At 58.5% G+C, this 54,312-nt stretch carries 63 protein-coding genes (2 of these 63 running past the window's edge); 29 read left to right on the top strand and 34 right to left on the bottom strand.

What is annotated here, in order from left to right:
* Both IBX59_RS02050 and IBX59_RS02045 read left to right on the top strand, forming a co-directional pair.
* A protein-coding gene (locus IBX59_RS02050; RefSeq protein ID WP_296371871.1) for an acyl-CoA dehydrogenase crosses the window boundary here: on the top strand, positions 1-1,528 show its 3' portion. Its footprint begins 176 nt before the window's first position; only the last 1,528 of its 1,704 coding nucleotides appear in the window; the start codon falls outside the window, past its left edge; its stop codon occupies positions 1,526-1,528.
* Entirely contained in the window at positions 1,528-2,571 is a 1,044-nt protein-coding gene (locus IBX59_RS02045) for an MBL fold metallo-hydrolase (protein WP_296371869.1), read from the top strand. The genes IBX59_RS02050 and IBX59_RS02045 overlap by 1 nt, the downstream gene beginning before the upstream one ends.
* Here the strand turns inward: IBX59_RS02045 and IBX59_RS02040 are convergent.
* Entirely contained in the window at positions 2,568-2,801 is a 234-nt protein-coding gene (locus tag IBX59_RS02040) for a DUF6356 family protein (RefSeq protein WP_296371865.1), read from the bottom strand. The two genes, IBX59_RS02045 and IBX59_RS02040, sit on opposite strands and share 4 nt — an antisense overlap.
* A 104-nt stretch (positions 2,802-2,905) precedes the next feature.
* Between IBX59_RS02040 and IBX59_RS02035 the strand changes: the two genes are divergently transcribed.
* From IBX59_RS02035 to IBX59_RS02025, 3 genes are all read left to right on the top strand, one after another.
* Positions 2,906-3,367 (top strand): Lrp/AsnC family transcriptional regulator, encoded by a 462-nt coding sequence (locus IBX59_RS02035; protein WP_296371863.1) that lies wholly within the window; start codon positions 2,906-2,908, stop codon positions 3,365-3,367.
* 127 nt (positions 3,368-3,494) lie between these two features.
* Positions 3,495-3,629: an aa3-type cytochrome c oxidase subunit IV gene (locus IBX59_RS02030; protein ID WP_296371861.1), complete on the top strand. Its 135-nt coding sequence runs from the start codon at positions 3,495-3,497 to the stop codon at positions 3,627-3,629.
* An 8-nt stretch (positions 3,630-3,637) separates the two neighbouring features.
* The gene (locus tag IBX59_RS02025; protein ID WP_296371859.1) at positions 3,638-4,252 is read left to right on the top strand and encodes a hypothetical protein; all 615 of its coding nucleotides are present in this window, start codon (positions 3,638-3,640) and stop codon (positions 4,250-4,252) included.
* On the opposite strand, the gene IBX59_RS02020 is transcribed toward IBX59_RS02025, so the two are convergent.
* Positions 4,236-4,571, bottom strand: coding sequence for an AzlD domain-containing protein (locus tag IBX59_RS02020; RefSeq protein ID WP_296371857.1), 336 nt, complete (start codon positions 4,569-4,571; stop codon positions 4,236-4,238). The two genes, IBX59_RS02025 and IBX59_RS02020, sit on opposite strands and share 17 nt — an antisense overlap.
* Positions 4,568-5,290, bottom strand: coding sequence for an AzlC family ABC transporter permease (locus tag IBX59_RS02015; protein WP_296371856.1), 723 nt, complete (start codon positions 5,288-5,290; stop codon positions 4,568-4,570). Before IBX59_RS02015 ends, IBX59_RS02020 begins: the two co-directional genes overlap by 4 nt.
* Positions 5,291-5,353: 63 nt before the next feature.
* Between IBX59_RS02015 and IBX59_RS02010 the strand changes: the two genes are divergently transcribed.
* From IBX59_RS02010 to IBX59_RS01990, 5 genes are all read left to right on the top strand, one after another.
* Positions 5,354-6,235 (top strand): formate dehydrogenase accessory sulfurtransferase FdhD, encoded by an 882-nt coding sequence (locus tag IBX59_RS02010; protein ID WP_296371855.1) that lies wholly within the window; start codon positions 5,354-5,356, stop codon positions 6,233-6,235.
* 70 nt (positions 6,236-6,305) lie between these two features.
* Positions 6,306-6,893, top strand: coding sequence for a molybdenum cofactor guanylyltransferase MobA (gene mobA / locus IBX59_RS02005; RefSeq protein WP_296371853.1), 588 nt, complete (start codon positions 6,306-6,308; stop codon positions 6,891-6,893).
* Positions 6,890-7,381, top strand: coding sequence for a molybdopterin-guanine dinucleotide biosynthesis protein B (gene mobB / locus IBX59_RS02000; protein WP_296371850.1), 492 nt, complete (start codon positions 6,890-6,892; stop codon positions 7,379-7,381). The genes mobA and mobB overlap by 4 nt, the downstream gene beginning before the upstream one ends.
* Before the next feature lie 17 nt (positions 7,382-7,398).
* Positions 7,399-9,474, top strand: a complete 2,076-nt coding sequence (gene glp, locus IBX59_RS01995) for a gephyrin-like molybdotransferase Glp (RefSeq protein ID WP_296371901.1) — start codon at positions 7,399-7,401, stop codon at positions 9,472-9,474.
* Positions 9,471-10,049: a GNAT family N-acetyltransferase gene (locus IBX59_RS01990; protein WP_296371848.1), complete on the top strand. Its 579-nt coding sequence runs from the start codon at positions 9,471-9,473 to the stop codon at positions 10,047-10,049. Before glp ends, IBX59_RS01990 begins: the two co-directional genes overlap by 4 nt.
* Here the strand turns inward: IBX59_RS01990 and mbfA are convergent.
* On the bottom strand, positions 10,046-11,023 hold the full coding sequence (mbfA, locus tag IBX59_RS01985; protein WP_296371846.1) for an iron exporter MbfA: 978 nt from the start codon (positions 11,021-11,023) through the stop codon (positions 10,046-10,048). The two genes, IBX59_RS01990 and mbfA, sit on opposite strands and share 4 nt — an antisense overlap.
* Before the next feature lie 148 nt (positions 11,024-11,171).
* Between mbfA and IBX59_RS01980 the strand changes: the two genes are divergently transcribed.
* Positions 11,172-11,795: a TetR/AcrR family transcriptional regulator gene (locus IBX59_RS01980; RefSeq protein ID WP_296371845.1), complete on the top strand. Its 624-nt coding sequence runs from the start codon at positions 11,172-11,174 to the stop codon at positions 11,793-11,795.
* On the opposite strand, the gene IBX59_RS01975 is transcribed toward IBX59_RS01980, so the two are convergent.
* Both IBX59_RS01975 and IBX59_RS01970 read right to left on the bottom strand, forming a co-directional pair.
* Positions 11,792-12,535, bottom strand: coding sequence for an NYN domain-containing protein (locus IBX59_RS01975; RefSeq protein WP_296371843.1), 744 nt, complete (start codon positions 12,533-12,535; stop codon positions 11,792-11,794). The two genes, IBX59_RS01980 and IBX59_RS01975, sit on opposite strands and share 4 nt — an antisense overlap.
* 66 nt (positions 12,536-12,601) lie before the next feature.
* On the bottom strand, positions 12,602-13,714 hold the full coding sequence (locus IBX59_RS01970) for an S-(hydroxymethyl)glutathione dehydrogenase/class III alcohol dehydrogenase (RefSeq protein WP_296371841.1): 1,113 nt from the start codon (positions 13,712-13,714) through the stop codon (positions 12,602-12,604).
* Positions 13,715-13,823: 109 nt separating this feature from the next.
* Between IBX59_RS01970 and IBX59_RS01965 the strand changes: the two genes are divergently transcribed.
* Together IBX59_RS01965 and IBX59_RS01960 are read left to right on the top strand one after the other, a co-directional pair.
* Positions 13,824-14,084, top strand: coding sequence for an I78 family peptidase inhibitor (locus IBX59_RS01965; protein ID WP_296371839.1), 261 nt, complete (start codon positions 13,824-13,826; stop codon positions 14,082-14,084).
* A gap of 215 nt (positions 14,085-14,299) precedes the next feature.
* A complete protein-coding gene (locus IBX59_RS01960) occupies positions 14,300-14,635 on the top strand; it encodes a DUF2794 domain-containing protein (protein WP_296371837.1) in 336 nt (111 codons plus the stop codon).
* Here IBX59_RS01960 and IBX59_RS01955 read toward each other — a convergent pair.
* The 3 genes from IBX59_RS01955 to IBX59_RS01945 all read right to left on the bottom strand — a co-directional run bounded on the left by IBX59_RS01955 (position 14,632) and on the right by IBX59_RS01945 (position 17,375).
* A complete protein-coding gene (locus IBX59_RS01955) occupies positions 14,632-15,447 on the bottom strand; it encodes an NlpC/P60 family protein (protein WP_296371836.1) in 816 nt (271 codons plus the stop codon). The two genes, IBX59_RS01960 and IBX59_RS01955, sit on opposite strands and share 4 nt — an antisense overlap.
* Positions 15,444-16,823 carry a M17 family metallopeptidase gene (locus IBX59_RS01950; RefSeq protein ID WP_296371834.1) on the bottom strand — a complete coding sequence of 460 codons (1,380 nt, stop codon included), beginning with the start codon at positions 16,821-16,823 and terminating at the stop codon, positions 15,444-15,446. Before IBX59_RS01950 ends, IBX59_RS01955 begins: the two co-directional genes overlap by 4 nt.
* Before the next feature lie 63 nt (positions 16,824-16,886).
* On the bottom strand, positions 16,887-17,375 hold the full coding sequence (locus tag IBX59_RS01945) for a hypothetical protein (RefSeq protein ID WP_296371833.1): 489 nt from the start codon (positions 17,373-17,375) through the stop codon (positions 16,887-16,889).
* Between the two features lie 45 nt (positions 17,376-17,420).
* On the opposite strand from IBX59_RS01945, the gene IBX59_RS01940 reads away from it, so the two are divergent.
* Genes IBX59_RS01940 through IBX59_RS01930 form a run of 3 tightly spaced genes read left to right on the top strand, consistent with a single transcriptional unit; the run spans position 17,421 to position 19,409 of the window.
* On the top strand, positions 17,421-18,068 hold the full coding sequence (locus IBX59_RS01940) for a carbonic anhydrase (protein ID WP_296371831.1): 648 nt from the start codon (positions 17,421-17,423) through the stop codon (positions 18,066-18,068).
* Between the two features lie 53 nt (positions 18,069-18,121).
* On the top strand, positions 18,122-19,099 hold the full coding sequence (locus IBX59_RS01935; RefSeq protein WP_296371829.1) for a sodium-dependent bicarbonate transport family permease: 978 nt from the start codon (positions 18,122-18,124) through the stop codon (positions 19,097-19,099).
* A 1-nt stretch (position 19,100) separates the two neighbouring features.
* Entirely contained in the window at positions 19,101-19,409 is a 309-nt protein-coding gene (locus IBX59_RS01930; RefSeq protein WP_296371827.1) for a transcriptional regulator, read from the top strand.
* Here the strand turns inward: IBX59_RS01930 and zapE are convergent.
* The 8 genes from zapE to greA all read right to left on the bottom strand — a co-directional run bounded on the left by zapE (position 19,406) and on the right by greA (position 25,858).
* On the bottom strand, positions 19,406-20,461 hold the full coding sequence (gene zapE / locus IBX59_RS01925; protein ID WP_296371824.1) for a cell division protein ZapE: 1,056 nt from the start codon (positions 20,459-20,461) through the stop codon (positions 19,406-19,408). The two genes, IBX59_RS01930 and zapE, sit on opposite strands and share 4 nt — an antisense overlap.
* 56 nt (positions 20,462-20,517) lie before the next feature.
* On the bottom strand, positions 20,518-21,441 hold the full coding sequence (locus IBX59_RS01920; RefSeq protein ID WP_296371822.1) for an ornithine cyclodeaminase: 924 nt from the start codon (positions 21,439-21,441) through the stop codon (positions 20,518-20,520).
* Complete coding sequence (locus IBX59_RS01915) at positions 21,438-22,061, bottom strand: HAD family phosphatase (RefSeq protein ID WP_296371820.1); 624 nt, start codon at positions 22,059-22,061, stop codon at positions 21,438-21,440. The genes IBX59_RS01920 and IBX59_RS01915 overlap by 4 nt, the downstream gene beginning before the upstream one ends.
* 84 nt (positions 22,062-22,145) lie before the next feature.
* Positions 22,146-22,595: a YaiI/YqxD family protein gene (locus IBX59_RS01910; protein WP_296371818.1), complete on the bottom strand. Its 450-nt coding sequence runs from the start codon at positions 22,593-22,595 to the stop codon at positions 22,146-22,148.
* Entirely contained in the window at positions 22,592-23,422 is an 831-nt protein-coding gene (fghA, locus tag IBX59_RS01905; RefSeq protein ID WP_296371816.1) for an S-formylglutathione hydrolase, read from the bottom strand. Before fghA ends, IBX59_RS01910 begins: the two co-directional genes overlap by 4 nt.
* 40 nt (positions 23,423-23,462) lie before the next feature.
* Entirely contained in the window at positions 23,463-24,392 is a 930-nt protein-coding gene (locus IBX59_RS01900; protein ID WP_296371813.1) for an AEC family transporter, read from the bottom strand.
* Positions 24,393-24,395: 3 nt separating this feature from the next.
* The gene (locus tag IBX59_RS01895; RefSeq protein WP_296371811.1) at positions 24,396-25,373 is read right to left on the bottom strand and encodes a hypothetical protein; all 978 of its coding nucleotides are present in this window, start codon (positions 25,371-25,373) and stop codon (positions 24,396-24,398) included.
* A gap of 14 nt (positions 25,374-25,387) precedes the next feature.
* Positions 25,388-25,858 (bottom strand): transcription elongation factor GreA, encoded by a 471-nt coding sequence (gene greA, locus IBX59_RS01890; RefSeq protein WP_296371809.1) that lies wholly within the window; start codon positions 25,856-25,858, stop codon positions 25,388-25,390.
* Between the two features lie 204 nt (positions 25,859-26,062).
* On the opposite strand from greA, the gene IBX59_RS01885 reads away from it, so the two are divergent.
* Positions 26,063-27,712, top strand: coding sequence for an electron transfer flavoprotein-ubiquinone oxidoreductase (locus IBX59_RS01885; RefSeq protein WP_296371806.1), 1,650 nt, complete (start codon positions 26,063-26,065; stop codon positions 27,710-27,712).
* Positions 27,713-27,800: 88 nt separating this feature from the next.
* On the opposite strand, the gene IBX59_RS01880 is transcribed toward IBX59_RS01885, so the two are convergent.
* On the bottom strand, positions 27,801-29,444 hold the full coding sequence (locus IBX59_RS01880; protein WP_296371804.1) for a DUF4139 domain-containing protein: 1,644 nt from the start codon (positions 29,442-29,444) through the stop codon (positions 27,801-27,803).
* Positions 29,445-29,598: 154 nt separating this feature from the next.
* Positions 29,599-30,621: an aspartate-semialdehyde dehydrogenase gene (locus IBX59_RS01875; RefSeq protein WP_296371801.1), complete on the bottom strand. Its 1,023-nt coding sequence runs from the start codon at positions 30,619-30,621 to the stop codon at positions 29,599-29,601.
* Between the two features lie 127 nt (positions 30,622-30,748).
* Between IBX59_RS01875 and IBX59_RS01870 the strand changes: the two genes are divergently transcribed.
* Both IBX59_RS01870 and ald read left to right on the top strand, forming a co-directional pair.
* On the top strand, positions 30,749-31,966 hold the full coding sequence (locus tag IBX59_RS01870) for a Coenzyme F420 hydrogenase/dehydrogenase, beta subunit C-terminal domain (protein ID WP_296371799.1): 1,218 nt from the start codon (positions 30,749-30,751) through the stop codon (positions 31,964-31,966).
* 230 nt (positions 31,967-32,196) lie between these two features.
* Positions 32,197-33,315: an alanine dehydrogenase gene (ald, locus tag IBX59_RS01865; RefSeq protein WP_296371797.1), complete on the top strand. Its 1,119-nt coding sequence runs from the start codon at positions 32,197-32,199 to the stop codon at positions 33,313-33,315.
* Between the two features lie 43 nt (positions 33,316-33,358).
* Here the strand turns inward: ald and mscL are convergent, their stop codons facing one another.
* The gene (gene mscL / locus IBX59_RS01860) at positions 33,359-33,787 is read right to left on the bottom strand and encodes a large conductance mechanosensitive channel protein MscL (protein ID WP_296371795.1); all 429 of its coding nucleotides are present in this window, start codon (positions 33,785-33,787) and stop codon (positions 33,359-33,361) included.
* Between the two features lie 161 nt (positions 33,788-33,948).
* Between mscL and IBX59_RS01855 the strand changes: the two genes are divergently transcribed.
* Positions 33,949-34,647, top strand: coding sequence for a glutathione S-transferase N-terminal domain-containing protein (locus tag IBX59_RS01855; RefSeq protein ID WP_296371793.1), 699 nt, complete (start codon positions 33,949-33,951; stop codon positions 34,645-34,647).
* Here the strand turns inward: IBX59_RS01855 and IBX59_RS01850 are convergent.
* The 8 genes from IBX59_RS01850 to pyk form a co-directional block, all read right to left on the bottom strand.
* On the bottom strand, positions 34,644-35,087 hold the full coding sequence (locus tag IBX59_RS01850; protein WP_296371791.1) for a YtoQ family protein: 444 nt from the start codon (positions 35,085-35,087) through the stop codon (positions 34,644-34,646). The genes IBX59_RS01855 and IBX59_RS01850 overlap by 4 nt on opposite strands.
* Positions 35,088-35,159: 72 nt before the next feature.
* Positions 35,160-37,556 carry a phenylalanine--tRNA ligase subunit beta gene (gene pheT, locus IBX59_RS01845; RefSeq protein WP_296371789.1) on the bottom strand — a complete coding sequence of 799 codons (2,397 nt, stop codon included), beginning with the start codon at positions 37,554-37,556 and terminating at the stop codon, positions 35,160-35,162.
* Between the two features lie 88 nt (positions 37,557-37,644).
* Positions 37,645-38,073, bottom strand: a complete 429-nt coding sequence (locus IBX59_RS01840) for an ASCH domain-containing protein (protein ID WP_296371787.1) — start codon at positions 38,071-38,073, stop codon at positions 37,645-37,647.
* Between the two features lie 52 nt (positions 38,074-38,125).
* Positions 38,126-39,199, bottom strand: a complete 1,074-nt coding sequence (gene pheS / locus IBX59_RS01835; RefSeq protein ID WP_296371785.1) for a phenylalanine--tRNA ligase subunit alpha — start codon at positions 39,197-39,199, stop codon at positions 38,126-38,128.
* Between the two features lie 138 nt (positions 39,200-39,337).
* On the bottom strand, positions 39,338-39,697 hold the full coding sequence (rplT, locus tag IBX59_RS01830) for a 50S ribosomal protein L20 (RefSeq protein ID WP_296371783.1): 360 nt from the start codon (positions 39,695-39,697) through the stop codon (positions 39,338-39,340).
* A 15-nt stretch (positions 39,698-39,712) separates the two neighbouring features.
* Complete coding sequence (rpmI, locus tag IBX59_RS01825) at positions 39,713-39,913, bottom strand: 50S ribosomal protein L35 (protein WP_296371782.1); 201 nt, start codon at positions 39,911-39,913, stop codon at positions 39,713-39,715.
* A gap of 112 nt (positions 39,914-40,025) precedes the next feature.
* On the bottom strand, positions 40,026-40,250 hold the full coding sequence (locus tag IBX59_RS01820; protein ID WP_296371780.1) for a hypothetical protein: 225 nt from the start codon (positions 40,248-40,250) through the stop codon (positions 40,026-40,028).
* Positions 40,251-40,280: 30 nt separating this feature from the next.
* On the bottom strand, positions 40,281-41,726 hold the full coding sequence (gene pyk / locus IBX59_RS01815; protein ID WP_296371777.1) for a pyruvate kinase: 1,446 nt from the start codon (positions 41,724-41,726) through the stop codon (positions 40,281-40,283).
* Positions 41,727-41,849: 123 nt separating this feature from the next.
* Between pyk and IBX59_RS01810 the strand changes: the two genes are divergently transcribed.
* Complete coding sequence (locus IBX59_RS01810) at positions 41,850-42,587, top strand: N-formylglutamate amidohydrolase (protein WP_296371774.1); 738 nt, start codon at positions 41,850-41,852, stop codon at positions 42,585-42,587.
* A 13-nt stretch (positions 42,588-42,600) separates the two neighbouring features.
* Positions 42,601-42,894 carry a DUF1244 domain-containing protein gene (locus IBX59_RS01805; RefSeq protein WP_296371771.1) on the top strand — a complete coding sequence of 98 codons (294 nt, stop codon included), beginning with the start codon at positions 42,601-42,603 and terminating at the stop codon, positions 42,892-42,894.
* A 3-nt stretch (positions 42,895-42,897) separates the two neighbouring features.
* On the opposite strand, the gene IBX59_RS01800 is transcribed toward IBX59_RS01805, so the two are convergent.
* The 4 genes from IBX59_RS01800 to IBX59_RS01785 form a co-directional block, all read right to left on the bottom strand.
* Entirely contained in the window at positions 42,898-43,764 is an 867-nt protein-coding gene (locus IBX59_RS01800; RefSeq protein WP_296371768.1) for a D-amino-acid transaminase, read from the bottom strand.
* Positions 43,761-44,729, bottom strand: coding sequence for an N-acetyl-D-Glu racemase DgcA (dgcA, locus tag IBX59_RS01795; RefSeq protein ID WP_296371766.1), 969 nt, complete (start codon positions 44,727-44,729; stop codon positions 43,761-43,763). Before dgcA ends, IBX59_RS01800 begins: the two co-directional genes overlap by 4 nt.
* 154 nt (positions 44,730-44,883) lie before the next feature.
* Positions 44,884-46,230, bottom strand: coding sequence for an ammonium transporter (locus tag IBX59_RS01790; RefSeq protein ID WP_296371764.1), 1,347 nt, complete (start codon positions 46,228-46,230; stop codon positions 44,884-44,886).
* Between the two features lie 25 nt (positions 46,231-46,255).
* Entirely contained in the window at positions 46,256-46,594 is a 339-nt protein-coding gene (locus tag IBX59_RS01785; protein WP_296371762.1) for a P-II family nitrogen regulator, read from the bottom strand.
* A 320-nt stretch (positions 46,595-46,914) separates the two neighbouring features.
* Between IBX59_RS01785 and IBX59_RS01780 the strand changes: the two genes are divergently transcribed.
* Positions 46,915-49,077 carry a transglycosylase domain-containing protein gene (locus IBX59_RS01780; RefSeq protein ID WP_296371760.1) on the top strand — a complete coding sequence of 721 codons (2,163 nt, stop codon included), beginning with the start codon at positions 46,915-46,917 and terminating at the stop codon, positions 49,075-49,077.
* On the opposite strand, the gene IBX59_RS01775 is transcribed toward IBX59_RS01780, so the two are convergent.
* Positions 49,074-49,442 (bottom strand): hypothetical protein, encoded by a 369-nt coding sequence (locus tag IBX59_RS01775; RefSeq protein ID WP_296371758.1) that lies wholly within the window; start codon positions 49,440-49,442, stop codon positions 49,074-49,076. The two genes, IBX59_RS01780 and IBX59_RS01775, sit on opposite strands and share 4 nt — an antisense overlap.
* A gap of 108 nt (positions 49,443-49,550) precedes the next feature.
* Between IBX59_RS01775 and IBX59_RS01770 the strand changes: the two genes are divergently transcribed.
* The 5 genes from IBX59_RS01770 to IBX59_RS01750 are packed head-to-tail and all read left to right on the top strand — an operon-like array spanning position 49,551 to position 53,120.
* Positions 49,551-50,012, top strand: coding sequence for a RidA family protein (locus IBX59_RS01770; protein ID WP_296371756.1), 462 nt, complete (start codon positions 49,551-49,553; stop codon positions 50,010-50,012).
* Positions 50,009-50,761, top strand: coding sequence for a glycerophosphodiester phosphodiesterase family protein (locus IBX59_RS01765; RefSeq protein ID WP_296371754.1), 753 nt, complete (start codon positions 50,009-50,011; stop codon positions 50,759-50,761). Before IBX59_RS01770 ends, IBX59_RS01765 begins: the two co-directional genes overlap by 4 nt.
* A 31-nt stretch (positions 50,762-50,792) precedes the next feature.
* The gene (locus tag IBX59_RS01760; protein ID WP_296371899.1) at positions 50,793-51,977 is read left to right on the top strand and encodes a GNAT family N-acetyltransferase; all 1,185 of its coding nucleotides are present in this window, start codon (positions 50,793-50,795) and stop codon (positions 51,975-51,977) included.
* Entirely contained in the window at positions 51,974-52,273 is a 300-nt protein-coding gene (locus IBX59_RS01755) for a 4a-hydroxytetrahydrobiopterin dehydratase (RefSeq protein ID WP_296371752.1), read from the top strand. The genes IBX59_RS01760 and IBX59_RS01755 overlap by 4 nt, the downstream gene beginning before the upstream one ends.
* The gene (locus IBX59_RS01750) at positions 52,254-53,120 is read left to right on the top strand and encodes a mechanosensitive ion channel domain-containing protein (RefSeq protein ID WP_296371897.1); all 867 of its coding nucleotides are present in this window, start codon (positions 52,254-52,256) and stop codon (positions 53,118-53,120) included. Before IBX59_RS01755 ends, IBX59_RS01750 begins: the two co-directional genes overlap by 20 nt.
* A 36-nt stretch (positions 53,121-53,156) precedes the next feature.
* Here IBX59_RS01750 and IBX59_RS01745 read toward each other — a convergent pair whose 3' ends face one another.
* The gene (locus tag IBX59_RS01745) at positions 53,157-53,648 is read right to left on the bottom strand and encodes a peroxiredoxin (protein WP_296371751.1); all 492 of its coding nucleotides are present in this window, start codon (positions 53,646-53,648) and stop codon (positions 53,157-53,159) included.
* Between the two features lie 90 nt (positions 53,649-53,738).
* Here IBX59_RS01745 and IBX59_RS01740 point away from each other — a divergent pair, with 90 nt between their 5' ends.
* On the top strand, positions 53,739-54,312 hold the 5' end (the start) of the coding sequence (locus IBX59_RS01740) for an FAD-dependent oxidoreductase (RefSeq protein ID WP_296371749.1). Its footprint extends 641 nt past the window's final position; only the first 574 of its 1,215 coding nucleotides appear in the window; it begins with the start codon at positions 53,739-53,741; its stop codon lies beyond the right edge, outside the window.

Below are 54,312 nucleotides of genomic sequence, written 5' to 3'. Positions count from 1 at the left end.
CGACCTGCACCCGGCACATCTGGACAACGGGGTTGTGCGCACGTCGCCCGGTTTTGCAGATGGGTATAAGGCGATCGCGACGGGCGGTTGGATCGGCATGTCGGCCAGCCCTGAAAACGGCGGTTTGGGCCTGCCCATGACGCTGACAACCTTGGTGAATGAAATGATGTCTGGGGCATGCCTTGCGCTGCAACTGAACCCGCTGATGTCGCAAGGCCAGATCGAGGCGCTGGAACACCACGCATCGGACGCGATCAAGGCGCTTTACCTGCCAAAACTGATTTCGGGTGAATGGTGCGGCACGATGAACCTGACCGAACCACAAGCGGGGTCGGACGTGGGCGCACTGCGCACCAAGGCCGAACCCAACGGTGACGGCACCTATGCGATCACGGGCCAGAAAATCTATATCAGCTGGGCCGACAATGATTTCACCGAAAACGTCTGCCACCTTGTGCTGGCGCGTTTGCCTGACGGGGTGCCGGGGACCAAGGGGATCAGCCTGTTCATGGTGCCCAAGCTTATCCCCGATGCCGACGGCACCCCCGGCAAACGGAACGACCTGCGCGTCGTCAGCCTTGAACATAAAATGGGCCTGCATGGTTCCCCCACTGCCGTGATGGAATATTCTGGTGCAACCGGCTGGTTGATTGGCCCCGAACATGGCGGCATGGCGGCAATGTTCACCATGATGAACAACGCCCGCCTTGGCGTCGGTGTGCAGGGCATCGGCGTTGCAGAAGGTGCGTATCAACACGCGCTGGCCTACGCGCAGGACCGCAAACAGGGCAAGGCTCCCGGCACCGGCGCGATCATCGAACATGCCGATGTGCGCCGGATGCTGACCACGATGAAGGCCGATATTTACGCCGCCCGCGCCATCGCGCTGATGAACGCCGTGGCGATTGATATGACCAGTGCCACAGGTGATGCAGGCTGGAAAGCGCGTGCCGCCTTCCTTACCCCGATCACCAAGGCCTTTGGCACTGACGTGGGCATCGACGTCGCCAACACCGGCGTGCAGGTGCATGGCGGGATGGGCTTTATCGAAGAAACGGGTGCCGCCCAATATGCCCGCGACGTCCGCGTCACCGCCATTTACGAAGGCACCAACGGCATTCAGGCGATGGATCTGGTAGCGCGCAAAATGATGGACAGCGGCGAGGCCGCGTTCCGCCTGCTGGAAGAAATCGAACAGGGCGCCGAAGCTGCGCGCGCCGCGCATCCCGCACTGGCCGAGGCAGTATGGCAAGCGGCCGAAACCCTGCGAGAAACAACCGAATGGCTGGTCGGGCAAAGCGACCTGAACCAGCGGTTTGCCGGTGCGGTGCCTTACCTGCGCGCCTTTGCGCGGGTGCTGGGCGGGCATGTGCATCTGTCCTCCGCCATGGCGGGCGATGCGGCACGCGCACGGCTGGCGACCTTTTACATCAAGCGGTTGTTGCCCGAACACGCCGGGCTTTTGGTGCATGTGCGCGAAGGGGCTGACGACCTGCTGGCCATTAGCAACGACGATCTGGCCGCCTGATGGCCGATGGCGCCACCAGGATAGGTTATCCGTTTGCAGACCCACCTGCCGAAGGCCAAGCCATAGAGGTAGCCGATGGCGTGCTGTGGATGCGTCTACCACTGCCGATGGCGCTGGATCATGTGAACGTCTACGCACTGGACGAAGGCGACAGCTGGACGGTGATCGACACCGGCTTTGCGTCCAAACGCAGCCGGGCGATCTGGGCCGCACTGCTGGACGGGCCATTGGCGGGCAAACCCGTTGCGCGGCTGATCGTGACGCACCACCACCCCGATCACGTGGGGCTAGCGGGGTGGTTCATTGCCAATGGGGCAACACTGCACATGCCACGCACCGGCTGGTTGATGGCGCGGATGCTGACGCTGGATGAACAGCCGACGCCACCGCCCGAAACGATTGATTTCTACCGCCGTGCCGGCATGGCTACGGATGAACTGGCGCTGCGACAGGCAGAACGCCCGTTCAACTTTGCCGATTGCGTCGTGCCATTGCCGCAGGGGTATCGGCGGCTGGTGGACGGCGGCAGCATCCGCATGGGCGGGCGCACTTGGGATATCCGCATGGGCGACGGCCACGCCCCCGAACATGCGACATTCTGGAGCAAGGACGACAATCTGGTGATTGGCGGTGACCAGTTGCTGCCCTCGATCAGCGCCAATCTGGGTGTTTATCCGACAGAACCAGAGGCCGACCCGGTCGCCGACTGGCTGGCATCCTGTGAAAGGCTGGCCCCCTATGCGCGCGATGATCAACTTGTGCTGGGTGGGCACAAATTGCCGTTCACCGGCCTGCCGCTGCGGCTGGACCAGATGATCGGCAATCATCATGGCGCGCTGACCCGTCTGCTGGATCATCTGGCCGAACCACGTGTGGCGGGCGCATGTTTTGCCCCGTTGTTCAAGCGCACGATCGACAGGTCCACCTATGGTCTGGCGCTGGTCGAAACCGTGGCACATCTGAACCACCTGCATCAGGCAGGTAAGATATCGCGCAGCCTGCGCGATGATGGCGCGTGGCTTTACCGGGCGCGGCGCGCTTAGTGGCGCGCTGTGATCCTTGTGTGTAAGCGCCCCAGAATGCGGCTGGCCGTCGTTTCGCACAGCGCCGGAATGATCGCGTGAACCAAGGCTGCAAAAGCCGCCGCCACCAACCAGAACGCAAACCCCAGCGCAAAGCGCATGTGTTCCAGATAGGTTTCGTTGACCGTGGCAGGATGATCCAGAAACAGCGCGGCAAGCGCGCGGCGCGATGTGTGGGTTGTTTGTGGCATTGGGCACCTTCTATCTGACTTTGCGTCAGATTATGTAAAATCCGCTTTCGTATGATCCCAAATATCATTGCGATAACCGAATTTATTGGGATACAATCCCAATAATGGATCATAAATTAGACGATATTGACCGCAGCATCTTGCGGCTTTTGCAACAAGACGCCACACAATCTGTCGATGATATCAGCGCGCGGGTGCATCTGTCGCGCAATGCTTGCTGGCGCCGGATCAAGGCGCTGGAACAGGCGAGAATCATCACTGGCCGCATCGCCCTTGTGGATGCCGCCAAGGTCGGCGCGCCGCTGACCGCGATGGTCCTGATCCGCACCAACGCGCATGATGCAGCATGGATGGCACAATTCCAGACAACATTGCGCACCATGCCAGAGGTTGTCGGCGCCTATCGGATGACCGGCGATCTGGACTACGTGCTGCGTGTGCGCGTCGCGGATGTGCCCGCCTATGATGCTTTTTACAAACGGCTGATCGCGCGTGTTTCGGTTTCGGATATCTCGGCCAGTTTTGTGATGGAAGAAATCAAGGAAACAACCGCCGTGCCTTTGTGATCAGGCCGCGCATCGCACCATCACCGGCGCACCATGTCACACTGCGGTGTGATTATCAGATGTGACAGCGTGACAGCCTCGCGTGAATCGTCTATGTGACAAAAAAATAGCTTACGAGGACTTCAAAATGGCTGACCATAAACACGGCGAAATGGACATCTCCGCGCAGGAAAAGACATTCAACACATTTGTCAGCTTGGTCGCAAAAGCCGTGATAGCGGTGATCGTGGTGCTGATCTTTCTCGCATTGGTCAACGGCTGATCGCTGTTTTGGACCGACGTCATTTTCTGATTGGCCTGCCGCTGGCTCTCTCAGCCTGCACAGTCGAGGAAATCTGGGCGCCAGATGATGTGGTCGCCCGCGCAATATATCGCGGTGACGGGCCCAAACATCTGACGCTTTATACCATGTTGAATGTGGGCTCTGATAACGGGGCCCATACGTCTCTTTTGGTTGATGCCAGCCACCGGGTTATCTTTGACCCCGCTGGGTCATTCAAGCAATCGCGCATTCCAGAACGCAATGACGTGCTGTTCGGGATCACCCCGCAATTTGAACAATTTTATATCAGTTACCACGCCAGATCGACATATTACGTGGTCGGCCAACGGATCGAGGTTGAACCTGAAATTGCAGAACGTGCGCTGATTCTGGCGCTGGCGAACGGGGCTGTGCCCAAGGCCGGCTGCACCCGCGCAACATCGCGATTGCTGCGGCAATTACCTGGCTTCGGCGGGCTGCGGCAAACCATTTTCCCTGACAAACTGATGAAAGATTTTGCAACCCTACCCGGTGTCGTCACCCGTGAATATCGTGAAGACGATGACGACGACAAATCCATCGCCGCAGCCCAGATCAACGCCGCACTTAGAACAACGCCGTGACGCCCAGCCCGGTATAAAGTGCTGCCGCACCGGCCCCCATCCCCCATAGCGCATTGCGCGTCCAGAACGCGACGATGACCGTCACCGCCGCTGCGGTCAGGCGAACTGGGTCAGGATCCCCGCCAGTTGCGACGGGCCACAAAACCAACGGCGCGACCATCCCCGGTAAAACCGCCACCGGCGTGAACCGCAAAAGCCGCAAAACAACAGGCGGCAATTGACGGTTCCCGATCAGGCCAAGAAACGAAAACCGGATCAAAAAGGTGCCAGCCCCCAAAAGCAGGATGATCCCCCAGATTTCAGTCGTGCTGTAATTCATCTTGCCCGCCGTTCCATCACCGTTTCCACCATAGCGCCAGTGACCATCGCCGCCACCGCAGCGATCAGCAACCCTGTGCCGGAAGGCAGGTCGACAAGTGCCAACGCCACACCAATCGACACCAAAGCCGCCGCCACATGCGCCAGAGATTTCATGATCGGGGCGACCATTGCCAGAAACATGATGGGAATCGCAAAATCCAACGCCCAGGTTTCAGGGATCGCGGTGCCGGCCAGAATGCCCACAAGCGTCATGATGATCCAAACCGGCGTGATCGGCGTTGCCAGCCCCAGAAAATACATCACACGTTGTGCGATCGTCATTTCTGGCCTTGTTTCATACCGGGCAACAGACCCGATAAATGTCTGATCAAACGTCAAATACGCCACAAAGACCCGTTTCCACATCGGCGCTTGGCCCAGATAAGGCACCAAAGATGCAGAATACATCGCCATCCTCAAGTTTACCGCCAACGCCGCCAGCAAGACAAAGGCAATGCTGGCATTTTCGACCATCAACTGCACCGCGGCAAATTGCGACGCACCCGCAATGACCAGCACCGAAAAGCCTAAAGCCTGCGCCAGCGTCAGCCCGGCATCCGTCGCGACCACACCGAAAACGGTTGCAAAAGGGGCCGCCATCAGGACAAAGGGCATACCGTCCTGAACCCCGGCCAAATAGGCTGCGCGGTCTGTGGATTTGGCTGTAGAAGTCGTCATGGCTTTGCCCTAACTTTGGTGCGTTATATAGGCAGGCTTAGGCATGTGGGACAGGAAAGACAATTGGCACGCATTGACGATATATCAGACTACCTGATCGCGCCGGACCCATCGGCGCCCCGACTGACTCGGGCGGTCACCGGCACAGACCAGAACGGCCAGCCGATCCACCTGCGCGTGGTCGAAGAACGCCCCCTGACGATCTACCTCAATGCGCAAGAAATCGTGACCGCGATGACCATCGGCGATTATCCGGAATATCTGGCCCTTGGATTTCTGCGCAATCAGGGGATGTTGCGCAAGGACGAGGTAATCAAAGGCGTTGATTACGATGAAGAGCTTGATGTCGTCGTCGTGCGGACCAACGGGCAGACGACCTACGAAGACAAGCTGAAAAAGAAAACCCGCACCAGCGGCTGCGCAGTAGGCACCGTATTTGGTGACATGATGGATGGGCTCGAAGGCATCGCCCTCCCACCCACACAAGTGAAAACTTCAGACCTCTACGCGCTCGCTGCCAAAATCAATCGCACCCCGTCTCTGTATCTTGAGGCCGGCGCAATCCACGGCACGATCCTGTGCCAAGGAGACCACCCATTGGTCTACATGGAGGATGTGGGCCGCCACAACGCCGTCGATAAAATTGCGGGCTGGATGCTGTCCGAAGGGGTCAGCCCCGATGACAAGATCCTCTATACAACCGGGCGGCTCACCTCGGAAATGGTGATCAAAACGGCGATGATGGGTCTGCCCGTCCTGGCATCACGGTCCGGTTTTACCGCTTGGGGGGTCGAAATCGCCAATCAGATCGGCCTGACATTGATCGGCCGGATGAAAGGGCAACGCTTTGTCTGCCTTGCAGGCGAAAGCCGCCTGATCCGCGACGCTGATCCGACACAAGTCGCGGACGAACCGCGCAAGGTGGGCCGAAAGGGGGGCGCATGATCCATCCTTCATCTTGGCAAAAAAACTCCCGCCGGAGGCTCCCTCATCATCATTCCGCGCAGGTGTCACCATGAAGGCACCACTTGGCGTCATCCTTGCCGGAGGACGCGCGACCCGGATGGGCGGCGGCGACAAGGGAATGCTGCCCCTGAGAGGCGGCACGATCCTGTCGCATGTGATCATGCGGCTGGAACCACAGGTCGCGGGACTGGCGCTGAACGCCAACGGCAACCCTGATCGGTTTGCGACCCTGGGTCTGCCTGTCGTCTCAGACAGCATTGCCGATTACGCCGGGCCGCTTTCGGGTGTGCTGGCCGGGCTGGACTGGGCCGCAGCCCAAGGGGCGACCCATATCGTGAGCGCAGCCGCCGACACGCCGTTTTTTCCCTGCGATCTGGTCCCGCAACTGCAACTCGCCGCTGAAACGACAGGCGCGAAGATCGCCCTTGCGGCCACACCGGGGGGGCGCCACCCAACCTTCGGCCTGTGGCCTGTCGCACTGCGTGACGATCTACGCGTCGCGCTGCAAGGCGGCTTGCGCAAGGTGATCGTCTGGACAGATAAACACGGCTGTGCAACGGCGCATTTTCCAGACGATGCCGCATTTTTCAACGTGAATACGCCAGAAGATCTGGCCAAAGCAAAGGCCATGCTATGAAACTTTTCGGCGTGACGGGCTATAAAAACGCAGGCAAAACGGGGCTGGTGGAACGGTTGGTCACAGACATCACGCAGCGCGGTATCACTGTTTCCACTCTCAAACACGCGCATCACACATTTGACGTTGACCAGCCCGGCAAAGACAGTCACCGCCACCGCGTTGCAGGCGCCCATCAGGTTTTGCTGGCATCCGGAACACGCTGGGCCCTGATGAGCGAATTGCGCGACCAGCCCGAGCCGCCGCTGGCGGACTTGCTGGCGCGGCTCGACCCGGTCGATCTGGTGCTGGTCGAAGGCTACAAGCGCGACAGCCACCCCAAGATCGAAGCCTTCCGCGCGCAAACCGGGAACCCCCTGATCGCCCGCGATGATCCCACAATCCGCGCGGTCGCCAGTGATACTGCGCTGGACCTGGACCGCCCGACCTTTGACCTGAACGACACCGTTGCGATTGCCGACTTTATCTTGTCCGAGGTAGGCCTTTGATCTTTGACCGCGTTGTCATGGTGGATTGGTCCGGCGGCAATGACCGTGGCGCAAGACCAACAAAAGATGCGATCTGGGCCTGCATCGGGGCAGCCGGCACAACATCTGACCCTGTCTATTTACGCAACCGGCAAGTGGCCGAGGCCTGGATCATCCAAACCCTGACCGGTCTGCGCGCTGCGGGCCACCGCGTGCTGGTAGGATTTGATCTGTGCTTTGCCTACCCCAAAGGGTTTGCCACCCAACTGGTCGGGTCCGAGGATCCGCTGGCCCTATGGGATTGGTTCGCCGCCCGCGTCACTGATAGCCCCGTCGCCAACAACCGCTTTGATCTGGCCGGACAGATCAACGCCCGCCTGCCTGGCACGGGGCCATTCTGGTTCAACGCTTTACAACGCGACATCCCGCATCTGCCGCGCAAAGGCACAGACCGCACCGGCCACGGCCTGCCGGAAAAGCGCACTGCGGACCTTGCGGTCAAAGGCAGCTTTTCACCTTGGCAACTGGCCGGGGCGGGGGCTGTTGGCGGGCAGGTGATTATGGGGTTTCCAACACTGGCTCGCCTGCGCCGCAGGTTTGATGGCGATCTGGCTGTCTGGCCATTCCAGCCACCTGATGCGCAGATTGTGCTGGCCGAAACCTATTTTTCGCTTTTGCCCGACCTGAATACACCCAAGCTGCACCCGATCAAGGATGCCGCCCAGGTCATGCTTTATGCACGGGCCTTTTCGGGGTTGGCACCCGCTGACATGGCGCAACTGATGGCAATTGACGCCACACCCGAAGGTTGGGTGCTGGGCGCGGGCGCGGAATCAGTGCTGCGGGCCGCAGCAACCCGTGATGTGCCGCCACCGCCCCTTCGCAACGATTGCTTTGCCATGCCACAAGGGGCGCATTGGACGCCGGTTGACACGGCCTTGGATCATCTCAGAACACAGCTTGGACCCGTCACCGGCCAGGAAGACATGCCCATTGCACTGTCCGCTGGCCGCATTCTGGCACAGGAGGTGACAGCGCGCAGATCACACCCCCCTGCCCCAAACGCCGCTGTCGATGGCTACGGCTTTGCCGGGCCTGCACCTGTCGGCGTGAACAGGCTGCCGCTGGTGGCCGGACGGGCGGCGGCAGGTCAGCCCTACGGCGGCACAGTCCCGCCTGGTCATGCGATCCGCATTCTGACAGGGGCAAACCTGCCCGACGGTGTTGATACTGTCGTCCTGCAAGAGGACGTGACCACAACCGATACCAGCGTGGCCTTTCACGGGCCTTTGAAACAGGGCGCAAACGCGCGGCGCGCTGGCGAAGATATGACCGCGGGCGAAATGATCCTGCCCGCGGGGCGCAAGCTGACCCCCGCCGATCTTGCCACCATTACTGCGGCGGGTGTGGGTGTCGTGACAGTGCAAAAACGATTGCGGGTCGGGGTTTTGTCGACAGGCGATGAACTGCGCGATGCTGGAGAGCCGGCAACGGTTGGGCAAATTTTTGACGCAAACCGTCCGATGCTCTGCGCAGTTGCGGCGGGTTGGGGCTATGACGTTGTGGACCTTGGTCGCGCACCTGACGACAGGCCAACGTTGCGCCAAATTCTTGACGATTCTGCCCCGCACTGTGATGTGATCCTGACATCCGGCGGCGCATCGGCAGGTGACGAAGACCACATGTCCGCCCTGCTGTCGGGCACCGGGTCACTGGCATTATGGCGAATCGCCATGAAACCGGGGCGGCCTTTGGCGCTGGGGCTTTGGCGGGGCACACCCGTTTTTGGCCTGCCCGGCAATCCTGTTGCGGCCATGGTCTGCGCAATGATCTTTGCCCGGCCCGCGTTGCAGGTGATGGCGGGCGGTGGCTGGCCGTCACCCGAAGGCTATCTACTGCCCGCCGACTTTACCAAATTCAAAAAGGCGGGCCGCCGCGAATACCTGCGCGCGCGCATTGTCGATGGGCGCGTCCACCTGTTTGCATCAGAAGGCTCTGGCCGGGTGTCGGGGCTAAGCTGGGCGACCGGATTGGTTGAACTGGACGACGCAGCACAAGAAATCACCGCCGGCGACCTGGTGCGTTTCATCCCCTTTGGCAGTTTTGCGCATTGAAGATCACGACTGGAATCCCTGAGGCCGACCGCGCTGAAGCCGCGGCCCTCTATTGGGAAGCTTTCGGTGAAAAGCTGGGGTTCGTGTTGGGCCCGCAAGACCGCGCCCTGGTTTTCATCGCAAATGTGATGCGGCCTGATCACGGTATTTGCGCCCATGACGATCACGGGCGCCTGTTGGGGGTGGCGGGGTTCAAAACGATGCATGGCGCGCTGGTAAATGGCGGATTCCATGACCTGCGCCGCGTTTACGGCTGGGTCGGCGCATCCATCCGTATCGCGCTGCTGGCGCTGCTGGAACGCGACACCGAAAACGAACGGTTCCTGATGGACGGGATTTTTGTTGCACAAGATGCACGTGGCAATGGCGTTGGCACTGCGCTGCTAAACGCCATCGCAACAGAAGCGCGCAGGCGCGGCTACCGGCAGGTCCGGCTTGACGTGGTTGACACGAACCAGCGCGCCAGATCGCTTTATCTCCAAGAAGGGTTTCGCGATGCGGACACCCATTCCATCGGCCTGTTGCGCTTTGTCTTTGGATTTCGCCGTGCCACGACGATGCTGCGCGACGTTTAACCCGAACCAATCAGCGCACCAGCCGCAAAGACCAGCGCGCCGCCCAGAACCACTTGGAATGTCGCCCGCAGAAACGGTGTCTGCATAAACCGGTTCTGTATCCAGACGATCGCCCAAAGCTCGACGAACACCACCACCAGCGCGATGCTTGTCGCGGTCCAGAAATCCGTAATCAGATAGGGCAACGCGTGGCCCAGCCCGCCCACGGTCGTCATCACGCCCGCCGCGATCCCGCGTTTCAGAGGCGAGCCCCGGCCCGAGATCTGGCCATCATCCGATGCCGCTTCGGTAAAGCCCATGGAAATGCCCGCGCCGACAGACGCAGCAAGCCCGACAAGAAAGGTTGTCCAGGTATTTTGTGTGGCGAAGGCCACCGCGAAGATCGGCGCGAGGGTGGAGACCGAGCCATCCATCAGACCCGCCAGGCCGGGTTGCACCCAAGTCAGGATAAACTGGCGGTGTGCGGCGGCTTCTTCTTCTGATCTGACGTCGTCAGCCAGATGCGCATCAGCAAGTTCGTTTGCCTTGTTGGCATGGCCCGCTTCGGCGGCGGCCAAATCACCCAAAAGCTTGCGCGTCGCGGCATCTGTCGTATTGGCCGCTGCTGTTTCATAAAATCGTTGCGCGTCCCGTTCCATTTGTGCCGCTTCTTCGCGGATCCGGTCAAGCCCAAGGTTTTCAACCAACCAGACCGGGCGGCGGGCATAAAAGCCGGACACATGTTCACGCCGGATCAACGGAATCACATCGCCAAAGCGATGGCTATGCAGGTCGATCAGCCGATGGCGGTGTTCGTCTTCTTCCTTGGCCATACCATCAAAGACAGCTGCTGACGCCGGGTAAGCATCCCGCAGCATTTCTGCATAAGACCGATAGATGCGTGCATCGTCTTCCTCTGATGAAATCGCCAGCGCAATAATTTCTTGCTCTGACAGCTCTTTGAACCGGCGGCGGCTGGCAAATCCTGGAATCATCTCGATCTCATTTTATTAGAATAGTTCTAAATTAATCGCTTTCGAGGCAAGAGCAAGAGCGAAAGATGGACCAGACCGCGTGGCGCGCTATCGGCTTGCCTGGACTGAACAGACCAGTTTATGTTGGGTCCACAACAGGGAGGGGCCTATGCCTGACGGCGCTGTCGTAGCCAAGAAAGGGCGGAAATTTGATCAGGTGCTGGAAGGCGCCCGACAAGTGTTTTTGTCTGATGGTTTTGAAGGTGCTTCGGTTGACGACATCGCCCGCGCGGCGGGTGTATCCAAGGCAACGCTTTACAGCTATTTTCCCGACAAGCGTTTCCTGTTCATGCAGGTCGCCAAGACAGAATGCTGCCGCCAAGCTGACACTGCGCTTGAAACGATTGATACAACCGCGCCTGTGCAAAAGGTGCTGCATGATATCGCATGCCAGATGGTCGATTTCATCACATCGGATTTCGGCAAGCGGATTTTCCGCATCTGCGTCGGCGAAAGTGACCGTTTTTCCGAACTGGGGCGGGAATTCTATGAAAGTGGCCCGCTTTTGGTGCGTGACCGGCTGGTGGCATATTTCGATCAGGCCATCGCGCGGGGCGAATTGCAGATCGACGACCGTGAGCTGGCCGCCGATCAGTTTAACGAACTGTGCAAGGCAGACCTGTTTCCCCGCCTGGTGTTCAACATGGCCGATACATTCACCGATGCCGAAAAGACGCGGGTGGTGAACGGCGCCGTCGATATGTTCATGGCCCGCTACGGGGTGCGCACCTAATCCAGCCGGCGCACTTCCAGATGGTTACCCTGACCTTTGCGCATTTCAAAACGTCCTGTCTTTTCCAGCAAATCGCTTAACTTTGCGCTGCCGTAGGTGCGTGAATCAAAATCCGGGTTCGCACGGGTGATGTATTGCCCCAACTGGCCCAGTGAAAACCATTCACCTTCGCGGTCGATGCTTTCCATCGCTTCTATCACAAGCGGTATCACCTTTGAAGGCGGCTGCCGTTCCGTTGTTCCATTTGCAACAGCAGGCTTTGCGCCTGTTTCGACTTTCGCTGGCGCAGGTTCCTTGTCCTGCCCCACAATATTTTCGATCAGGATGAACCGGTTGCAGACATTGCGCAGGCTGACCGGCGCCTTGCTTTCACCGATGCCGATCACATCCACCCCGTCTTCGCGCAAACGGTTCGCCAGCGCGGTGAAATCGCTGTCAGAGCTGACAAGAACAAAACCGTCAAACCGCCCGGTGTGCAGAATATCCATCGCGTCGATCACTAGCCCGATATCGCTGGCGTTTTTGCCCTTGGTGTTGGCGGTTTCCTGACTGGCGACCATGCCCAGTTCCATCACTTCCTTTTTCCAGTTGGCCAGCGCAGGGCTGGACCAGTCGCCATAAACCCGGCGCAACGCGGGTTCGCCATAGGTTGTGATCTCGCGCAGGATGGGGGCTGCGTATTTCGCAGGGATGTTATCGGCGTCAATCAAGACCGCCAAAAGCTTTTGTTCCCGCGCCATGCGGTATCCTTTCAAAATGGCAAAAGCCCGGGGTCAGCCCGGGCTTTTGCTGTGTTGGTGTCCTGATCAGAATTCCACGACAGCGCGGATCGACTTGCCTGCGTGCATCAGATCAAAGCCCTTGTTGATGTCATCAAGGCTCAACTTGTGGGTGATCATCGGGTCGATCTCGATCTTGCCCTGCATATACCAATCGACGATCCTGGGCACATCGGTCCGGCCACGCGCGCCGCCAAACGCCGTGCCGCGCCAGCTGCGCCCGGTGACAAGCTGGAAAGGCCGCGTTGAAATTTCGGCACCCGCAGGGGCCACACCGATGATAATGCTTTCGCCCCAGCCCTTGTGCGCGGATTCCAGCGCGGTGCGCATCACGCCCACATTGCCGGTGGCGTCGAACGTATAATCGGCCCCGCCGCCGGTCAGCGCGACCAGATGCGCGACCAGATCGCCGTCAACATCCTTGGTGTTCACAAAATCGGTCATGCCGAACCGTGTCGCCATTTCCACCTTGCCGGGGTTCAGATCAACACCGATGATCTGATCAGCCCCCGCCAGACGCAAGCCTTGAATGACATTCAGGCCGATGCCGCCCAGACCAAAAACAATCGCCCGGCTGCCAATTTCCACCTTGGCGGTGTTGATCACGGCCCCGATGCCCGTCGTCACGCCGCAACCGATATAGCAGATCTTGTCGAAGGGTGCGTCAGACCGCACCTTGGCCAGCGCAATTTCCGGCAGCACCGTGTGGTTGGCAAACGTCGAACAGCCCATGTAATGCAGGATCGGCGTGCCATCTAGCATGGAAAAACGGCTGGTCCCGTCAGGCATGACGCCAGCGCCCTGCGTCGTGCGGATCGCCTGACACAGGTTCGTTTTCGGGTTCAGGCAATATTCGCATTCGCGGCATTCGGGCGTGTAAAGCGGGATCACATGATCACCCGGTTTCAGGCTGGTCACACCGGGGCCAATATCAACCACCACACCGGCCCCTTCGTGGCCAAGGATCGCGGGAAACAACCCTTCGGGGTCGGCACCGGACCGGGTGAATTCATCGGTATGGCATATCCCTGTCGCCTTGATTTCAACCAGAACCTCGCCCGCTTTCGGGCCTTCAAGGTTCACTTCCATCACTTCAAGCGGCTGGCCTGCCGCCATTGCCACTGCTGCACGAGTCCGCATGTGTCTTCTCCTGTCGTTTAGAAGAAGATCAGGCATTGGGGGGGGGAATTCAACCGCTCAGTCACAGCAGACTTGCAAAAACGACGGTGCTAGGTTCAAGCTGGCGGGCATGAAGAAGCTGATGCCCCTTGCTGTTTGTGCGGCCTGCGCTGCGGCGCAACCGTTACCAGAAAAAAGGCCCGATACCTGCGGAGCTGCGGCCCATGCGGGTTTGATCGGCCAAGACGCGACCGCGCTGGAAAAAGTGTTGATCCTTGGCATGGTGCGGATCATCCGACCCGGCGACATGGTGACACAAGATTACAGACCTGACCGGATCAATTTCGTCGTTGCACCCGATGAAACCATCACGGTCATCAATTGTGGTTGATTTTGGCTGATGAAAAAGAACGCATCCGATGCCGCAGACTGTGTGTGGGTTAAATACTACGACACCGGAAAACGCTTCACTATAAGTGAACGGTAACAGTGACTCGTGTTTCGAATAGGCAAGGACTGTGACCTTTTAAGGGTGATTTAATGGCAGGGTCGTCATCAAGGCCGATGGATGCTTGATTTCCGGCGGCTTTGACGCAACGCTGGGGTATGACTGCCTTGCCCCCTTCCCCCTTTTCAGCAAATGGACGGACAGCGTTTCACCGCACTGAACTTGGCCCGATTCTGGGGCTTTATGGCCGCATGGTCGCTGCGGGTGAATGGCGGGATTATGGTATATCCTGCCTGCGCGACGTCGCCATTTTTTCGGTGTTTCGCCGCACAGCGGAACATCCGCTCTACCGGATCGAAAAACGCCCCAAGCTGCGACTGAAGCAGGGGCAATATGCGATCATCGCCATGGATGGCCAGATTTTGAAACGGGGCAACGATTTGGGGCAGGTGTTGCGGGTTCTGGAACGCAAGCTGATCCGCGCGGTTGACTAAACAACGCGCCTGCGGGCAATAACAGGCCCGCCCCCCTGCGCGTCGATCCGCAGCACCGCTTGCGCCAACGGTTCATAGGCGACGGCCATGTGGTGCGCATTGGCGTGGACCAGCGTTTCGGCGTCAACCACCATCGCCACATGCCCCTGCCAGAACAGCAAATCGCCACGGCGGGGCGTGTCGGTAAAATCCTGCCCCAACGCCTGTTGCAAGTCGCTGTCACCGGGGCAGGTCCGGCCACACAGGCGCAGACTGGCGCTGATCAGGCCCGAACAATCAATCCCCCGCGTAGAATTGCCGCCCCACAAATAGGGCACGCCAAAATGCATCTGCGCGACGGTGGCGGGGTCTTCGAATGGGCGGTCAACGTGGCGCACATGGCGCTTTGGCACGAACCCCACGTCCGTTTTAAAAAACTTGCGCCGTTCGTCCAGAACAGTCACGTGCGCCCCCAGAGGAAGCGCCATGGCCACAGCCGATTTAAAATCTTCAGCGCGGTAGGCATGCGTTGCCGGGCTGGCCACAAAATGGCTGTGCACAACAGGCGGGCCAAGCCGGTCAGACGGCACATAGCCCACATAGCCATCAGCTGCCTGCACAAAGGACCAGCCTACGTGGTCTTCGAACACTGTGACGGTGGCACCGCGTAAAAGCTGCCTGTCACGCACACCGTCAGGGGCCGCACATAAATCGGTGACGGGGCGCAACAGCACCATCGGCCAGCCCGTCACGTAACGTGCCGCAGGCACTTGCCCTGCCAGATGCATCGCCGCGATGCGCCCGTTGGCCGCTGTCAGCCGCCTGTCTGTCACAGGTTCAGCAGTTTCGGCAAGGCTTCAAGCACGGCACGCGCCCCCATCCCGACACCGCCTTTGGGGCGCGATGGCGCGGCAGTTGGCTGCCAGCCGAAGATATCAAAATGCATGTAAGGGCTTTCGACGAACCGGCGCAGGAACAGCGCGGCGGTGATGCTGCCCGCCATCCCGCCCGATGGGGCATTGTCCAGATCGGCGATGCCCGGTTCGATCATTTCGTCATACGGGGCATGGAACGGCATCCGCCAAACCGGATCAGCCACCGCACGTGCCGCCTGTGAAAGGGCCACGGCATGGTCATCGTTATCGGTGTAGAATGGCGACAGATCCGGCCCCAAAGCCACCCGCGCCGCCCCTGTCAGCGTCGCCATCGAGATTACCAGATCAGGCGCATCTTCGTCCGACAGGGTCAGCGCATCGGCCAGCACCAACCGCCCTTCGGCGTCGGTATTGTTCACCTCGATCGTCAGGCCCTTGCGCGATGTCAGGATGTCTTGCGGGCGGAACGCATTGCCCGCAATGCTGTTTTCCACCGCGGGTATCAACACGCGCAGTCGCAGTTTCAGACCCAGCGCCATAATCATCTGTGCCAGTCCCAGCACGGTCGCAGCCCCGCCCATATCCTTTTTCATCAGCCCCATCGACGCACCGGGTTTGATATTCAGCCCGCCGGTGTCAAAACACACCCCCTTGCCGACCAAAGTCAGTTTTGGCCCGGCGTCACCCCAGCGCAAATCCAATAGCCGCGGCACACGGGTCGATGCGCGCCCGACCGTGTGGATCAGGGGGAAATTTGCCGATATCAGATCATCACCCAAAATCACGTTCAGCGCCGCGTCATGCGCAGAGGCCAGCGCACGGGTCGCGTCCTCCAATTCGTCAGGGCCCATATCCGATGACGGCGTATTGATCAGATCACGCGTCAAGCTTTCGGCATTGGCGATGATCGTCAGACGGCCTGCATCCACCCCGTCAGGGGCGACCAGTTGGGCGATGCCCGTCGCAGGTTTGCGGTAACGATCAAAGCTATAGCCCGCCAAAAGCCACGCCAAGGCAGCTTCTTGCAGGGCGGCATCGTCTAATCCGCTGACGATCTTATAAGTGCCCTTTGGCAGTTTTTGGGCAATTGCGCCCATATGAAACCGGCCGCGCGCGCGTTTCTTGGCTGTGCCGTAACCGACCAGCACCTGCGCGATGCCGCCCCGATCATCAGGGATCGCGACAATTTGGCCCAATTCCCCACCAAAACCCTGCGCCAAGGCCCAAGCCCTGGCAGATTCAGGCAGGCCATCCAATACAGGGTCACGTGTATCGGACGATACAACACGCAAAGGAATAGCCGTTTCAGTTTCAGCGGCGAAGGTAAGGGGCATCGGGCTTCCAATCATTTAATTACTGTCGCAGACTACAATCCCGCCCTTGGGCTGCAAGCCCCGTTAGCCGCTATCGCGAAAATTCCAGATTTCAACCACGGCAATGTCGAACCCGCGTTCGAGGCGCGCCAATGTCGCCGCCAGCGCGATACCATCTTTTTGCGTCAGACAATTGGCCACATGATACGCAGCGATCGACACCTCTGTCAGGCCGATCTGATCAGCAACCAACCCGATCCTACGCGCAGGTTTCAGCATGGTCTGAAATGCACAATGTTCCAGATCATCTTGCAAGCTGTCCAACTGGCGCGCGATATCTTCAAGGATGCGGCAGATAATATCCTCTGCCGTGGCGGCGCCTTTTTCCTGAAACAACCGATTCAGTGGGGCAGAATCAAAATGCAGCATGCCCGCGCAACGCAGTGTAATAACAGCATTATCGCCAACGGCGGCCTGTTCGATGAATGATGTTTCATGTTCCATACAAACCGGTCTAAACGACGAAAGTTCCCAGAAGGTTGAAATGCCGTCGAAATATCTCTCGAAATTCATGAAGATGCGACGTATTCACGGGCAACATCATGACAGGCCCGCAAAATGAAGCACGCACAACCTCTGCCAAATTATCTTGTCACCCGCTATCACGGCTGGAAAGCGACCACCTTTGCCGAAAACAAAAGCTGGTATCGCCATCTGGCCGAACAAGGGCAGCATCCGCGTGCCATGGTCGTGTCCTGTTGTGACAGCCGCGTGCATGTCACGTCAATTTTCGGGGCCGATCAGGGCGAATTCTTTATCCATCGCAATATCGCGAATCTTGTGCCGCCCTATAACCCTGACGGGGAATACCACGGCACCTCCGCAGCCATCGAATATGCCGTCACAACGCTGAAGGTCGCGCATCTGATCGTGCTGGGCCATTCGGGATGTGGCGGGGTCGAAGGGTGCTATGACATGTGCGCGGGCAAAGCGCCGCAACTGGAAGAAACCAGCAGTTTCGTAGGTCGCTGGATGGATATCCTGCGCCCCGGATATGACCACCTGCCCCAAGGGGATGACGCAAGCCGCAAACGTGCGCTGGAAAAGGCTTCTGTTCTGATTTCGCTGGAAAACCTGATGACCTTCCCCTTTGTCAAACAAGCGGTCGATGATGAAGTGCTGTCACTGCACGGACTTTGGAATAATATCAGCGATGGCGGGCTAGAAGCCTACGATCCGAACATCGAAAAATTTGTTGGCATTTAGGGTAAGCGATCATTGAACTTGCACAGCGCAAGCAGAGGGTAAGATAGGATAGAATGAACGAAATACTCTCGCTTGCCGGATCCAACCTTGTTTCACCAATCATCCTGTCCTTTGCCTTGGGGATGGCCGCCGCCCTTGCCCGATCTGACCTGACCATCCCCGAAGCGGTGGCAAAGGGCATGTCGATTTACCTGCTGTTTGCTATTGGTTTCAAAGGCGGTGTCGCGGTCAGTGCGCATGGGGTTGACGCGACGTTGATCATGTCATTGGTCGCGGGGCTGCTGTTATCGTTCATCATGCCGCTGCTGGCCTTTGCGATACTGCGGGTCTTGACCGGATTGACCGCGACAGATGCGGCAGCCGTCGCCGCGCATTATGGGTCGATCAGTATCGTGACGTTTGTCGCGGCAACGTCAGTCCTGCAAGGCCGGATGATTGACGCCGAAGGATATATGGTTGCCGTCGCCGCCGTGATGGAAGCCCCGGCGATCCTGTCCGCACTATGGCTGGTGGCACGCAGCGGTGGGTCAGGCCGAATTGAACCAGGCCTGATGCGGGAAATCCTGTTGAACGGGTCCATCGTATTGCTGGTCGGGGCGTTTGCGATTGGAGCGATCACTGGCGAAAAAGGTCTCGAAGAAATCAGCGCCTTTATCGTCTCGCCCTTCAAGGGTGTGCTGTGTCTGTTCCTGCTGGACATGGGACTGATCGCCGGGCGCGGTCTGCGCCAATCCAAGGGCGTTTTGGGCGCGGGGGCTGTTGGTTTCGCCGTTTTGATGCCGATGATCGGATCAGCCATCGGGCTGGGGCTGGGCATGCTGGTCGGGCTGTCACTGGGCGGAATCGTGCTGTTGATGGTGCTTGCCGCATCGGCCAGCTATATCGCCGTGCCCGCCGCCATGCGCGTCGCCCTGCCAGAGGCGAACCCGGCAATTTACCTGACGCTATCGCTGGGCGTAACCTTTCCTTTCAACCTGACGCTGGGGATTCCGCTATATCTTGCCGCGGCCCAGATCGTGACCGGAGGATGACATGGAAACCCACATCGCCAAACGCGTTGAAATCGTGATCGAGGCACCGCTGGAACGGCGTTTGGCCGAGGCCCTGAACACAGCCGGGGTGACAGGCTATACGATCCTGCCCGTGCTGGGCGGGTCGGGCCGATCGGGCAAATGGAGCCGGGAAGGCCAGGTTGGCCGCGCGGGCATGGTCGCCTTTGTCTGCCTGATCCGGCCAGACCGTCTGGACGGGCTGTTAGATGCCGCCTTTACCGTGGTTGACAAACATATTGGCGTGGTCAGCATCACCGATGCGCAGGTTTTGCGCGCGGAACGGTTTTAACGGCCCCAGCCTTCTGATTGCATTTCGCGCAAGCGGCTGGCGGTGCGTTCAAATTCAAACGTGCCTTCGCCTTCGACATAGAGCATTTCTGGCAGGGCGGCGGCACTACATACCAGTTTGACCCTTGCTTCGTAAAGCGCGTCGATCAACGTGACAAAGCGTTTGGATTCATTGTAATTCCGCCGCGACAATTGCGGAATTTCATCCACAATCAGCACCCGCACGGCATCTGCCAATGCCAGATAATCCGCAGGGCCCAGCGGCATGCCACACAGATCATAAAACGTCGCACGGGCCACACCATTGCTGAACTGCGGCAATGCCACCTGCCGCCCGTTGACATGCAGCACAAGGGGGACGGACACTCCACCGCTTAAATCATGCCAGATTTGTGCAACGGCAGTGCGTGTTTCGGCATCTATTGGGGTGAAATAGGTTGGCTGACCGGTCAGGCGGTCCTGTCGGTAATCGGTATCACTGGTCAGTTGATGCACAACCATATGATGCTTGATCAAGGCAATGAACGGCAGGAAAAGCTGCCGGTTCAGTCCGTTCTTATACAGATCATCAGGGTGTCGGTTGGATGTTGTCACTACAACCACGCCAGCGGCAAAAAGCGCCTCGAACAGGCGGCCCACAATCATCGCATCGGTGATGTCGGTGATCTGCATTTCGTCAAAGGCCAGAAACCGGACATCAGCTGCCAGCTTCGCCGCAACGGGGGCAATGGCATCATCTACCCCCTGTTTACGGGCGGCGTTCATTTCTGCATGGACCCATTGCATGAACGCATGAAAATGGCTGCGTTGTTTTGGCACAGCGACCTGCTCGAACAGCAGATCCATCAGCATTGATTTGCCGCGACCCACCCCGCCCCACATGTAAAGACCAGGAATGGGCAGCGGTGCCTTGCGGAAAAGTCCGGCTTTTTTCACCGGCTCGGTCAGCGCAGCGCGGACCCGCTCAAGCTCTGGCAGGACAGCCAGTTGCGCGTCATCCGGGCGCAGTTTGCCTGCGGTAACGGCGGCAGCATATACCTGTTGGATCGTCATGTCAGCGCAATAGCGCGCAGGATCAGGGTTGAAAAGCGGTCGTCACAAAAGCCATGTCAGTTTCGCGCTTCTTGCGCTTGCCAGGCAGACAGGATGTAGCGGCTTGTCATCAGATCAAGATGCGCGCCCCCCCCGTTTTTGAACAGCGTAATTTCCGCGTCATCCGTGCGCTGAAAACAGCCAAGGCTATAGTAATCCGCGATCACATCGTCCGGCGCGATCACGCCTGCCATGATGGGGATTTTCAGCTCACCGATATGGCCAATTGTGGTTTCCTTGCTGTCCACGAATATCCGCGCCCGCTGCAGGGCGACATCATCCGCCTCGCGCATGTCGGGGCGGTAGGCACCGATCAGGTCAATGTGTTGGCCCGGTTGCAACCAGTCGCCCTTGATAATGGGTTCGGTCGTCATCGTGGCCGATGTCACGATATCAGCCGCGCGCACCGCCGTTTCCAGATCGTCCGCAATGGTAACACCTGGAAGTGCCGCAGCAAAGGTGGCAGCGCCAGCGGGTGACCTGTTCCAGATGGTGAATTGCGCCTCGGGAAACGCGGCTCCATAGGCCTGCCAAAGGGAATGGCCCACCGTGCCCGCCCCCACGATCAGAATTTTGCGGCTGTCGGGCCGGGCCAGACGGCGGGCGGCCAGCAGGCTGTCACCGGCGGTTTTCCACTTGGTCACCAGATGAAAATCAAGGATCGCATCAAGCGCACCATCATCGCCTGAAAACAGGTTGACCGCGCCACCAATCGCCGGTTTACCCTGTGCACGGTTGCCGGGGAAAATCGTCGCGCATTTCACCGCCAGCCCCATTCCGGCGATCCAGGCAGAGCGGTTCAGCAGCGTGTTGTCGCCTTCATACAAGAACACATCCGCCACATCCGCGCGCGGCAGGTCGTGCCCTGCCGCCAGCGCATCGGTCAGAGCGAGCCAGTCAAGGTTTGCCTCGCCTTCCTTGAACGGTATCATCACGGTCATTGCGCGGCCTCCTGTGTTAGCAGCCCTGCGGCCACCAGCCTGTCTGCCCAACCTTGCGGGCCGTCAAACAGATGCGTCTGCCAGCCACGTGCAGCGGCAATGGCGATGTTGTCGGCGCGATCATCGGCAAACAACAGGCTGGACGGGTCCAGCCCGCAATCCTGTTCGACCATCTCATAAATTCGCACGTCGGGTTTGATCACCCCCATATGCCCCGAGATATAGCGCCGGTCGAATTCTGTCAGGAAAGGGTAAACCGGTTCGGCAATCGCAAAAGTCTGGATGCCGAAATTCGTCAGGGCAAAGACCGGCACCCCCTGCGCCCGCAACGCGCGCAACAAGCGCACGGAATGGTCGATCGCAGGGCTTGCCATATCGATCCAGCGGTCGTGCCAGATCAGCACTTCATCGCGCCAGTCGGGGTTGGCATGGGCCATGGCATGGACCGTTTCTGAAAAATGCGCGCCACTGTCCACCGCATCGTTCATCGCGTGCAGGTCAATCGCGTCAAACATGGCGCGGCGACGGTCAGGGCCGATCACGCTGTCGAAAAACCGTTCCGGTTGCCATTCGATCAGCACATTGCCAATATCGAAAATCACTGCGTTGACGTCTGGCATGGAATTCCCCTGTTTGTGCCGGGACACCTTAACGCCACACCGGGCGCTGTAAAGCAGGCGGCGCCACCGCCCCGGCGCGCCTGTCTATCCCTGTCGTGCGGCTGCGCGCACCGCCCGTTCCAACGCATCCAGAAACCGGGCGCGATCAGCCTTGCCAAAGGGCTTGCCGCCGCCTTGGCGGAACGGATCGGCGGCGCGCATATCCGCCATCAGGTCGCGCGTGGCCAGCACGTTGCCGATGTTGGCCTGCGTCAGCGGTTCGCCGTTATGTTTCAGCACCAACGCCCCGTTTTCGATACAGCGCGCGGCCAAAGGGATGTCGCCGGTGATGACGACATCACCGGCCTTGGCCCGGTCTGCGATCCACATATCGGCCACATCGGGGCCATCGGGGACGACAACTGTTTCCACCAGCGGGTTTTGGCTGGGCCTTATGCCGCCGTTTGACACAACGAACACCCGCAGTTTGTGGCGCGTTCCGACGCGTTCGACCTCGGCCTTGACCGGGCAGGCGTCGGCATCAACGTATATCACGCGTAAAGCGCCTCTGCATGGAACGCGACGTGGTCTTCCATAAAGGTCGCGATGAAGAAATACGAATGATCATAGCCCTTTTGCAGGCGGATCGTTCCCTCTTGCCGCTTGGTGGCCATGGCGGCGGCAAAGGCGTCGGTTCCCAGCAGATCACCAAACTGGTCATTCGTGCCGGTGTCGATCAGGATCGGCCCGTCAAAACCCGGCCCCTGCATCAGCAATGTCGCGTCATGCGGGCCCCATTTGCTGTCGTCCGCGCCCCAATAGGCGGTGAACTGCTTGCGGCCCCAATCGCTGTTGGTCGGGTTGCAGATCGGCGCAAAGGCCGACACCGACCGGAACCGCCCGGGCAGGGCCATGGCCAGCGTCAGCGCCCCATGTCCGCCCATCGAATGTCCACAGATCGACTGACGGTCCATGTCCAACGGAAATTTTTCAGCCAGCAAGGCGGGCAATTCTTCGGCCACATAGGTCCACATCTTGAAATGCCGGTCCCAAGGGGATTGCGTGGCGTCAATGTAAAACCCGGCCCCCTGCCCCAGATCATAGGCGTCATCATTGGCCACAGCGTCGCCGCGCGGGGATGTATCGGGAAACACCAGCGCAATGCCCTGTTCGGCGGCCCAGGCCTGCGCGCCCGCCTTGGTCATCGCGTTTTCGTGCGTGCAGGTCAGACCAGACAGAAACCACAAGACCGGCACCGGGCCATGGGCGGCCTCCTCTGGCAGGAAAACGGCGAATGTCATGTCACAGTTACAGGCGGCAGAGGTGTGGGAATAGACCCCCTGCGTGCCGCCAAAACACCGGTTTTCTGAAATCGTCTGCATGATATTTCCTTTTCGGTTTGGCGCAAGGGGTAACGCACCCTTAAAACGATGTCACCCATGCGATGACCAATGACACGGTGACAATGCTGGCCGCCGTAGACAGCAGGATTGCTGCCGAGACGCGCATCGGAGCGATACCATAGTGCTGCGCCAGCATGAAAACATTGCCCGCCACCGGCAGCGATGCCGCCGCGATCATCACGCCAGCAGGATAAGGCGCGATGTCAAACACCAGCAACGCCGCAGCGGCCACGGCCAGCGGATGCAGCACCAGCTTGCAAAACGACAGCCAGCCCGCCACGGCGACCCTTTCCGCCGATTTCGTGGCAAGCGATGCCCCAATCGCAAACAAAGCGCCGGGCGTGGCCGCGGCCCCCAAAAGAATCACAAATTCATTGATCGGGCCCGGCACTGGCATCCCATTGGCCGATACCAGTAACCCCAGAACGATCGACACGATCATCGGGTTTTTCAGCAATCCCGTTCCCACGGTCAAAAGCACCCTCCACAGTGCCCCGCCGCCTTGGGATCCGGTGATCAAGATCACGATCAGGCTGCCAAAAACGATCAGATCAACCGCCAGCACCATCATCACCGGACCAATCGCCGCCTCGCCCAAAAGCAGCACCAGCATCGGAATACCCAGAAAACCCACATTGCCGATCACGGCACATTGCGCTTCGACCGCGGCTTCGGCCACGGACAGGCGGCGGTACATCGCGACCAGCGTGGCCAGCACATAGATTGCGACTGTGCCCAGCAAATAGGCCAGCACGAACGGCCAATCAAGGATATCACCCAGCGACAGGTTTGCCGAAAACCGGAACAGCATGGCCGACAGGGCAAAGTAAAACACGAATTTCGTCAGATATGCCGTGGCTTCTGGTGTAAAGAAACGGCTGCGCCCCGCCCCATACCCCAAGCCGATCACCATGAAGAACGGCAGGGTTTTAAGAAAAATATCCCACATCGCTTAGCGGAAGGTGCCAGTCGCACGCCCCAGCAGGACAAAGGCGCGCGCAGTGCGTGTTTCCGCCATGGCCAGCATGTCGGTATCCGTGGCCTGTTCTTCAAAAATGACAAGCATCTGATCGAACCGGCGCAGGAAATGATGCACCGCATCTCGAAAAATCGTATCTTCGCGCATCCGGGCCGCGGTAACATCCAGCGTATCACCATCGCGCACAGTCCCAAGTTTTACTACGGCGGCGCCCCGTTCACCCTTGGCAAAGCGGCGCCACAAATCGGCGCTGACGGGGTCTGTGCGCAGATCATCCATATAAATGCCGTCCTGCGATAACAGCGTCAGCACATCCTGACTGGCCTGCACCAGTTTGCGCGCACCACGGTCACGCAGCGCACGGCGCAGAGCAGCAAACCCTTCGGTATCGTTTTCATCGTCGGGAAAATGCAGCGCGCGGATCATATCGGCGCGCGCCAGCGGCGGACGGTCGTCCAGATCGGCAGTGTCCAGCGACAGGCTGGGCTGAACGGCGGGCATCGGCGGGGCGGGCTGGGGCACGATCAGGCGCGACACCTCGCGGCGCGAAGCGAAACGCGTGGGCGTTTGGGCGGCACCGTCCGGCTGAACCGCGGGGGCCGTAATGGGTGCTTGCGCTTGCGACGACGCGGTTTGCGGCACCGAACGATCGCCAGGCTGGTTCCGGCGCAACTTGTCGATGGCTTGCTGCAACATAAAAATTTCATCGCGCATCGCTTGCCGTGATCGCACGGCAAAGACGCCAACCCCGATCAACACCACCGGCAAAAGCACCGCAGTCAACAAAGACGCCAATCGGAAACTGTCAATGGGTCCATCAGCGCGCGGCGCGAGCCAGAACAATAGCCCCAGCACAACAAACCACACCAGCGCCGAAACGCCACCGATCAGGTCTGCCTTGGTCAATCCTTCAGGGGGTCGTCCTGTTTCGCTGATGTCGTTCCGCGCCATAAAATGCGCACCTTCTATTTATAGGTGATTTTCAGAATCTCATAGCTGCGCACACCGCCGGGGGTGCGCACTTCTACTGTGTCACCTTCGTCCTTGCCGATCAACGCACGCGACAGCGGTGATTTCATGTTCAGCTTGCCGTGTTCGATATCGGCCTCGTATTCGCCGACGATCTGATAGGCTTTTTCTTCGTCGGTTTCTTCATCGACAAGATCGACCGTCGCCCCAAACTTGACGGTGCCGGACAGTTTGGTCGGGTCGATGACGTCAGCCAGCGAAATCACGCCTTCCAGCTCTTTTACCCGTCCTTCGATAAAAGACTGTTTTTCCTTGGCGGAATGATACTCCGCGTTCTCGGACAAATCGCCATGTTCGCGAGCCTCGGAAATTGCGCGAATAATCGCCGGGCGCTCCACAGTCTTGAGATGCTTCAACTCTGCATTCAGCTTGTCAAAACCTGCACGGGTCAGTGGGATCTTTTCCATCATGGTCGCCTTCCGGGTCGGACTCTATCAATCGCACGTTCATAGCCTATTGGGGTGGATCAAAGTCAAGGGCCAGACGCGTTTTGACGCCCCAGGATCGCGTTTTGACGTCGTGTCTTGATTGCTCCCATATCTGTCATCAGCTAACCTTTGGTTTGACCACGTGAAAAGGGGCCTTGCCCCGCCCGAAAAAAGGAACCGCTGATGGCCGAGATCGAACGCGAAGCAATGGAATATGATGTCGTTATCGTCGGCGCGGGGCCTGCCGGGCTGTCTGCCGCGATCCGCCTGAAACAGCTGGATGCGGATCTGAGCGTCGTTGTCCTGGAAAAAGGGTCCGAAGTGGGCGCGCATATCTTGTCGGGCGCGGTTCTTGATCCGGTTGGGCTGAACCGTCTGTTGCCCGACTGGAAAGAAAAAGGCGCACCGCTGAACGTGCCGGTCACAAACGATAATTTTTATATGCTCGGTGAAGCAGGGCAGTTGCGCATCCCGAACTTTGTCATGCCACCGCTGATGAACAACCACGGCGCTTACATCGTGTCCATGGGCAACGTCTGTCGCTGGATGGCCGAACAGGCCGAAGGCATGGGCGTTGAAATTTTCCCCGGCATGTCCTGTTCAGAGCTGGTTTACGGTGAAACCGGCGAAATCAAAGGCGTCGTTGCCGGTGAATTTGGCAAAAATCCCGATGGCACCCCCGGCCCGTCCTATGAACCAGGGATGGAGTTGCACGGTAAATACGTTTTGCTTGGCGAAGGCGTGCGCGGGTCGCTGTCGAAACAGGTGATCGCGAAATACGATCTGGCGGCAAAATCCGATGTGCAGAAATACGGCCTTGGCATGAAGGAAATATGGGAAATCGACCCAGCCAAACATAAGGAAGGCACTGTCACCCACACGATGGGCTGGCCACTGGATGGCAATGCGGGCGGCGGGTCGTTCATCTATCACCTTGAGAACAATCAGGTTTACGTCGGTTTTGTTGTTCACCTGAACTATAAGAACCCGCATCTGTTCCCCTACATGGAATTCCAGCGGTTCAAGCATCACCCGATGGTGGCCGACCTGCTGAAAGGCGGCAAGCGCGTTGCCTATGGCGCGCGGGCAATCTCGGAAGGTGGCTATCAGTCATTGCCGCAGCTGGCCTTCCCCGGCGGCGCACTGTTGGGCTGTGCGGCAGGGATGGTGAACGTCCCGCGCATCAAAGGCAACCACAATGCCATGCTGTCGGGCATTGCCGCGGCAGAGGCGGCCGTCGATGCGATCAAAGCGGGCCGCAGTGGCGATGTGCTGGACGGTTACGATGCCGCAGTGCGCGCGGGCGAGATTGGCAAAGACCTGAAAAAAGTGCGCAATGTCAAACCGCTATGGTCCAAATACGGGCTGACCGCTTCGCTGGCCATTGGCGGGCTGGATATGTGGATGAATACGGCGGGTCTTGGTGTGCTGGGCACGCTCAGCCACGGTAAAACCGATGCCGCAGCGACCGAAGAGGCCAGCAAGCACAAGCCCATCGCCTATCCCAAACCCGACGGCACGCTGTCATTTGACCGGCTCACCAATGTGGCCTTCAGCTTTACCAACCACGAAGAAAGCCAGCCCGCGCATTTGCATCTGTCCGACCCTGACGTGCCGGTAAAGGTAAACCTTGCCAAATATGCAGGGCCATCAGCGCGGTATTGCCCCGCAGGTGTGTATGAGTTTGTCAAAGAAGAGGGAAAAGACCCACGTTTCGTGATCAATTTCCAGAACTGCGTGCATTGCAAGACCTGCGACATCAAAGACCCAAGCCAGAACATTACATGGACGGTTCCACAGGGTGGTGACGGGCCAAATTACCCCAACATGTGACACGATCAGCGCGGCCCCGCATAAAGACGGTTTATTGCAGGGGCCCTTTTTTCGATTCCTCTGAAAAGGGTGTGATTTTGAACTGCAATTATTCCAGCACAAAGCCACCTGGCCAGCGTAACGTATAATCCAGCCGCACCTCTTGCTTGGTGCCTGCGGGCACGCGCAGATCCCATTCCAGAATACCACGCCGCCCATCAGGGTTGGTGCGCGTAACCGGCGGTGCAGCCGTGACCATGACCGTCAGATCGTCCTGTTCGGAAAAGGGCACGGCGTCACGCAGTAGCACATCCCAATCCTGCCCCGTCAGGTTTTCAACACCGATTATTGCTGCCTCTTGCAACTGGTTTGCACGGGAAAAGACACCTGCATCACCTTCCGAACGGCGTGGGGTGGCGCGTGTCAGCCGCAGACCATCCAAGGGGCCAAAGCCCATCTGCATATCGGCCCCGGCAGCCAGCAACGGCAGCCGGTCAAACCCGATCATCGTGCCGTCTGTATATATCAGCACCTGACCGGGCAACAGAACCTCTGATGTGGTGTTGCTAAATTCCGCCATGCGATAGGCAATTCTATCGCGGCTTGGGGCGGCCTCGGCCCATACGCGGGCGTCAAAATCCAGCGTATCAAGCGGTAGGCGCAAATCTTCGACACCGTCACGAATATTGACTGTGCCGGGATAACGGTAGGTCACGGTCGCGCCGCTAAAGTCAGCTTTCGCCTTGAACGGCGCGGCTTCGGCCATCGGCGCGGCCAGATCAGAACGTTGCACAGTGGTGACGCTATCGGTCAGGGGGCGGGGGCGGTCGCGTTCTGCCTCGGAAATGATCCGGCGGGGGTAGGAAAACACCGGGCTTGGGGCAGTCTGTTCGCCGGGGCGCGCGGTGGAAAGCACAAGTTTCACATCCAACCAATCCTGCCCGGTCGCCTGACTGACAACAACCGACCGGTCAAGCGTCAGCGCGGCATCATCGCCGGTGGTCAGCCGCATGTCATAAACCGGCGACCATGTGGCGAACCCTTCGATGGCACTAGCGGTGATTGTCACATCCTGCGCCGTGGCTGTTTCAAGCATAAACGTCAGGACCGACCCGTCGGTTGCAGGTGCCAGCAATGCGGCCAGCGCCTGCCGTGCGTCCTGCAAGGCCGCGGTATCATCCGCGCGCGCCCGTTCGGCGGCAATTGCCTCTTGTTCTGCGGCAAACGCATCTTGCCGCATGCGCAGGGTTTCGGCACCCACCATTTGCGCAAGCGCCTGAATATCAGCGATTGTCGCAGCCGTCAGGGTTTCGGCCGCGCTGGCTTGCGACAGGCTTTGCAGGAATGTGATCTGATCGTTCGCCGCCTGCACCCGCAGCCGGATCTTCGCGATCGCCGCATCACGGTCGCGCATCACCTGTTCTAATTGTTCAACCGCGGCGCGGGCGGCAACAACGGCGGGCCGATCGTGATCTTGGGTAACGGGCAAACGGCCCCGCGCAAGGTTCACCGCACCAATCTGCACGCCAGCCGGTGCGGCAAGCCGCAACCCTTGCGGATCAAGGGTGTCGGGCAATCCGGGCACAATGATATCGTGACGCCCCGCAGGCAAGCGCAAAAAAATATCGCGCGAAACGGTCGCTTGCCCAGGATAAATAGTGACACTATCAATGCGCGCCTGCCCAAAAATCGTATCCGCAAAAACGGGGGCGGCGCAGATCATCAGGCCAGTGATCAAAATGGGGCGAAACATGGCAACTCTCCTCGCACGATGCATGAGAAGCTTAGCGTCTTGATTGGCCTAATGCATCTATCCTCTGTCGTGTCAGGTCATTTTTCGCGCAACGGGCCGACAAAAAAAAGAGACGCCAAAGCGGCGTCTCTTTTCGGCACGATGTTTGAATTCATCAACCTTTTTTCAGGCACAACCGCCCCAGCGTTTCGGCGATCTGCACGGCGTTCAAAGCGGCCCCCTTACGCAGGTTGTCAGACACGCACCACAGGTTCAAACCGTTGTCGATTGTGCTGTCCTGCCGGATGCGGCTGATAAAGGTCGCATAATCACCCACACATTCGATTGGCGTGACGTAGCCGCCGTCTTCGCGCTTATCGATTACCATGATACCGGGGGATTCGCGCAGGATATCGCGGGCTTCGTTTTCGTCCAGATGGTCCTCGAATTCGATGTTGATCGCCTCGGAATGGCCGACAAACACCGGCACCCGCACACAGGTTGCAGTGACCTTGATCTTGGGATCCAGAATTTTCTTGGTCTCGGCGACCATTTTCCATTCTTCCTTGGTGTCGCCACTGTCCATGAACACGTCAATATGCGGGATCACGTTGAACGCAATCTGCTTGGTGAATTTCTTGGCCGGTTTGTCATCTGTCGGATTATAGATACTTTTGGTCTGGTCCCAAAGCTCGTCAATGCCTTCCTTGCCGGCGCCTGACACGGATTGGTAGGTGCTGACGACAACCCGCTTGATCCGCGCACGGTCATGCAACGGCTTCAGCGCGACAACCATTTGCGCTGTCGAACAGTTGGGGTTCGCGATGATGTTTTTCTTGGTATAGCCGCGCACCGCTTCCGGGTTCACCTCTGGCACGACAAGCGGCACATCGGCGTCATAGCGGTAGAGCGAGGAGTTATCGATGACCACGCAACCGGCCTTGGCGGATTTAGTCGCATATGCATTGGTCACGTCTGACCCAATGGCAAACAATGCGATATCCCAACCGGTGAAATCAAAGGTATCCAGATCAAGGGTTTTCAGGGTCTTGTCGCCAAAGCTGACCTCGGTGCCCAGCGATTTGCGGCTGGCAAGTGCGGCAATTTCGTCCACGGGAAACTGGCGTTCCGCGAGGATGTTCAGCATTTCGCGACCCACGTTGCCCGTGGCGCCGACGACGACGATTCTGTAGCCCATTGGCTGGCTCCTTGGTTGCAATGCGCCCCTTTAACGCGCCTGTGCCCCAAGGGAAAGGGGGCGCGGGCAATGGGCCGGCCCTGAAATTCGCGCTGGACAGTGCCAGATGCCCCGCTAGGCTTGCACCATGACAACAACCCCCGATTTCCGTGACCCCGCACCGCGTGGTCTTTGCACAGACTGCGGGGTGTCGCGCATGGCCGACCCGACCGCCTGCGGCAAGGCCTGCCAATTCATCAAACCCGACTATCCCACGCTGGAATCACGGGTGCATGGCCGGACCGCCGGAACCGGCGGCGACGAACGGTTTTTTGGCGTCACAGGTGCGATGTATCGCGCTGCCCTGGCCCAACCGCGCGAGGGCGCGCAATGGACGGGGCTGACCACACGGCTGGCCGAACGTCTGCTCGAAACCGGCGCGGTGGATGCGGTGTTGACGATGGTGCCCGATGCGACAGATCGCTGGCGCCCCCGCCCCGCGATCATCACCGACTCTGCGAATATGGCCGAGGCGCGGGGCATGCGAATGGGCTATGCGCCGCTTTTGGCGCTGTTGGAACCGGCGCGCGATGCCGGGCACAGGCGCATCGCCGTCATCGGAATCCCTTGTCAGATATACGCCTTGCGCGCACTAGAAACACAACTGGGGTTCGACAGGATCTACGTGATCGGCACCCCCTGTTCCGACAACACCACAACCGAGAATTTCCACGGTTTTCTAGCAAGGCTGACAGACGCGCCCGACACCGTGACCTATCTGGAATTTCGCGCCGATTATCATGTGGAACTGCGGTTCACCGATGGCACCAAACGGCTGATCCCTTTTCTGAAACTTCCCATTTCCGACCTGCCGCGCAATTTCTTTCCGCTGACCTGCCGCACCTGCGTCGATTACACCAACCGGTTGGCCGACATCACCGTAGGTTATATGGCCGGTGAAGGCGATCAATGGCTGATCGTACGCAACTCCCGCGGGCAGGAAATGCTGGACAGTCTGGCGAAAGAGGTGCGGTTGGCCGCCCCCGGGTCAAGCGGCAAACGGGCGGGCGCCGTGAAGGGGTTTATCGCAAACACACGTCTGGCGGCGGGTGGCTTACCGCTGCGCCGCATGCCCGATTTCATGCGCGGGATCATGGGCTGGCTGATGCCCCGGATCGGGCCGCGGGGCCTTGAATTTGCGCGCGCGCGGCTGGAAATGAAAGCGGCGGAAACCGTTCTGCACCTGCAACGCGAAGAACCCGCCAAAATCAAGAACATGGTGCCAGACCATGTGTGGAACCTTGCCGCACCATATGGGTTACTCCCCTCAACTAATGACGCAAACACGGTAAAGGATTTTAGCTAAAATCCATTGCCCGCCGCCGGTTTGCGGCCAAGACATCGCAACCAGATCAGTCATTCAGGTAAACATCACAAATTGCGTCGACCCTCTGGGAGAGACGCACATCGTGTTTCAAGATAAAATCAAAGCGCGGCTGGTATATCTTCAAAAAAAACCGAAACCGTCGCAGACGGTGCCTGACAATCGCATAGAGTCTGCAATAAGTTAGTTTTAACAACAGCGGAGGAAGAACCATGCACATCGGATGCCCGAAAGAGATCAAACCACAGGAATTCCGGGTAGGTCTGACACCCATCGCCGCGCATGAGGCTGTTGCCCATGGCCATAAGGTCACCGTCGAAACCGACGCCGGCGTCGGCGCTGGTTTTACCGATGATGACTACATCACGGCGGGCGCCAGCATTGCCACCACGGCGGCAGATGTCTTCGCCGTCGCCGACATGATCGTCAAAGTCAAGGAACCACAGCCCGCAGAACGCAAGATGCTGCGCGCAGGGCAAATCCTGTTCACCTATCTGCATCTGGCACCCGACCCCGATCAGACCCGCGACCTGATAGCGTCGGGCGCGACCTGCATCGCCTATGAAACCGTCACCGATGATCGCGGCGGCCTGCCCCTGCTGGCCCCGATGTCCGAGGTCGCAGGCCGTCTGGCACCGCAAGTTGGCGCATGGACCCTGCAAAAGGCGAACGGCGGACGCGGTGTGTTGATGGGCGGCGTGCCAGGCGTGGGGCCAGCGCGGGTTGTCGTGATTGGCGGCGGTGTCGTTGGCACCCATGCGGCGCGGATTGCCGCTGGCATGGGCGCGGATGTCACCGTGCTGGACCGATCCTTGCCGCGCCTGCGTTACCTTGACGATGCCTTTGGCGGCGCGTTCAAGACATCCTATGCCAGCGCAGGTAACACGATCGACCTCGCGCGCGAGGCGGATATGATCATCGGTGCCGTCCTGATCCCCGGCGCGGCCGCACCCAAGCTGATTTCGCGCGCGCAACTGGCTGAACTGAAACCCGGTGCGGCGCTGGTGGATGTGGCGATCGACCAGGGTGGCTGTTTCGAGACGTCAAAGGCAACCACGCACCATGACCCTATCTATGAGGTTGACGGCATCATGCATTATTGCGTGGCCAATATGCCCGGCGCCGTCGCGCGCACATCGACCATTGCCCTGGGCAATGCCACCATGCCGTTCATGCTGGCCTTGGCGGACAAGGGCTGGCGGCAAGCCTGCCAGGATGACCCGCATTTGCTGAACGGGCTGAACGTCCATGCGGGTGCCTTGACCTATGCCGCCGTCGGCAAAGCCTTGGGGCTTGACGTGATGTCGCCGACTGACGCGCTTAAGGCGTAACAAAAAACGCCTGCGCGCCGCACAGCGAGCTTTGCGGCGCGCGCTATTTCTTCAGCGCGTCACGGATTTCCAACAGCACATCAAGTTCGCTTGGCCCCTTTGGGGCTTCGGGGGCTGGCTGTTTTTCTGTTTCTGCTGCTGTCTTGAGCTTATTGACGGCCTTCACCAGCATGAACACCACAAAGGCAATAATCAGGAAATTGATGCAAGCCGTGATGAACGCCCCATAAGCAAAAACCGCGGCCCCGGCATCGCGGGCGGCATCAAGGCCAACACCGGCAGGCACATCGCCCGACAGCACCACATACATTGATGTGAAATCCACACCGCCCAAGACCAGACCGATGATCGGGTTGATCAGATCCCCCACAAGACTGGATACGATGGCAGTAAAAGCCGCGCCGATGATAATCCCGACGGCAAGGTCCATGACGTTGCCTTTGGCGATGAAATCCTTGAATTCCTTGATCATGACAGTGTTCCCGATATGTTTGACCGACGCGCGGTTTAACTCGTTTTCGCGCAATTGCGCACAGACATACCCAAATTGGTCAACATGGCCACGCCTTTTATTGTGGCTCAGATCAGAATAGGTCGTAGCCAAGCAATTTTTGACAAAAGAGGCATGAAACAATGACCGATCTGTCCCAATTTCCGATCACGGCACGCTGGCCCGCGAAGAACTCCGGCATTATCCAGCTCTATTCCTTTCCAACCCCGAACGGGGTCAAGGCATCCATCGCATTGGAAGAAATGCGGCTGGACTATGAACCACACCTTGTCACGCTCAGCGATGCGGATGTCAAAAGCGATGCATTTCTGTCGCTGAACCCCAACAACAAGATCCCCGCGATCATCGACCCCAACGGCCCTGATGGCCCGATCGGCATTTTCGAAAGCGGGGCGATATTGCTGTATCTGGCCGAAAAAACCGGCAAATTCATCGGTCAGACGGCAAGCGAGAAATCACAGATCACCCAATGGCTGATGTGGCAAATGGGCGGGCTGGGGCCGATGCTGGGGCAGATGGGGTTCTTTTACAAATTCGCAGGCAAGGATATCGCCGATGACCGCCCCCGTAACCGTTACCGGGACGAGGCGATCCGCCTGCTGGCTGTCGTGGAAAAGCAACTGGAAGGCCGCGACTGGATCGCGGGCGACTATTCCATTGCTGACATGGCCATTGCGCCCTGGATCAACGCGCTGGAATTTTACGGCACCAAAGATGCTGTTGGCTATACCGATCTGAAAAACGTGCCTGCCTATGTTGATCGGTTCTTTGCGCGGCCTGCTGTGGACAAGGCGCGCAACATTCCAGCGCGCGCCGCCTAGGGCAGTTTACCGGTCAGCACATAGCGCAAGATGTCAACAACCTGCTGCGGCTCTTTCACAACGGCAAGGGCCGCGGCATCGACTTCCTTCAGCGCATGCTGATGTTCGTCCTGATGCATCACGATCAGCGACTTACCCAGCGCAGCGGCATAGCCCGCATCAAATGCCGCGTTCCATTGTTTATATTTTTCGCCAAAGCGGACCACAACGATATCTGCCATATCCAGCCCATTCCGGGTGCGGATGGCGCTCAGCTTTGCACCCTTGTGATCATGCCAGAACTTGTCCGGCTCTGCCCCCATGATCGCAACACCGCAATCATCCGATGCGGCATGGTCTGTCACCGGGCCGGTAAATTCCACATCCAGATCTGCCGCGCCGGCGATAATCTGGTCACGCCAATCGGTGTGAATTTCGCCTGACAGATAAATCGTAAGCATGACATTCACCTTCTTTTGTTAAAAAATACCTCCGCCGGAGGCCAAGGTTTTTGCAAAAACCTTGCTTCCAGCTTATCCGCGCAGCACACCGCCGGTCGCTTTTGTCACCTTGTCCACAATTTTCGCGCTGACCGCTTCGATATCGGTGTCTTTTAACGTGGCCTCTGTCGGTTGCAGGCGCACCGTGACGGCCAGCGATTTCTTGCCAGCGCCCAGACTGCCCCCGATGAATTCATCAAACACCCGCACATCGGCAATCAGCGCCTTATCCGCACCGGCGGCGGCATTGACCAGCGTCAGCGCCTCGACTTCGGCATCGACCACAAAAGCGAAATCACGTTCCACCGCCTGCAAATCCGTCGCCGCCAATGCAGGCCGCGTCGCTGTCTTGCTGCGCGGCAGCGGCACTTCGTCCGGCCAGATGGTGAAAGCGACCGCAGCGCCTTTGATATCCATCTCTTGCAGCACCTTGGGGTGCAATTCGCCAAACACCGCCAGCACCTTTTTCGGGCCAAGGCAGATCTTGCCGTGACGACCGGGATGCCACCAGCCTTCGGCACCGCGCAGGATCTGCACCTTGGCGGGTGCACCGATGGCGGCCAGCACGGCCTCGGCATCCGCCTTGGCATCATAAAGGTCCACGGGCCGCGATGTGCCATGCACGTCTTTTGGCCCGGTCCGCCCGATCAAGACACCGCTGATCAGCATATGCTGTTCACCGGGTTCACCACCGTGGAAACCGGCACCGACCTCGAACAGGGCCATATCCATGAACCCGCGTGCCTGATTGCGGGCAGCGGCACGCAACAAACCGGGCAACAGGTTGGGGCGCATATGTGACATTTCCGACGAAATCGGGTTTTCCAGCATGGTCGCATCGTCGCCACCGCCAAACAGGCGCGCCGCCTGCGCATCGACAAAACTATAAGTCACGCATTCATTATAACCCAGCGCCGCCGCCGTCCGTTTTGCAACCTGCTGGCGCACCTGCCCCGGCGTCAGTATCGGCTTGGGCACACCGGGCGCACTGCGTGGCAAGGGTTTGCCTTGCAATTTGGTCAGCGACGCGATGCGCGCGACCTCTTCCACCAGATCAGCCTCGCCCTGCACATCAGGGCGCCAGCTTGGCACATGGGCCATATTGCCGTCCAACCGGAAGCCAAGTGCGCACAGCGTCTGGCGCTGCGTCGCCTCGGGGATGTCCATACCAACAAGCGAAATCACCCGCTTTGCATCCAGCCTGTAGGCGCGCGACGTATCAGGCACCTGCCCCGCCTTTATCAACTCTGACACCGCGCCACCCGCATGATCGGAGATCATGCGCACCGCATGTTCCAGCCCTTCGGGCGTAAAGGCCGGATCGACGCCGCGTTCAAACCGGTAGCGCGCATCGGAATTGATTTTCAGTGCACGGCCAGTATGGGCGATCTGAATCGGATCCCAATAGGCGCTTTCGACAAAGACGTTCACGGTGTCCATCGTGCAGCCGGTGTCAAGCCCGCCCATGATGCCCGCAATGCTTTCGGGACCGTTGTCATCGGAAATGACCATCTGGCCCGGTTGCAAAGTATAGGTTTTATCGTCCAGTGCGGTCAGGGTTTCGCCACCCTTGGCGCGATGAACGCGGATGTTGCCCGTGACTTTATCCGCGTCAAACACGTGCAGCGGGCGGTTCAGGTCATAGGTGAACCAATTCGTTACATCCACAAGAAAACTGATGGGGCGCAGGCCGATGGCGCGCAACTGCTGTTGCAGCCATGCAGGGCTGGGGCCGTTCTTGACACCACGGATCAATCGACCACAAAAAAATGGCGCAACGTCCAGTGTATCATCATCAATGGACACTTTCAGATCAGCGACAAAGCTGGCAGGCACCGGATCAACCGTCAGCGGTTTCAGCGTGCCAAGCCCCCGCGCGGCCAGATCGCGCGCAACGCCGCGCACGCCCAGCGCATCGGGGCGGTTCGGGGTGATCGCGATTTCGATGACTGGATCAACCTTTGCCGGATCATGCAGCGCCAGCCAGTCGGTAAAGCTCTGCCCGACCTCGCCCGAGGGCAGTTCGATAATCCCGTCATGTTCGTCTGACAGTTCCATTTCGCGTTCGGAACACATCATCCCATAGGATTCGATCCCACGGATCTTGCCCACGCCAATCGTGGTGTCGATGCCGGGCACATAGGTGCCGGGGGCTGCGATGACCACGGTAATGCCCGCCCGCGCATTGGGCGCGCCGCAGATGATCTGGGTAGGGCCATCCTTGGTATCCACCTGACAGACGCGCAGCTTGTCGGCATCGGGATGTTTTTCCGCCGATTGCACATAACCGATGGTAAAATTCGCCAGTCGCTCGGCGGGGTTTTCGATACCTTCAACCTCAAGCCCCAGATCGGTCAGTGCGTCGGCGATTTCGGTGACAGAGGCATCTGTATCCAAGTGATGTTTCAACCAGGAAAGCGTGAATTTCATCGGTATATCCAGCGTATGTTATGTTGCAGCGGGCTTACCCGATTACGCCGCAATGCGAAAGACCACAGCGCGGGGTTCGCCCCGGCTCTTATAATTCACGCCCGGCCAAATCCTCAATCAGCGTGAAATGCTCGAACACCAGCATCATTTCAGGGTCAAAGCCGCCGTTGCGTGTGAAATAGGCTTTGTGCGCCTTGCGCCATTTTTCAAGGCTGTCGTTTTCACCCTCGGCCAGCGCCATATCTTCGGTCACGTCGCAAAACCGGATGTGCTGCACCTTTGTGGTGCGGATCACCAGCGCCGGCGTGCCATCCCAGTTGGCGGCAATGTCGCAGCGGCCCTCAACGGGCATGGCGTCGGGGTCATCATCAAATTCCGACGCCGCCGCACTGGTCGCGGTTTTCTTGCGCTGCCGGACAAGGCCGATCAGATATTGGCACAGTTCCGGCGTATCGCCAAAACGAAAGGTGCCCGCACCGGGGTAGGTGTCTTGCAGGTCTTCGATGTCGTCGGTCATCGATTGGCCTTTCGATTGCGGGCGCGTGTCGTAGGATGGTTGCTTGCACCCATCACCTGCTCAGCCCGCCATGCAGCGTGGGCACATCCAGCGCGGCAAACCCATAATGCCGCAACCAACGCAAATCTGAATCAAAGAATGCCCGCAAATCCGGTATCCCGTATTTCAGCATCGCAATCCGGTCGATGCCCATGCCGAAGGCAAAGCCCTGCCATTGCGTCGGGTCCACGCCCGCCGCTTGCAGCACCTTCGGATGCACCATGCCTGATCCCAGAATTTCCAGCCAGTCATCACCCTCGCCCACTTTCAGCGTGCCGCCTTCCCATGAACAGCGGATATCGACCTCGGCCGATGGTTCGGTGAAGGGGAAATGCGACGCACGGAAACGGATATCAACGTGGTCGACCTCGAAATAGGCTTTCACGAATTCCTCCAGCACCCATTTCAAGTTGGCCATCGAGATATCTTTATCAATTGCCAGCCCTTCAACCTGATGGAACATCGGGGTATGCGTCTGGTCATAGTCGGCGCGATAGACGCGACCGGGGCAGATGATGCGCGTCGGCGCGCCTGTTGTCTCCATGCTGCGGATCTGCACGGGGGAGGTGTGGGTGCGCAGCACATGCGGCGGCCGGTCATCGCCGGGGGCGCGGTGGGTATAGAAGGTGTCCATCTCGGCCCGGGCGGGGTGGTGGCCGGGGATGTTCAGCGCGTCGAAATTATACCAATCTGATTCGATCTGCGGGCCTTCGGCCACGGCAAAGCCCATATCGGCAAAAATGGCGGTCACTTCTTCGGTTACCTGGCTGATCGGGTGAATCGTGCCCCGACGGCGGGCGCGTCCCGGCAGGGACACATCCAGCCATTCGGTGCGCAACCGTGCATCAAGCGCGGCATCGGCAAGGGCTGCCTTTTTCGCGGCCAGTGCGGAATTGATCTCGTCCTTCAGCGCGTTCAGCGCGGGGCCGGCCACCTGGCGTTCTTCGGGGCTCATCTTGCCCAGTTCACGCATTTTCATGCTGATCTCGCCTTTTTTGCCAAGGGACTGCACGCGCAGGTCCTCGATCGACGCCTCGTCAGCGGCGTCAGCGATCATGTTCAGGTATTTGGATCTCAGCTCGTCCATCGGGAACCCCTTGCAACTGTCTCGGCGGTGCTAGCGAAAGCGGCGTGCGGTTGCAAGGTTCACGCAGCATCCGACAGCCCAATGCAAAAGGCCGCCCCGAACCGGAGCGGCCTTTTATCATCTTCTGCCGTTTTGGCCTCAGGCCATCGCAGCCTTGGCTTTGCCAACAATCGTTGCAAATGCATCAGGTTCGTTCACAGCCAGATCGGCAAGAACCTTGCGGTCAACTTCGATTCCGGCCAGCGCCAGACCATTGATGAATTTGGAATAGTTCAGAGTCGCATCAACCGCACGCACCCCGGCATTGATCCGTTGAATCCACAGCGCGCGGAAATTGCGCTTGCGGTTGTGACGGTCGCGGGTTGCATATTGGTTGGCCTTGTCAACAGCCTGCGCAGCAACCTTGAAGGTTGAAGAGCGGCGGTCATAATAGCCTTTGGCAGCGTCGAGAACTTTCTTGTGACGACGGTGCGTGACGGTTCCACCTTTAACGCGCATATCAAATTCTCCTTATCAGCGTGCGTAGGGCATCATTGGCTTGATGATGCTTTCATCAGCCTTCGACAGGGTTGTCGTGCCGCGTGCATTACGCAGGAACTTGTTAGTGCGCTTGATCATGCCATGGCGCTTTCCGGCTTGGCCTGCCAGAATGCGGCCCGTGGCCGTCACTTTGAACCGCTTTTTGCAGCTCGATTTTGTCTTCATCTTCGGCATTTCCGTCTCCTTTATAGGTTCGGTCGGATCGTGCGACTCGGCATGCCATGTTGGCCGGCCGCACGATATCAGGGATGCCTTATAGGTCGCATCCATGTCTGTTGCAAGCGGCTTAGTTGATATAACGGGCAATGACGCTGATAAAAACATCGTCCAGATTTTCCAGCACATAAGGTTCCAGACGCATCTGCATCGCATAAGCGACCATGGCGGCGCTTATCACGATGGCAACAGCCGCCGCCCGCGGTGCCCGCCGGTCAGCAAAGGCGCTGACCAAGGCGGGTATGGAAAACGCCCCAATAACACTGCCGACGACAAAAATCAGGTCAATATCCATCCGCAGATCCCTTTCAGGTCCGGTCGGATATTAGTCTTGATCGGCGCTGTAAATCAAACGTTCTGCACAGGGCGCGACACGCAGGATGTTGGTTGACCCCGGTGTATTGAAAGGCACGCCAGCCGTCACCACGATCATGTCTTTTTCAGTGGCCAATTCCTGTGTCAGCGTCGCACGCACAGCCGCCAGAACAGCATCTTTGAACCTGTCCACATGCCCCGTCACAACACAATTCGTCCCCCAGGACAAACACAGCCTGCGCGCGGTGCCGATATTGTTCGTCAACGCAATGATCGGCACACGCGGGCGTTCGCGCGACACCAAAAGCGCGGTCGTGCCCGATTGCGTAAAGCAGCAGATCGCCTTGATATCCGTTGTTTCCGCAATTTCCCGTGCCGCAGAAACGATCCCGTCCGCCACCGTCTTGCCTTCTGATTTGCGCGATGCAGCGATAATATCCAGATAGGTCGGGTCGGCTTCCACTTCGTTTGCGACATTGCTCATCGTTGTCACAGCCTCGATCGGATAGGAACCAGCGGCCGATTCGGCCGACAGCATGATCGCATCAGCGCCTTCATAGATGGCCGTCGCCACATCGGACACTTCTGCGCGTGTTGGCATCGGGCTGTCGATCATAGATTCCAGCATCTGGGTCGCCACAATCACCGGCTTGGCTGCAGCACGCGATTTGCGTATCAGTTGTTTCTGGATCGGCGGCACGTTCTGCACTGGCAATTCAACGCCCAGATCGCCACGCGCGACCATGATCCCGTCGCTGACTTTCAGGATGTCGTCAAAGTTTTTGACCGCTGCGGGCTTTTCAATTTTTGACAGAATCGCAGCCCTGCCTTTTGCCAAGGCGCGCGCATCCTGCACATCGGCGGGACGCTGCACGAACGACAGCGCCAGCCAGTCCACGCCCAATTCACAGACGAATTCCAGATCCTTGCGGTCCTTTTCCGAAAGTGCAGCCAGCGGCAATACGACATCAGGCACATTCACGCCCTTGCGGTTCGAAATCGTGCCGCCGACGATGACCTCGCAATCGGCAAATGTCGCGCCACAATCCTTGACCCGAAGCTTGATTTTGCCATCGTTGACCAGCAGATGCGCGCCGGGTTCCAACGCATCAAAAATTTCCTTGTGCGGCAGCTTGACGCGCGTTGCATCACCTTCGGCGTCATCCAGATCAAGCCGGAAGGTCGCGCCCTCGACCAGCTCTTCTTCGCCGTTGGCAAAAACGCCGACACGCAGCTTTGGCCCCTGCAAATCAGCCAGAATGGCAATCGGACTATTCAAATCCTTTTCCACCTGACGGATGATGCTGTGACGATGCTTGATCTCGGAATGATCACCATGCGACATGTTCAGGCGAAAGACATTTGCGCCCGCTTCGTGCAGGGCACGGATCATGTCATAGTCGTTGGAAGAAGGTCCAAGCGTGGCAACGATCTTCACATTGCAATGGCGTCTCATAGGGTCATCCTTCATCGGTCTAGATATTTGTTAGCGGTAACGGTCCGGGTCGGTTCGTTATTGCGCAATTCCATTCCAGCTACAACTAGCCTAAACGCAGTGACAAAGGAATGACACCAAGACATGATAGAAATGCCGTTCGAAATTTTGGGCGCGGATGGTCCGGGGCGCTGGTTGATCACCTGCGATCACGCGTCAAACCATGTGCCGCATTGGGTGAATGGCGGCGATCTGGGCCTGCCAACCGCAGATATGGAGCGCCATATCGCCTATGATGTCGGGGCGGCAGGGGTGACACGCGCACTGGCCCTTGCATTGGACAGCCCCGCAATCTTGTCACGGTTTTCGCGACTGGTGATTGATCCCAACAGGGGCGAAGATGACCCCACATTGCTGATGCGCCTGTATGACGGCACGATCATCCCCGGCAACCGTCACGCCACCGATGCCGACCGTGAGGAAAGGCTGCGACGGCTTTACCGTCCCTATCACGCCGCCTATGCCGATCTGGCGCGCCAACGCACCAACCCAGTGATCTGCGCAATCCACAGCTTTACCCCTCGCCTGCGCGGCAAGCACCCGCGCCCATGGGAAGTTGGTGTGCTTTATGCGCATGATGCGCGACTGGCGGCACCGCTGATGGCGGCCTTGCGTGATCGGGGCTGGTGCGTCGGTGATAACGAACCCTATGCAGGGCATTTGCCCGGCGACGCGATTGACCAACACGCGTTGCAATTCGGCCGGCCGAATGTTCTGCTGGAACTGCGGCAGGATCTGATCGCCGATCACGGGGGCCAAGCCCTTTGGGCGGCCCGCCTTGCCCCTGTTCTAAGTGATGTTTTGGCCCAATCTGGCCTATAAAAGGAGGATTCATATGGACGACCAGACCCGTATCGAACTGGAAGCAGCCGCCTTTCGCCGCTTACGTCAGCATTTGCAGGACGACCGGACCGATGTGCAAAACATAGACATGATGAACCTGACCGGGTTCTGCCGGAACTGCCTGTCCCGCTGGTATCAGGAAGCCGCGAACGAACGCGGCATTGCAATGACCAAGGACGAAGGCCGGGAAGCGTTTTACGGTATGCCCTACACCGCATGGCGCGACAAATATCAGACCGAGGCCAGCGCCGCAGCACAGGATGCATTCAAGAAATCACACGATTAGGGATCAGACCGCCGCCTTGCGGCTTTCTTCCAGATAGATTTCGCGCAAACGCGCCGCAACCGGACCCGGTGAACCAGTCCCGACAGCCTGCCCGTCCACCTCGACCACGGGCATGACAAAGGCGCTTGCAGATGTGATGAACGCCTCATCAGCCGCCTGCGCCTCGGCAATGGTAAAGCTGCGTTCCTCGACGGTCATCTGCGCTTCACGGGCAAAGCGCAGGACGGCAGCGCGGGTGATCCCGTGCAGGATTTCATTTCCAAGATGACGGGTGATGATCGTGCTACCCTGAACGATATAGGCGTTGTTGGATGTCCCTTCGGTGACGTGGCCATCTTCAACCATCCACGCATCATCAACGCCCGCTGCCTTCGCTATCATCTTGCCCATCGACGGATAAAGTAACTGCACCGTCTTGATGTCGCGCCGCGCCCAGCGCAAATCATCTACGGAAATCACTTTGATCCCGATCCGAGCTGCAGGGCTATCAATCAAACCCGGTTTGTTCTGGGTAAACAAAACCACCGTCGGCGCTGTTGTTTCAGGGTCAGGAAATGCAAAATCGCGATCACCGGGCGCACCACGGGTAATTTGCAGATAAACCAACCCTTCCACGATACCGTTCACCCGGACCAGTTCGCGGTGGATAACCAGCAGATCAGGCAGTTCAGCAGGATGCGGCATATCCAGCTCCTTCAAGGATCGCTCCAGCCGCTTGGCATGGCCTGCAAAGTCGATCAACTTGCCGTCCAGCACAGAAGTCACCTCATAAACCCCGTCAGCCATCAGAAAGCCCCGATCAAAGATCGAAATCGTCGCTTCATTTTCAGGCAGGTAGTTGCCGTTGACATAGACTGTGCGCATGGTCATCCCCAAAGTGCTGCCGCAGGCGGATGCACGCCGCGGTCATCAAAGTGCAATGGTATCGGTCGGTCTTCGGCCAATAACAGCGGCCCGTCAAGGTCCGAGTAGGCCAAACCTTGCGCGACAAGTGTCGCTGGTGCCATGGCAAGGGACGACCCAACCATACAACCGACCATCACATCAAACCCCGCCGCAAGCGCCGATTCACGCAACGCCAGCGCCTCGGTCAGCCCGCCCGTTTTGTCCAGCTTGATATTCACCATGTCATATTTGCCGACCAGCCCCGGTAAACTGGCCCGGTCATGGCAGCTTTCATCGGCACAAACCGGCAAGGGGCGCGCGATTTCAGCCAAGAAATCATCGGCACCCGCCGGCAGCGGCTGTTCGACCATCCGCACCCCAAGGCGGATCAGATGCGGCGCAAGGTCGGCATATATATCGGCGGTCCAGCCTTCGTTCGCATCAACGATGATCGCCGCATCAGGTGCGCCGCGGCGCACCGCCTCTAGCCGGGGCATATCATCAGCAGTGCCCAGCTTGATTTTCAGCAAAGGGCGATGGCGATGCCGCGTCGCTTGCGCCTGCATTGCCGCAGGCGTGTCCAGCGACAAGGTAAAGGCTGTCACGACGGGCTTTGGCGCGGGCAGGCCCAGCAAATCCCACACCCGCTTGCCTGCCTGCTTGGCCGCCAGATCCCAGAACGCGCAATCCACTGCGTTGCGCGCCGCACCCGGTGGTAACATATGTTGCAAACTGTCGCGTGCGACATTTCCCGGCAACGCGGAAATCTGCGCTCTCACATTGTCGAGCGTTTCGCCGTAGCGGGCATAGGGCACACATTCGCCACGTCCCGCTTGGCCGCCCCCGCGCAGACATACCGTCAGCACATCGGCCTGTGTGCGCGCGCCACGGCTGATGGTAAAGACATCTGTCAATGCAAACGCATCATGCGCGACGTCAATTCTAAGCATCTCGCTTCTTCCACGCATAAATATCCCCGCCGGAGACACCAAATTTCGCGAAATTTGGTGTGTTTTGCAAAACACGACCCCTGCACTTTGTCAAAAATAAAAAACCCGGGCGCTGACGCCCGGGGCAAGTTGTTTTGCATTGATCAGGATCTGATCAGCCCTTCACGAAATCAGGATAGGCTTCCATCCCCAATTCGGCCATGTCCAGACCATTGATTTCAGCCTCTTCAGTAACACGGATGCCAATTGCAGCCTTCAGGATGGACCACACGACAAGCGAACCGACAAAGGTAAAGATACCATAGGCAAAGATGCCCGTGATCTGTGTCACCAGGCTGGCGTCGCTATTATAGAAAACGACCGCAAGCGTACCCCAGATACCGGCGAGCAAGTGAACGGGAATCGCACCGACCACATCGTCGATCTTCAGCTTGTCCAGCATTGGCACGGCAAAGACCACGATCACACCACCGATTGCACCGATCCACAGTGCGCCAAACAGTGTGGGCGCCAAAGGTTCGGCTGTGATAGAGACCAGACCGGCCAACGCACCGTTCAACACCATTGTCAGATCGACCTTCTTATACAGGATCTGCGTCAGGATCAGCGACGCGACCGCACCAGCCGAAGCCGCCATGTTGGTGTTTGCAAAGATCCGGCCGACATCGGTGATATCGCCCACGGTGCCAGCGGCCAATTGCGACCCACCGTTGAAACCGAACCAGCCCAACCACAGGATAAAGGTGCCCAATGTTGCAAGCGCCAAGTTGGAACCCGGCATCGGGTTTGTGCGACCGTCTTTGTATTTGCCAATCCGCGGACCCAGAACGATCGCACCGGCAAGCGCGGCCCAACCACCGACAGAATGCACAACTGTCGAACCGGCAAAGTCGCTAAAGCCCATTTCGGACAACCATCCGCCACCCCACTGCCAGGAACCGGAAATTGGATAGAAGAAGCCCGTTAGCACGACCACAAAGGCAAGAAAGGGCCACAGTTTGATCCGTTCGGCCAGCGCACCCGATACGATGGATGCAGTTGCGGCGACGAACATTAATTGAAAGAAAAAGTCTGACGCTACCGACGCATACCCAAGATCTGCATCCGCAGCATCAAGGCCGACCTCTTCCAACACAGTGATGTTGAAGAAACCGCCGATATAACCGTTGAAATCGCCCGGATACATCAGATTAAACCCGACCAACCAGAACATCAAACTGGCGACACCAAAGAGCGCGATGTTCTTGGTCAACTGCATTGTCACATTCTTGGACCGGACCAGACCTGCCTCGAGCATGGCAAAACCTGCAGCCATAAAGAACACCAGAAAGCCGCCCACAAGGAACAGCAGGGTCGTCATGATATAGGGGCCGATTTCATCAAACGATGGGGCGGCAGCTTCTGCGATATCTACGGCCAATTCTGCCGCTTCCTGCGCAAGCACAAATGTCGGAAGCAAGGCCGCGCCTGCACCAATTGTGAGTAATTTAAGCGATTTCATGGGTTTCATCCTCGTTCCGCCGCGATCAAAGCGCGTCATCATTGGTTTCGCCAGTGCGCACACGCATCGCGCTTTCCACGTCCAGCACAAAAATCTTTCCGTCTCCGATTTTCTCGGTCTTGGCCGTAGTGGCGATCGTCGAGACAACCTGGTCTGCCATGCTGTCAGGCACGACAATTTCCAATTTGACCTTTGGCACAAAATTCACGGCATACTCTGCGCCGCGGTAAATTTCGGTATGGCCGGATTGCGATCCAAAGCCCTTGATTTCTGACACCATCATGCCGCGCACACCGATGGTGGTCAGCGCCTCGCGCACCTCCTCCAGCTTGAACGGTTTGATTGTTGCAATGATGAGTTTCACAGTCTTCCCCTTGCAAATGATACCGCAGCGCCACATCCCGTTGACGTTGCTTGCCCGACGAGAAAGAGCGTGTGCAAGCTGATGCAGCAAGGCCGGCAGGGGCTTTATACTCGGTCAATGTAGTGTTATTTGCACATTTTTTGCACATTTTTTGTATTTTGCACAAATTTTAAGCTATTCTTGAAGCGCAGCACGGGGAAATCGCGGAATCCAATCAGACAGAACAGAATGCCTGATAGCGCAGGGAAAGCCGCTGGCAGCAAATCCCAATGCCAGCTATGATCTGCGAAAAGCGACAACAACAATCAGTCGAGCGGAACATGAGCAGAAATGGCAATAAGCGACCCACCTTGGTGGCTGACCGGCGCTATGCCGCAAATTCTGCTGGCAAAAAGCCGGCCAAGAAAACAGGCTTGGCCAAAACCCGCGCCAGCCGCCGCACCCGCACACCCGCCAAAAAGAAGAAACGCGGGCTGATTGGCTGGCTGCTCGCGCCGTTTGCGTGGAGCATGCGCATGTTGTGGGCCATCGGTTGGCGGATGGGCACCGTTACTGCCCTGCTGGTGGGGGGGGCAGTCTATTATTACGCCGCCCAAATGCCCCCAATGACAACGCTGGTCGATGCGCGCACCCGCGGGTCTGTCACGCTGCTGGATTATCGGGGCGATGTCTTTGCATGGCGCGGCGACCAGTTTGGCGGCATGGTCACGGCAGAAACTGTTTCCCCCCACCTGCACAACGCCGTTGTCGCAACCGAGGACAAGCGTTTCTATCGCCATCTGGGCCTGTCACCGCGCGGCATCGCATCAGCGGTGCGGATCAACCTGCAAGCCGGACGCAGTGCGCTTTCGGGGAACGGAGGGTCAACGATTACACAGCAGACGGCCAAATTGCTGTGCCTTGGTGTGCCATACGACCCCGACACCTGGGACTCAGAGGCCGCCTACGAGGCCGACTGCCGCCGGTCATCGCTGTGGCGCAAGGGCAAAGAAGCCATCTTTGCCCTGGCAATGGAAGCCGCCTTTACCAAACAGGAAATCCTGACGATCTATCTCAACCGCGCCTATCTGGGGGCTGGCAGTCGTGGATTTGAAGCCGCCGCGCAACGCTATTTCGGAATTTCCGCGGCACAGGTAAACCCCGCGCAGGCGGCGATGCTGGCCGGATTACTGAAAGCGCCGTCAACCTATGCACCCACGGGCAACATCGAACGCGCCCGCGACCGCGCTTCGGTCGTGATCGGGCTGATGGAGGAACAAGGCTATCTGTCCGCCGCACAGGCGGCCGATGCCCGCCAGAACCCCGCGACCCTGTCGCAAGCCGCCGCCGCACGTGCAGGGGGCTTTTTCGCTGATTGGGTGATGGAAAGCGGGCCTGCATTTTTTACGAAAGACACAACAGAAGACGTGATCATTCGCACCACTTTGGATCAGGGCATTCAGAAAGCAGCCGAAAACGCCCTGATCAAGGTCTTTGAAAATGACGTTCGCGAGGGGTCAAAGGCACAGGCCGCCATCGTTGTGATGTCCGCAGACGGGGCTGTGCGCGCCATGGTTGGCGGGCGTAACATTCGCGCCACTGGCGCATTCAACCGCGCCACGCAAGCACTGCGGCAAACCGGGTCATCGTTCAAACCCTTTATATATGCGGCCGCACTCGATTCGGGCTTCAGCCCCAATGATCTGATCGACGACAGCCCTGTCTGCTGGAAAGTGCGCGGGTCGGCCAATTGGTGCCCCAAAAACTATGACCGGGAATTCAAGGGCATCATGACCCTGAACCAGGCAATGGCTGAAAGCCGCAATGTCCCCGCGGTGATCCTGTCAGAAAAAGTGGGCCGCGAAGCGGTGCGCACCGTGGCGACGCAGTTCGGAATCGAAAGTGATCTGGCCGCAGGGCCCGCACTGGCGCTGGGGGTTTCGGAAAGCACGCTGCTGGAAATGACAGGCGCTTATGCAGGCATTTTGAACGGCGGGTCATCGGTCACGCCTTATGGTCTGGTCGACCTGCGCATTCAGGGGGACGACAGGCCGCTGATGGACGCAACCGGCAGCGGCATCGGTGAACGGGTCATTCAGCAGGACGCCGCACGCCAGTTGACGTGGATGATGTCGCGCGTGGTCGAAGAAGGCACGGGCCGTCGCGCCCGAATCAACGGCTGGGAGATCGCGGGGAAATCCGGCACCACGCAGGCATCACGCGATGCGTGGTTCATTGCCTTCACCGGCGATTACGTCACGGGTGTCTGGATGGGCTATGACGACAACGCGCCACTGACCGGCGTCACGGGCGGCGGGCTTCCGGCTGAAATATGGCGTGAAACGATGGCGCCTATTCTGGCGCAACGCCAACCTGTCCCCCTTCCGATGCGCGCGCCGGGCAGCAGGGTCGATGAGAATGTCATCGCCGGGGCCGGCGGGCAAGTGCTGGAACGCGCGATCCTTGATGTGCTGGATATCATCCTGCGCGATCAGATGAACTAATATTCACCCTCTGCGCAGCGGTCATAGCGAAAGACATATCCATCCCAAATCATATAAATACCGGTTTTTTCGGCGTCGTTCATCAACACCGCACGTTCGGTCCAGGTTTGGCCTTCGCCGACACATTCCATTGTATAGATGGTCGCATCCATATCATTGATATCGACAGGACGGGTCATGTGGCACTGGACCTCGACCCCGGTAAAGATGTTGTCGTCGATCTTGAGCGATCCGCCATCGACACCGACCAAGGCGCATTCCGCATTGGCGGTTTGTTTGAAAACGCCGTCATATGGCCCTGCAACCCCTGCGACAGGCAGCGCCATGATGGAAAAAACAGACAAAAATTTGCGATACGGCATCATGGGTTTATTTCTGGGCCAAACGCTGGCGCAAATCAACGGCAAGCGCGCGGGCAACGATTGCACCTGGCCGCCTGTGACGCTAGCGTTCGCCCAAACAAGGAGAAAAGCATGCGCAAAATCGAAGACAAACTGGCCGAACTGGGCGTGACCTTGCCCGATGCTCCGGCGCCGGCGGCGAACTATGTGCCCTATGTCATCGCGGGTGACATGGTATATGTGTCGGGCCAGATCTCGGCCAATGCGGATGGGCTGATTACTGGCAAGATTGGCGCCGATCTGGACGCCGCTGCCGGGGCGGATGCGGCGCGGGCTTGTGCGATCAGCCTGCTGGCGCAACTCAAGGCTGCCTGCGGGGGGGATATTGACAGGTTGGTGCGGGTGGTCAAACTGGTGGGTTTTGTGAATTCCACCGCCAATTTCACTGACCAGCCCAAGGTGATCAACGGCGCATCTGATTTTCTGGTTGCCGCATTGGGTGACGCAGGACGCCACGCGCGGTCTGCAGTCAGTGCGGCCAGCCTGCCTTTGGGTGTCGCCGTCGAAATCGAAGCGATCTTTCAAATCAAATGACCCTGCCCGCCGCTTTTTTTGACCGGCCCATCGCCCATCGCGCCCTGCACGACCGCAGCGCAGGACGCGTCGAAAACAGCCAGGAGTCGATCCGCGCCGCGATTGACGCAGGCTATGGGATCGAAATGGATGTGCAATTGACGGCCGACGGGCATGCAATGGTGTTCCACGATGATCAACTGGACCGTCTGACGGCCGCGCGTGGGCCGGTGCGCACCCGCACCCGCGCCGCGCTGGAAGCAATGCGCCTGACCGATGATCCCGGCACAATCCCTGCGCTGGAGACTGTGCTGGAACTGGTCGCGGGGCGCGTGCCTCTTTTGATTGAAATCAAGGATCAGGACGGCTTCATGGGGCCAAACATCGGCTCATTGGAACAAGCAACTGTCGCGGCATTGACCGGTTACCGCGGCGCAGTCGCGCTGATGTCCTTCAACCCGCATACCGTCGCGGCGCTGGCAACGCTTACCCCTGACATCCCACGCGGGCTGACCACATCAGGTTACGATCCGATGTTCTGGCCGGAACTGCCCTCTCAGGTCTGTGACACCCTGCGGGACATCCCCGACTATGACCGCGTTGGCGCCTGTTTCATCAGCCATGAAGCCGCCGATCTGACCCGCCCCCGAGTGACGGAGTTGAAACACCAGGGTGCGGGAATTCTGTGCTGGACGATCCGATCGCCCCAAGCAGAAGCGGCTGCGCGCAAGATTGCAGATAATGTAACATTTGAAGGTTATCTGGCTTGACCCCGGCCCGCTGCCGCCCAAGTTGAACGACATGAAAGATGCGGCCATCGAAATCACCACACACCCCAGCCTGTCCAGCATAAACGCTGCTGATTGGGATGCTTGTGCATGCCCCGAGGCAACCGATGGCCGACCCGCTGATCCCTTTACCACCTATCGGTTCCTGCGCGCACTGGAAGACAGCGGTTCGGTCGGCCCCGGCACCGGCTGGCAACCGCGCTATCTGACCGCCACGCAGAACGGGCAAATCATCGCCACGGCCCCGCTTTATGCCAAGGGGCACAGTCAGGGCGAATATATTTTTGATCACAACTGGGCGCATGCCTATGAAAACGCGGGTGGGCGGTATTACCCGAAATTACAGATCGCCGTGCCGTTTACCCCGGCCACCGGGCGGCGTTTTCTGACCCGGCCCGGGTCTGAGGCAACAGGCATGTCCGCACTTATTCAGGGCGCGGTGCAGGTCGCTGCCGATAACGAACTATCATCAGTCCACGCCACCTTTTGCACCGAAGCCGAGGCGCTGGCAGGTGCGGAAATGGGCCTGCTGCGCCGGCTGGGCCAGCAGTTTCACTGGGTCAATGACGGATACGCCGATTTCGACGGTTTTCTTGCGTCGCTGTCCAGCCGTAAACGCAAAAACATCCGCAAGGAACGCGCCACCGCGCAAGGGTTCGGCGGGCAGATCATCAGCCTGACCGGCGACCAGATCCAGCCGGAACACTGGGATGCCTTCTGGCGGTTCTATCAGGACACCGGCAATCGCAAATGGGGCACGCCCTATCTGACGCGGCAGTTTTTCGACTGCGCGCAAGAAACCCTGCGCGACGACATGCTGCTGGTGCTGGCAATGCATGACGGCCAGGCCGTGGCGGGGGCGCTGAATTTCATCGGGCGCGACACGCTCTATGGGCGCTATTGGGGCTGCACAGAAGATCATCCCTGCCTGCATTTTGAGCTGTGTTATTATCAGGCCATTGAATTCGCGATCGCCCAAGGGCTGAAACGGGTCGAAGCAGGTGCGCAAGGCGAACACAAACTCGCGCGCGGCTATCTGCCGGTCGCCACCCATTCGCTGCATTGGATCGGCGATCCGGGTTTCCGCGATGCCGTTGCGCGCTACCTGACCGCCGAACGGGACGCCATCGACCACGAAATCGAGGTGCTGACCAGCTATGGCCCTTTTCGCAAATCCCATCAGGAGGAACAGCAATGACCGAAAAACTGACAGATGCCGCACGCAAGGAACAGATCGCACCGCTGCTGAATAATGGTTGGGCCATGGTGGACGGGCGCGATGCGATCCACAAAACCTTTCAGTTCAAAAACTTTGTTGAAGCTTTCGGGTTCATGACCCGTGCTGCGATCTGGGCGGAAAAGCTAAACCACCATCCTGAATGGTCGAATGTCTATAAAACCGTGGACGTCATCTTGACCACGCATGACGTAGATGGCCTAAGCGTCCTTGACGCCCAACTGGGCACAAAACTGGATGCTCTTGCAGGAGGATAAAGTGGAAGAGGTGATGAACACCGCGATCTGGAACGAACAGACACTTGCAGATTTGCTGACGATTGAATTTCTGGCGGCGATGTTCGGAAATGTGCTTGCCGCCATTCTGATTTTGCTGGTCGGCTTTATCGCAGGCGGCTGGGTGCGGCGGCGGCTGGTGTCGCTTGGCGGCAAAAGCAAACATCTGGACATTACGCTGTTTAATTTTCTGGGTAACGTGGCGCGATATGTCGTCATCACCTTTGCGTTTCTGTTTGTTCTCAACACGTTTGGGGTGCAAACAACCAGCTTTGTTGCGGTTGTCGGTGCCGCCGGTCTGGCCATCGGTCTGGCGTTGCAGGGCACGCTATCAAACGTGGCCGCCGGTGTGATGATCGTTTTTTTCCGACCAATCAAGCTGGGCGATTTTGTCGAAGTCGGCGGGCAAATGGGCACGATCAAGGAAATCACGCTGAATTTCATCGAATTGGCATCGCCCGCCAATGTGCAGATCATCATCCCCAACGCGCAGGTCTGGGGCAACACGATCGTAAATTATTCGGTCTATGATACGCGGCGTGCGGAATGGACATTTGGCGTGGGCTATGGCGTGAACCTGCAAAAGGCCGAACAGGTCATCCGCGATACCATCATGGCCGATCCTCGGTCCCAAACCGCCCCTGAACCGTTTATTCAGATCAACAACCTGAACGCCAGTTCAGTTGATTTTCTGGTGCGGGTCTGGTGTAGTAGTGCCGATTTTTTCCAGTATCAGGCCGACATGAAACGCCGCGTCAAAGAGGCGCTGGATGCGGCAGGGATCGACATTCCCTTCCCCACACGCACAATTGTGCAGGCCAAAGCCTAAGGGCGGGGGCGGCCTTGTTACGCCGCCCCGGTGTGTTCATCCCATCGCTGCCAGCAATGTTTCACCTGCTGAAATTTCGCATGTGCCGGGTGCGGCCTCTTCGTTGAAAATTGTTACAATACCGTTTTCAACCAACATGGAATACCGCTTGGACCGGTTCACAAATCCAGCAGGCGGTGCGCTGAACTGCATTCCAATCGCACCGGTAAAGGCGCTTTCAGCGTCGGCAAGCAGGGTGATCCCGACATCGGCAGCACCTGTGGATGTGCCCCATGCCTTCATCACAAAGGGATCGTTGACCGCCACACAGATAATCTCGTCCACGCCCTTTGACTTGAAATCGTCATAGGTGATCATGAAACTTGGCAAATGCGCCGAGGTGCAGGTGTTGGTAAATGCCCCCGGCAGGCCAAAGATCACGACTTTGCGGTCTTTCATCTTTTCAGCAAGGGAAACTTGCTCTGGTCCGTCATCACCCACTGTCAGCAAGGTTGCATCTGGTAGCGTATCGCCCGTCTTGATTGTCATTGTGATTGTCCCTGAACTCAATTGTAACTTCCGTGAACTGCCATATAGACTTGCCAGCATCAATGGACCAGCAACCAAAGGTAGTTTGTTATGACGCACATCGTTGTGATCGGTGCAGGACAGGCCGGGGCGGCGTTGGTCGCCAAACTGCGCAGCGAAGGTTTTACCGGCGACATCACCCTGATTGGCGCCGAAAACGTCCCACCTTATCAGCGCCCCCCGCTGTCCAAGGCGTATCTTTTAGGGGAAATACCCCAAGAACGGCTGTATCTGCGTCCGGCCGAATTTTATGCCGATCATGACATAAATCTGCGTCTGAATACCCGCGTCGTTGCGATTGATCCGACAAGCCGAACGGTGACCCTGACCGGGAACGACGTGATAAGTTATGATGAACTGGCGCTGACAACCGGGGCGCATCCGCGCACATTACCGAAATCTGTGGGGGGCATTTTGGACAATGTCTTTTGCATCCGCGATCTGGCAGATGCCGATGCGATGGCCCCCGCTTTTGTGGCAGGCAGGCGGGTTTTGATCATCGGCGGCGGATACATTGGCCTAGAGGCGGCGGCTGTAGCGGCAAAACGCGGCCTTCAAGTAACGCTGATCGAAATGGCTGACCGGATATTGCAACGGGTCGCGGCACCGGAAACATCAGATTATT

Origin of the sequence: Yoonia sp. (genome assembly GCF_014859355.1) — a bacterium.
Classification (GTDB): domain Bacteria; phylum Pseudomonadota; class Alphaproteobacteria; order Rhodobacterales; family Rhodobacteraceae; genus Yoonia.
Note: the sequence above shows the minus strand (reverse complement) of the source record. Positions and strands in the feature narration are given on the sequence as shown.

Coding starts and splice junctions, on each gene's coding strand:
- IBX59_RS01780 (WP_296371760.1), top strand. CDS start 46,915: ATGAGCAGAAATGGCAATAAGCGACCCACCTTGGTGGCTGACCGGCGC.
- pyk (WP_296371777.1), bottom strand. CDS start 41,726: ATGAGACGCCATTGCAATGTGAAGATCGTTGCCACGCTTGGACCTTCT.
- IBX59_RS01935 (WP_296371829.1), top strand. CDS start 18,122: ATGAACGAAATACTCTCGCTTGCCGGATCCAACCTTGTTTCACCAATC.
- greA (WP_296371809.1), bottom strand. CDS start 25,858: ATGGAAAAGATCCCACTGACCCGTGCAGGTTTTGACAAGCTGAATGCA.
- zapE (WP_296371824.1), bottom strand. CDS start 20,461: ATGACGATCCAACAGGTATATGCTGCCGCCGTTACCGCAGGCAAACTG.
- IBX59_RS01895 (WP_296371811.1), bottom strand. CDS start 25,373: ATGGCGCGGAACGACATCAGCGAAACAGGACGACCCCCTGAAGGATTG.
- rplT (WP_296371783.1), bottom strand. CDS start 39,697: ATGCGCGTTAAAGGTGGAACCGTCACGCACCGTCGTCACAAGAAAGTT.
- IBX59_RS01960 (WP_296371837.1), top strand. CDS start 14,300: ATGACTGCCTTGCCCCCTTCCCCCTTTTCAGCAAATGGACGGACAGCG.
- IBX59_RS01975 (WP_296371843.1), bottom strand. CDS start 12,535: ATGGCGCGGGAACAAAAGCTTTTGGCGGTCTTGATTGACGCCGATAAC.
- IBX59_RS01755 (WP_296371752.1), top strand. CDS start 51,974: ATGACCGAAAAACTGACAGATGCCGCACGCAAGGAACAGATCGCACCG.
- IBX59_RS01900 (WP_296371813.1), bottom strand. CDS start 24,392: ATGTGGGATATTTTTCTTAAAACCCTGCCGTTCTTCATGGTGATCGGC.
- fghA (WP_296371816.1), bottom strand. CDS start 23,422: ATGCAGACGATTTCAGAAAACCGGTGTTTTGGCGGCACGCAGGGGGTC.
- IBX59_RS02045 (WP_296371869.1), top strand. CDS start 1,528: ATGGCCGATGGCGCCACCAGGATAGGTTATCCGTTTGCAGACCCACCT.
- rpmI (WP_296371782.1), bottom strand. CDS start 39,913: ATGCCGAAGATGAAGACAAAATCGAGCTGCAAAAAGCGGTTCAAAGTG.
- IBX59_RS01810 (WP_296371774.1), top strand. CDS start 41,850: ATGATAGAAATGCCGTTCGAAATTTTGGGCGCGGATGGTCCGGGGCGC.
- IBX59_RS02030 (WP_296371861.1), top strand. CDS start 3,495: ATGGCTGACCATAAACACGGCGAAATGGACATCTCCGCGCAGGAAAAG.
- IBX59_RS02020 (WP_296371857.1), bottom strand. CDS start 4,571: ATGAATTACAGCACGACTGAAATCTGGGGGATCATCCTGCTTTTGGGG.
- IBX59_RS01920 (WP_296371822.1), bottom strand. CDS start 21,441: ATGACCGTGATGATACCGTTCAAGGAAGGCGAGGCAAACCTTGACTGG.
- IBX59_RS01930 (WP_296371827.1), top strand. CDS start 19,101: ATGGAAACCCACATCGCCAAACGCGTTGAAATCGTGATCGAGGCACCG.
- pheS (WP_296371785.1), bottom strand. CDS start 39,199: ATGGACGAGCTGAGATCCAAATACCTGAACATGATCGCTGACGCCGCT.
- ald (WP_296371797.1), top strand. CDS start 32,197: ATGCACATCGGATGCCCGAAAGAGATCAAACCACAGGAATTCCGGGTA.
- glp (WP_296371901.1), top strand. CDS start 7,399: ATGGTGGATTGGTCCGGCGGCAATGACCGTGGCGCAAGACCAACAAAA.
- IBX59_RS01790 (WP_296371764.1), bottom strand. CDS start 46,230: ATGAAATCGCTTAAATTACTCACAATTGGTGCAGGCGCGGCCTTGCTT.
- IBX59_RS01750 (WP_296371897.1), top strand. CDS start 52,254: ATGCTCTTGCAGGAGGATAAAGTGGAAGAGGTGATGAACACCGCGATC.
- IBX59_RS01840 (WP_296371787.1), bottom strand. CDS start 38,073: ATGACCGACGACATCGAAGACCTGCAAGACACCTACCCCGGTGCGGGC.
- IBX59_RS01745 (WP_296371751.1), bottom strand. CDS start 53,648: ATGACAATCAAGACGGGCGATACGCTACCAGATGCAACCTTGCTGACA.
- IBX59_RS01765 (WP_296371754.1), top strand. CDS start 50,009: ATGACCCTGCCCGCCGCTTTTTTTGACCGGCCCATCGCCCATCGCGCC.
- IBX59_RS02040 (WP_296371865.1), bottom strand. CDS start 2,801: ATGCCACAAACAACCCACACATCGCGCCGCGCGCTTGCCGCGCTGTTT.
- mbfA (WP_296371846.1), bottom strand. CDS start 11,023: ATGATTCCAGGATTTGCCAGCCGCCGCCGGTTCAAAGAGCTGTCAGAG.
- IBX59_RS01800 (WP_296371768.1), bottom strand. CDS start 43,764: ATGACCATGCGCACAGTCTATGTCAACGGCAACTACCTGCCTGAAAAT.
- IBX59_RS01965 (WP_296371839.1), top strand. CDS start 13,824: ATGAAGAAGCTGATGCCCCTTGCTGTTTGTGCGGCCTGCGCTGCGGCG.
- IBX59_RS01770 (WP_296371756.1), top strand. CDS start 49,551: ATGCGCAAAATCGAAGACAAACTGGCCGAACTGGGCGTGACCTTGCCC.
- IBX59_RS01915 (WP_296371820.1), bottom strand. CDS start 22,061: ATGCCAGACGTCAACGCAGTGATTTTCGATATTGGCAATGTGCTGATC.
- IBX59_RS01950 (WP_296371834.1), bottom strand. CDS start 16,823: ATGCCCCTTACCTTCGCCGCTGAAACTGAAACGGCTATTCCTTTGCGT.
- IBX59_RS01885 (WP_296371806.1), top strand. CDS start 26,063: ATGGCCGAGATCGAACGCGAAGCAATGGAATATGATGTCGTTATCGTC.
- IBX59_RS01820 (WP_296371780.1), bottom strand. CDS start 40,250: ATGGATATTGACCTGATTTTTGTCGTCGGCAGTGTTATTGGGGCGTTT.
- IBX59_RS01855 (WP_296371793.1), top strand. CDS start 33,949: ATGACCGATCTGTCCCAATTTCCGATCACGGCACGCTGGCCCGCGAAG.
- pheT (WP_296371789.1), bottom strand. CDS start 37,556: ATGAAATTCACGCTTTCCTGGTTGAAACATCACTTGGATACAGATGCC.
- IBX59_RS01805 (WP_296371771.1), top strand. CDS start 42,601: ATGGACGACCAGACCCGTATCGAACTGGAAGCAGCCGCCTTTCGCCGC.
- IBX59_RS01775 (WP_296371758.1), bottom strand. CDS start 49,442: ATGATGCCGTATCGCAAATTTTTGTCTGTTTTTTCCATCATGGCGCTG.
- IBX59_RS01980 (WP_296371845.1), top strand. CDS start 11,172: ATGCCTGACGGCGCTGTCGTAGCCAAGAAAGGGCGGAAATTTGATCAG.
- mobA (WP_296371853.1), top strand. CDS start 6,306: ATGAAGGCACCACTTGGCGTCATCCTTGCCGGAGGACGCGCGACCCGG.
- mscL (WP_296371795.1), bottom strand. CDS start 33,787: ATGATCAAGGAATTCAAGGATTTCATCGCCAAAGGCAACGTCATGGAC.
- IBX59_RS01870 (WP_296371799.1), top strand. CDS start 30,749: ATGACAACAACCCCCGATTTCCGTGACCCCGCACCGCGTGGTCTTTGC.
- IBX59_RS02035 (WP_296371863.1), top strand. CDS start 2,906: ATGGATCATAAATTAGACGATATTGACCGCAGCATCTTGCGGCTTTTG.
- IBX59_RS02015 (WP_296371856.1), bottom strand. CDS start 5,290: ATGACGACTTCTACAGCCAAATCCACAGACCGCGCAGCCTATTTGGCC.
- IBX59_RS01850 (WP_296371791.1), bottom strand. CDS start 35,087: ATGCTTACGATTTATCTGTCAGGCGAAATTCACACCGATTGGCGTGAC.
- IBX59_RS01940 (WP_296371831.1), top strand. CDS start 17,421: ATGAAGCACGCACAACCTCTGCCAAATTATCTTGTCACCCGCTATCAC.
- IBX59_RS01945 (WP_296371833.1), bottom strand. CDS start 17,375: ATGAATTTCGAGAGATATTTCGACGGCATTTCAACCTTCTGGGAACTT.
- mobB (WP_296371850.1), top strand. CDS start 6,890: ATGAAACTTTTCGGCGTGACGGGCTATAAAAACGCAGGCAAAACGGGG.
- IBX59_RS01760 (WP_296371899.1), top strand. CDS start 50,793: ATGAAAGATGCGGCCATCGAAATCACCACACACCCCAGCCTGTCCAGC.
- IBX59_RS01875 (WP_296371801.1), bottom strand. CDS start 30,621: ATGGGCTACAGAATCGTCGTCGTCGGCGCCACGGGCAACGTGGGTCGC.
- IBX59_RS01970 (WP_296371841.1), bottom strand. CDS start 13,714: ATGCGGACTCGTGCAGCAGTGGCAATGGCGGCAGGCCAGCCGCTTGAA.
- IBX59_RS01880 (WP_296371804.1), bottom strand. CDS start 29,444: ATGTTTCGCCCCATTTTGATCACTGGCCTGATGATCTGCGCCGCCCCC.
- dgcA (WP_296371766.1), bottom strand. CDS start 44,729: ATGCTTAGAATTGACGTCGCGCATGATGCGTTTGCATTGACAGATGTC.